The sequence below is a fragment of the Halanaerobium salsuginis genome, assembly GCF_900114545.1.
GTDB lineage: Bacteria > Bacillota > Halanaerobiia > Halanaerobiales > Halanaerobiaceae > Halanaerobium > Halanaerobium salsuginis.
On the sequence record NZ_FOTI01000011.1, the window covers coordinates 1 to 57,671 of the forward strand.

Genomic DNA, 57,671 nt, shown 5'->3' on the forward strand with positions numbered 1-57,671 from the left:
ATCTCGAAGAGAAGTATCCTGAATCATTTGAGTTTTTCTATCATGAATCTTTTCTGCTTTTTTGCCGCAGACAGGACATTTAACATGATCTATTTTATAGTCAGCTACAAAAACTAAATATTCCTCCGTTTTAATTAAATCTGTTGCAACTAGGTCTGGTAAATCCATTAAATCTGTGATAAGATTATTATGCATTTGCTTGACTCCTTTATTGAATTTTTGGTGTTGTAACTATTTAATTCAACGGAGCCAGGCAAATGCCTTTTTTATTTAGATATTTTTAGATTTACAGTTTTTTCTTCACAACATTAATTATACAACCAAAATATTTTGTAATATTTCAGCAAAGATATGTGCATTATTTAAGTTGCTGTTAGATTTACTGAGATCAAAGATCACCGAATAGAGAACTGTGTGATCATTAATATTAAGCGGGCTGCTGAAGACAATAACTTCTCGTTTCTCATTATTAGCCAGCCTGTGAATAAAGCGGTGAGTTCTGCGCCCTCTCTGAAGAGTTAACTTCATCTTGGCTGCTACTTGATCTGCTTCCAGGCAGTTAATATCAAAGATGTTTTTTTGCTGAAACTGTTTTTTCGAATAACCATAATAGTCAAGGGCAGTTTGATTAAAGTCAATTATTTTACCAGTTTGAGGATCAATTAAAAAAACAGGTGTTTTCAGATTTTCCAGCAGAATATCTTTAAAGATATTTCTGATTTTAGTTCTTCCGAGTAGATAATCTAGAGAAACATGGAAATAATTAGCTATTTCAAATAAGGTATCAAGTGGTGGAAAGCGAGTTGCCTGCTCATAATTAGCAATAGTAGTTCTTGCATAACCTAGTTCACTGGCCAGTTCTTTTTGATTTAAACCTAACTCTTTGCGTAATTTCCTGAGTCTTTTAGCAAATCTCTGCATAGAAAAGCCCCTTTTTAAACAGATTGGAAATCATTACCCTTTTCTATATTATATCTTAAATTTAGTAGCTTAGGCAACCTTTTTGCTTGATTATTCAAAATTTATTACACAAATCGAGTATTTTTTTCTATAATTAAGGATAAAAAGGTAAAATTTATATTTTTGACACATATTGTATAATTAATGGTATTATTAGTCAGGATAATTTATAATTATAATATACTATTAACCATAAACTATTTTAAATTTAGCAGAAATAGCAGCTTGCTAAATAGTTGCTAAATTAATTAGATAAAATTATAAACAAGAAAAAAGGGGGGATTTAGTTGCTTATTGCAGAAGATGATATTCAAGATATTAACCAAATACTTTTAGCAGAAACAGGGACTTTCATTTCACCTGATAAAAAGAATTTGATTGAATTAAGGCTTTCTAGCCGGATAAAAGAGTTAGGCTTTATTGATCTGCAGGATTATCTGGCTTACTTAAAAATGAATAATCAAGAGCGTCTAATTTTTTTTAATCTCCTGACTACCAATTATACTAATTTTTGTCGAGAATCATATCATTTTGAAATTTTAATTAAAGAATTAATTCCCCAAATTTTAAAAACTAAAGATGAAATATCTATCTGGAGTGCAGGCTGTTCCTCGGGAGAAGAAGCCTACACAATTGCGATTTTATTAAATCATTTTTTTGCAAATAAGCTTAACTTTAATATTCTAGGAACTGATATCAATACTGAAGTTCTTAGAGCAGCTAAAACTGGTATTTATACACAAGAAGAAATTAATCGCTTAAAACCAGAATATTTATTTAATAATTTCCAGCAGGGAGTAGGAAAGTATGAAGGCTATTATCGAGTTAAAGCTCAGCTGCGTGAAAATATAAAATTTGAACATTTAAATTTGAATAAATTTGCTCGTGAAGGAATAAAGAAAAAATTTGATATTATTTTCTGTCGTAATGTTTTGATTTATTTTAATGAAAGTAATAGAAAACGAGTAATTGCCCAGTTTAATCAAAGTTTAACAAAGCCCGGTTTTTTGATTTTAGGTCACTCTGAGAACATTAATCTAGCAAAAGCTGAAAATAATTCAATCTGGGAAAAAATAGCCCGAAATTCTTACCAGAAAATATAACAAATAGGGGGATAACAATGACCAATCCTTTCAAGAAAATGTCGGTTAGTGTTAAATTAATTACGATCTTTCTTTTGATAATTTTTTTAAGTCTATCTGTTACAACCTATTTTAATTATAATGATTCACTCAGGCTGACTACAGCTCAGATTAAGGAACAGCTTAATGTAGTTGCAGATTTGCGTAAAACAGAGATTGAGGATCTAGTTGGGCAGATGCAGAGCGAACTTAAAGTTTTAGCTGGCAATAGTTTAATCAAAAATAATTTGGCTAGCTTAGCTGATGCCACAGAAATTGAAAAAAATGTTTTATCAGACAGTGATTATAATCATGTTAAAGAAACAGTTTTAAATCAGCAGCAAGAATTTGGCTGGGAAGATGCTTATCTGGTTAATAATAGTGGTCAGGTTGTTTATAGTACTTCTGCTCAAGATGATAAGAATACTAATTTAATTGATGGACCTTATCAGGATAGTATTTTAGCAGAGGCTTATCAGCTTGGACTAACTAAAGCAACTATTACTGATTTTGCCTACTATGAAGCTGCTGATGCTGTAGCAGGGTTTTTAGCAATGCCTGTGACTAGAAATGATGTTACTCAAGGAGTAGCAATATTGCAATTCCCGGTTGAAAAGATAAATAAAATTATGGAGAAGAAAGATTTAAAAGAAAAGAGTGGCAAAACATATTTGATTGGCGATGACAATCTAATGCGTTCTAATACAAGCTTTATTAAAACTGATACCATTTTAAACTATCGAGTTGATACAGATGTAGCAAACAAGGCTTTAAATCATAAGAGTGGAGTGGAAGCAGGGCTTGATTTTGATAACACACCAGTTTATAGTGCTTATACTCCAGTTACAATTGAAGGCTTAAATTGGGCTTTGATTTCAGAAGTTGATCAGTCAGAAGTAAGAGCGCCAATTGATGAAATTTTACGCAAAAATTTATTTGTATTATTATTTGTGATGCTATTTGCTTTAATAGTTAGTTATACGATGATTAAAGTAATTATTTCACGGCCATTACTTAAGATTCGTTCTTTACTGACAAAAGTTAGAGAAGAAAATGATTTACGGCAGCAGGTTAAGATTAATAAAGAAGATGAGATAGGCCAGCTGGCCCGTGACTTAAATTATACACTGAATTCTCTGCGCAAGATAATTAATGGTGCTAAAAATATTTCAGCAAAAGTCAGTTCTTCAGCAGATAAGATAGCAGATGAGAACGAGGATCTGTCAAATCGAACTATTAATCAAGCTTCAGCACTGGAAGAAATTTCAGCTAATATGGAAGAAGTTACAGCTTCAATTGAGAGTGTAGCAACATCTTCTGAAGAAGCCAGCAAAGTGGGTCAAAATAGTCTTAAGATTGTTAAAGAGGGTTCGGAGATTGTTGATGAAACAGTTTCATCAATGGCTGAAATCACCCGTAGTAGTCAGAAAATAGCAGAAATAATAACTACTGTAAATGAAATTGCTTCTCAGACAAATTTATTAGCCTTAAATGCAGCTATTGAAGCTGCTAGAGCTGGTGAAGCTAGTAGAGGATTCTCAGTAGTTGCCAGTGAGGTTAGAGATCTGGCAGAAAGAACAACTACTTCAGCTCGAGAAATTGAAAATATTATTAAAGAAATTATTAGCAAAATTAAGAATGGCAATAAGTTAATCAATCAGACAGGTAAAAATCTAACTGAAATTGTTGAAAACACTGCTTTGACTTCTGAAACAATTAATGAAATTTCTAATTCTATTCAGGAACAGGCAACAGCTTCAGAAGAAATTCAGCAGGTTATTTTAGATATAGATAATAATACTCAGAAAAATGCTAAATTAGTTGAAGACATTAGTGGTGATAGCGAACAGTTAAGTAAAGAATCAGCACGTTTGTTCAGGCTTGTCTCTAAATTCATTACTAACAGTAATAATGAAGCTGAATCTGATCAAGATAACGAAGATAATTCCCAAAACGAATCAGCAGCTTCAAATCAGCAAAAGGAAAAAGCAAAAGATAGATCTCCCCACGAAGATGATCAACAGTTTGACGGGTTCCGTGATTTTGACTAGCAACTGATAGTTAAAGTGTCTGGAATTGAGGAGGGTGTATTATGGATTTATTAAAAACAGGGATAGCTGGTCTCGACGAAATTTTGCGAGGTGGTTTAAGACCTTTTAGATCTTATTTAGTTAGAGGTGGACCCGGCAGTGGCAAAACAACTTTAGGTCTGCATTTTTTAAGTCAGTCCACTCAAGGCAAGAATTTATTTATTTCACTTGGTGAATCAGTAACTAAAATAAAAGACGATGCTAAAGGGCGAGGCTTTAATTTATCAGAAATAGAATTTCTTGAATTAAGTCCTTCTGCAAGTTTTTTAAGAGAACATGAAGGATATGATATATTTACTTCACAGGAAGTAGAGAAAACTCCAATTATAGATCAGATCATTGCTGAAATTGAAGATTTACAGCCAGCTAGAGTATTTCTTGATAGTGCAACTTATCTATCTTACTTAAGCAACGATAAGTTTCAATATCGCAAAGAAATTTTATCTTTAATAGACTTCACTGCAGAAGAAGATGCAACTTTAATGATTGCTTCTGAGTCTACTCAGCAAAATCCTGACTATGATTTACAGTTTGTAGTGGACGGTGTGCTTAATTTTACCCGAGAAGAAGACGAAAGATACCTTTATATTTCTAAACTAAGAGGAGCAAATTATCTTTCCGGGAAACACTCTCTAAAACTAAAAGAGGCTGGGATAGAAGTTTATCCCGACTATATTCCGGTTGCTGAAAAGAAAGATGAAGATCGTAAAAAGATAAGTTCTGGTATTCCATCACTTGATAAGCTGCTTAATGGTGGTATTGAAAGAGGGACAACAACTATAATTAGTGGCCCAACCGGGGTTGGTAAAACAACCCTGGGTGTTCAATATATGAAAGAAGCAGCCGGCCGGGGAGAAAAATCAATAATTTATACTTTTGAAGAATCAGTTGATACTATAATCAAACGCTGTGAAGCTATTAAAATACCGATCAGTGATATGCTAGATAACTCTTTTTTAGAAATTGAACAAATTAATCCACTACGCTATTCACCAGCAGAATTTTTTACCAGGGTTAGAAAAAAAGTTGAGGCAAGTCAGATTGATATTATTATGCTTGATAGTCTATCTGGTTACAAAATGGCTTTTCCAGATAATAGTACTGATAATGAAAAAATTAAACAGCTTCATATTCTTAATAAATATTTAAGTAGAATTGGAGTTACTATAATTATAGTTAATGAAGTAAGTAATATTATCGGGGATTTTAAAGCAACTGGCTTTGGAATTAGCTATCTAGCAGATAATATAATTATTTTAAATTATCTGGAATATGGCAGCCAAATAAGAAAATCAATCGGAGTTTTGAAAAAGAGATTAAGTGACTTTGAAAGGTATTTAAGAAATTTTGAAATAGGAGAATATGGAATTGAAGTTGGAGAGCCTCTGTCAGATTTACAGGGAATCTTAACTGGTAATGTGGTTAATATTGGTGATGGTGGTGATCGTGAATAAAGATCAAATTTTAATTTTAGTCAAAAATATTAGGAATCAACAATTATTAGAAGAATTATTAGCCGGGCAATTTGATTTAAAAAATTTGAACTCTATAGAAGATTATGGAAATATTGACTTAATTATAACTGACTTCTATTCTTATGCAAAAAGCAAAAAACTAATTAAGAACATTATTAAACAGCAGCAGCCTTTATTATTACCATTAATTTTAATTACCCGGCAGGATAAAAAAGAAAAATTGGAAAATAATACATTTACTCAGATAAGAGATATTGTAGAAATACCAGTAGCTAAAGATAAGCTTTTAAAAAAAATTAATTATTTGTTAAAACTTCGTTTATATTCCAAACAAGCTGAAAAAAAATATGACTTAATTGTTGAAAATAGTCCAATTGGAATTTGTGTAGTAAAAAACCAGCAGCTTATTTATGTTAATTCTTATTTAAATCAGATATTTAGCAACAAATTTCGCAAAATATTAGAGGTAAATCAAAAGTTGAAGCAAAGTTTACTAACAAATCAAGAAAGCTTATTTGATTATGAACTTAAATTAGATTTTGGCAATAAAAAAGTCTGGCTAATTATTAATTCTGAATTAATGCCTTATCAGGAAGAATCAACCTGGATCTATATAATTAAGGATATTACTGAGCAAAAGCAGAAAGAAGCACGCATAAATTATATGCTTTACCATGATGAGCTAACAGGTCTTTATAATCGCCGTTATTTGAATAAATATTTAAACGAATTAGCTAAAAATAAAACTTTCCCAATTAGTTTTATTTCAATTGATATTAATGGACTTAAAAAAATTAACGAATTATTTGGTAATCAAAGTGGAGACCAGGTTTTAATAAAGTTAACAGAAATTATTAAAGTATTACTGACTGAAGCGGATACTTTATTTAGAGTTGGGGGAGATGAATTTTTAATTAGTTTGCCTGCTAAAAAGCTTAAGCAGGCTGAAGAATTAATGGATGAAATCAAAACTAGTTCTTTTGAGTTTAAAGATCAGCAGCTGCAGTTTAGCATTGGAACAGGTGCAGCAGCACGAGTTAATCCTGCAGAAAACTTAGAACTGACAATTGAAAGATCAGTTGATAATATGTATTTAAATAAAATGAATGATGACTATAGTTTAAAGAGTTATATTGTTAAATCAATGCTCACTACTTTAGAGGCTAAGTCATTTGAGACAAATGAACATGCTGATCGCATGAGAAAAATGGCTATCAGTTTGGGTAAAGAAGTTAATTTAAAAAGAAGTCAGCTTGATGAACTATCAATGTTGGCAGTACTGCATGATATTGGTAAAGTAGCTATTCCTGAGTCTATTCTTAAAAAACCAGCTCGTTTAACTGAGGAAGAATTTAAGGTAGTTAAAACTCATCCTGAAATTGGGTATAGAATTGTACAGTCAATTCCTAAATTAGAAAATGTTGCTCAAGGAGTTTTAGCTCATCACGAAAAATGGAATGGTCAGGGTTATCCTCAAGGCTTAAAAGGAGAAACTATACCAATTATAGCCAGAATAATTACAATAATTGATTCATTTGATGTTATGATTAATAAACGTTCTTATAAAGAAGCTTATTCAATGGATTATGCAGTCGCTGAATTAAGAAGATGTTCCGGAGGTCAGTTTGATCCCCTCCTGGTAAATAAATTTCTAACTAAAGTCTTATAAGATAAAGACTTAGTTAAAAGTTGTAACAGCTACTCTAAAGACAGTTCCCTTCTCCTGGGGGAGCTGTTTTTAATTTTAATTAGCTTTAAGTTGCGATTTTAATAACTAAAGCTTAATAAGCAGGAAATAAAAGATATTTATTGAAATTTATTTATTAGTAAATTTATAAAGTGATTTTTGCTGAGATTATATAATAGAAATGAGTGTTTTTTATGCTAAAATCAATATTTAGAATAGAGAATTTAACAGCTCTTAAACCTAAAGTTTATAATTTAAGTAAGATTAACCTCAGTTTAGCAGCGGGTGAAATTCAGGCGATTGTAGGTTTAGAAGGATCAGGCAAAAAAAATTTAATCCAGGCTTTAGCAGGCTTAATTGAGACAGAAGGAAGAGTATATTTAGAAGAAAAGCAGCTTGACTTAAAATTGGCAAACTTAAGAGAAAATAAAATTGACTTTATTTTCTATAATTCTTCTCTAGTAGATCAATTAACAATTGTAGAAAATATCTGTTTAAATCGATATCCCAGATTAAAGTTCTTACCGCTTGTTGATAAGAAAAAAGCTTTCTATCGGACAAGAAAGGCTTTGAAATTAATGGAGTTAGATTTTAGTCCGACTACTTATGTTAAGACTCTTTCGCGAGATGAAAAAAAACAATTGGCTATTGCTAGAGCATTTTTTTATCAGCCTAAAGTAATAATAATCTATGAACCTACCAATGGCCTCAGTATTGAATCAATTAAAAAGTTCTATGATAATATTTACGAATATAAATCAAATGGTGGGGCAGTGATTTATATTACTAAACAATGGAAAGATGCTTTGAAAATAGCAGATAAAATTGTAGTTCTAAATCAAGGATCAGTTGCAGGAATAATTAGCACTAAAGCAGCTAATAAAAATCCTGATCAGATTTTAAATATGATGTTAGGTAATCAAAAAAACTATGATTCTAAAAATAATTACTCTCTTGATGCTGAAGCCCAAAAAATACTAAATACAGTTTTTAAAGCAACTGAATTTCTAACCTCTAATTATGAATTGAAGGATGTACTTAAGTTATTAGCTGAATATAGTGCAGATTTTACAAAAGCTGATAATTGTACAATTAAATTACTTGACGAAAATACAGGCAGCATAATCGATACTGTTAGATACAACACTGGGAGTGGAATAGAAAGCGAAATAAAAAAAGAAATTATTTTTAAAATTGCTAGAGAAGAAAAAATATTTTCTTTAACTGTGGCTGATCAAAAGTTTAACTCTGTTTTCATTAAAAATAGAGGGGTTAAGTCAATAATAATAATCCCTGTTTTAATTCGTTCTCATATAAGTGGAATTATTCAGTTGTCTTTTTCCTATCAAAAGTTGTATAATTATTCTGAAGATGAAAAAAATTATCTAACAACTTTAGCTAAACAAGCGGCAATAGCAATTGAAGACACAAGATTAATGGGCAGATCAACTTTACTGCAAGAAAGTCATCACAGGATAAAAAATAATCTGCAGTATATTATTAGTTTAATTACTTTGCAAAAAGCTTTTATTGAGGATAATTCTAAGAAAAATATTGAAGATATTTTAAATAATACTATAGCTAGAATTAAAAGTATAGCTGCAGTGCATGATTTATTATCACAGGATAGCTTTGGTAGAAGTATAATTAATTTAAAAGATATTTTTAAAGTAATTATAAATTTTTTGAATAATGGTCAATTAAAAATTAAAATTAATCTATCAGATATTTTTATTTCATATTCGAGAGCCTCTGCAATTGCTTTAGTTTTTAATGAAATTTTAAGTAATTGTATTGAACATGCTTTTATAGATGAAATAGGAGAAATTAATGTAATAACTTATCGACAAGATGAGCAAATTAAATTAATTGTTGCTGATAATGGTCAAGGAATGCCAGCAGAATTTTGTCTAGAAAAGCAATCAACACTTGGTCTATCAATTGTTTATTCAATAATAAAAAAACAATTTAGAGGTGATATTTTATTAACTTCAAATAAAGGTACGAGAATTGAAATAACTATACCTGATTAAGGAGGAATATAAATGAATAGTTCTTTAAATATTATGATTGCAGAAGATGAATCAATAATTTTAATGGGATTAAAAGCTAATTTAACCGAATTAGGTCATCAGGTAATTGCAGAAGCATTTGATGGAGAAGAAGCAATAAAGAAAGCCTTATATTATGAACCTGATTTAATTTTAATTGATATTAATATGCCTAAAACAGATGGCATTGAAGCGATTAGGAGAATTAGTCAGAAAAAATTAATTCCCTGTATTATAATTACAGGTTACAATGATGAAAAATTAATTAAAAGAGCTACAGAAGCAGGTGCTTTTGCTTATCTTGTTAAACCAGTTGCTAAAAAAGAAATAGAACCAGCAATAAGTATAGCTGTAGCAAGATCTGCTGATTTTAAACAAGTTAATCAGGAGCTGTCAGATAATAAAAAAGCATTAGTTAATCGCAAGTTAGTGGAAAGAGCTAAAGGCGTTTTGATGGATAGATTAAATTTAACCGAACAAACAGCAATGAAATTATTGCAAAAAAAAAGTAATGATCGTAATTTAAAGTTAGCAATTATTGCCCAGGAAATTATTGAAGCTGATCAGAAATTGAGATTTTAACTTAAATTAAAATAAGTTTAAAAAATCTAATTATTCATTATTGATAAAATAATTTGACTTTTTAAATAATATTTGTTAAACTATTTACAAATAAAATAGGTATTTTGCTGATGGTTGGCAAGATAATAAGAGGTCATGGTAGGCCCCCTAACAGTTAATTATTTTTAAACAAAGATAGTTACTGTCAGGGGGTTTTTGTGTCTTCAAAACTTTCTAGTCTAAATTTATCAGGGGGTGAGAAAAAGATTTTTTTAATTCTTGAATAATCATAAAACCAAAATGAGGGGGAAATATTTTGAAAAAAAGAATAATTATTTTATTAGCAGTATTTATTTTAGCAGGAATGAGCTTAAATGTGGCAGCTAAAGATGTAAAAATAGGTTTTTTAGTTAAGCAGCCAGAAGAAGCCTGGTTTCAAGATGAATGGAAATTTGCAGAAGCAGCTGCAAATGATTATGACTTCGAATTAGTTAAAATTGGTGCTACTGATGGAGAAAAAGTACTATCGGCAATTGATAACCTTGCTTCTCAAGGAGCACAGGGTTTTATTATTTGCACTCCCGATGTAAAATTAGGACCAGCAATTGCTGCAAAAGCTAATATGAATAAATTAAAATTCATGAGTGTAGATGATCGTTTTGTTGGTTCAAATGGTAAAGTAATGGAAGAAGTTCATCATATGGGGATTTCTGCTTATAATATTGGTAAACTAGTTGGTAAAACTCTGGTAGAACAGATGGATAATCGTAATTGGGATTATAATGATGTTGGTTATTTGGTAATGACTTATGACCAATTACCTACTATTTCTGAAAGAACTCAGGGAGCAACCGATGTTTTACTAGAAAATGCTTTTCCAGAGGCAAATATATTTGATAGTCCTATGAAAACACTTGATACAGAAGGATCTTTTAATGCTGCTAATTTTGCTTTAACTAAACATTCAAATATTAATAAGTGGATTGTAGCTGGAGGTAATGATTCATCAGTTATTGGTGCAATTAGGGCTTTAGAAGGTCAAGGATTTGGAGCTAATGATGTAATCGGTATTGGTATTAATGGATCTAATTTTGTAATTAATGAATTTGAAAAAGATGAACCGACGGGTTTTTATGCTTCAGTTAAATTAAGCGCTAGACAACACGGTTATGAAACAGCAGAACTAATGTATAAATGGATTAATGAAGATAAAGAACCACCTAAAGTAACCTGGACTTCAGGAACAATCATGACTAGAGATAATTACCAAGAATTAAATTAATATTTTTCTGGTCAGGTCAGGGACTGTTAAAGTTCCTGACCAAATTAACTTAGCTTTTAACTAAGGAGTTGAAAAAATGGAACATTATTTAGAGTTCAAAAGTATAACCAAAACTTTTCCTGGAGTTAGAGCATTAGATAAAGTCTCTTTTACTGTTAAAAGTTCTAGTATTCATGGCCTGGTGGGAGAAAATGGGGCTGGAAAATCTACTTTGTTACACACCTTAAGTGGGGCTCTAATCCCTAATGAAGGGAAAATAATAATTAACGGTAAAGCAATGAAATTTTCTAGTACTAAAGATGCGCTTGATGCTGGAATAGCCGTTATTTATCAGGAATTAAATTTAGTACCAGAAATGACTGTAGCAGAAAATCTAATGATCGGTAATTTTCCTAATCACAGTGGCCTTGTTGATCATAAAAAACTTCGCAAGCAGGCTGAAAAACAGATTAAACGACTAATGGAAGAATTTAATCCAGATACGAAAGTTAAAAATCTTTCTATTGCACAAAAACAAATGATTGAAATTGGTAAGGCTCTTATGCAGGATGCCCAAATTATTGCTTTTGACGAACCAACCAGTTCACTTTCTGATCGAGAAATTAAACATCTTTTTACTATTATAGAGCAATTAAAAGCAGAAGGAAGAGCTATAATTTATGTTTCTCATCGCATGGAAGAAATTTTTAAGATTTGTGATACTTGTACAGTTTTTAGAGATGGTAAACATATCGAAACTTTTACCGATATGGAGAAAGTTAGTCATGACCTTTTAGTAAAGAAAATGGTTGGTCGGGAATTAAATGATGTTTATGGTTATGAATCTCGACCTGCTGGTGAAGTTATCTTTTCTGTTAAAAATCTGCAAGGTCCAGGTGTAAATAAACCGATTAGTCTTAAATTAAAAGCTGGAGAAGTAATAGGGATCTTCGGGCTTGTTGGAGCAGGTCGAACAGAACTTTTTAAATTAATTTATGGGCTAGAAGAGCTAGAAAAAGGTGAGATAGAAGTGCAGGGTGAAAAATTGGCTATTAAAAATCCTCATTATTCTATTAAAAATAAAATTTGTCTGCTGCCAGAAGATCGTAAAGAAGAAGGTATTATTGGAATTAGGTCAGTTAGCGAAAATATAAATGTTAGTAGCCGGCGTCATACACTTAAATTTAACTTTTTTTTAGATAAAGATGCTGAGAGAAAGATAGCTGATAAATTTATTAATGAATTAGCAATCAAAACTCCTTCTCGGGAGCAATTAACAGGTAATCTTTCTGGAGGAAATCAACAAAAAGTAATTTTATCTCGTTGGTTAAGTGAGGATATTGATATCTTTTTAATGGATGAACCTACTCGAGGAATTGATGTAGGTGCTAAATATGAAATCTATAAAATAATGTATCAGCTTGCCGCAAGTGGGAAAGGAATTATTTTTATTTCTAGTGATTTACCAGAAGTGATGGGAGTAGCTGATAGAATAATTGTAATGAGAACAGGAGAAATAGTTGGTTCATTAAGCAGAGAGGCAGCAACTGAAGAAAAAATATTATCAATGGCCTTACCTGTAAATTAAATTTTAGATAAGGAGAATTGTAATTATGAATAATAGTGCAACTACTCAAAGTAAAATTAAATATTTATATAACAATTATAGCATTATTTTTATTTTTGTAATCATGTTTATTTTATTGTCAATTTTTGTCCCTTACTTTTTTACCTGGCGCAATATGCTGGGGCTAGCTTTATCTGTAGTAACAATTGGTATTATTGCTAATACAATGATGTTTGCTCTCGGGAGTGGTGATTTTGATCTTTCTGTTAGTTCAACAGTAGCTTTTTCTGGAATTACTGCTGCTGTAGTTATTAATGCAACTGGTAGTGTAATACTTGGAATTGTTAGTGGTATTCTTGCTGGTGGATTTGTGGGGCTTATTAATGGTTATTCAATTGCCAAACTTGGCCTAAATGCTTTAATTACTACTTTAGCAACTCAGATGATTTTTAGGGGGATGGCCTTTATTCTTTCTAATGGACGAGCAGTTGGAATTAGTAAAGCTGGATTTTTTAAATTAGGAAATAGCATGATTTTTGGAATTCCAACGCCTATTTGGATTTTAATTATTTCTTTTATAATCTTTGGCATTTTATTAAATAATACTGTTTTTGGTAAAAACACTCTTGCTATTGGTGGCAATACTAAAGCTGCTGAATTAGCTGGAATTAATGTTAATATAACTAAAATTATAATATTTACAGCCCAGGGATTTATGGCTGGTTTTGCTGGAGTTATTTTAGCTTCTCGTATGACAAGTGGTCAGCCGAATGCTGCTCAAGGCTTAGAATTAGATGTAATTTCAGCTTGTGTATTGGGAGGAGTTTCGCTTAATGGTGGAATTGCAACTATTAGTGGGGTAATTGTTGGGGTATTAATTATGGGAATGATTTCAAATGCACTTAATTTGTTAAATGTTGCTACTTTTTATCAATATGTGGTTCGAGGAGCAGTTTTATTAATTGCTATTTATCTTGATATCTTAAAACAGAGAAACCAGTAATTAATATGAAAATAAACAAAATTATTTTTAAAAAAGAAAAAGCTTTCAAATTAGAAAATCATCAATTAAAAGTAATAGTTTTACCAAATAGGGGAGGCAAAATAGCATCTATTTATAATCGAACTAAAAAATTTGAGCTGCTCTATCAAAATAAAGCTGATAAATATCAGCCTATTCAATTAGAAAAAAAATTTACTGCTTATGATTGTTCTGGTTTTGATGATTGCTTTCCAAATATTGATGTTGCTGCACTTTATTTGAATCAAAAACTTTACTTTTATCCTGATCATGGTGAAATATGGTCAGCAAAATTAGTAATTAAACTAAAAAAAGATAAAATTATTTTATCTTATCATAGCCCAATTTTTAAATATGATTATCTAAAAATAATAACCTTGCATGAGAATAGACTTTTAATTAATTATCAAATTAAAAATAATCTTAAGACAGCTTTCCCAGCTATTTGGACTATGCATTGTCTGCTTAACTACGATACTAATCTAAAATTAAAATTTCCACCAGGAGTTAATAAAATAGAAAATGTACTATTAAGCCAGCAGCTTGGTCCTCCTGGAAAAATTCATTCTTTTCCACAGACTCAAGATCAAATTGGTCAAAAATATCGTTTTGATAGAATTAATTATTCTCCAGATAAAAGTAGTGAAAAATATTATGTAGCTAATTGTTTTGAATCTGGTCAATGTGAAGTTTATTATCCAACAGCAGATATTACTTTTAAGCTTAATTTTTCAGCAGATAAATTACCTTATCTTGGTTTTTGGCTAACCAGAGGGGGTTTCAAAGGAGATTATAATTTTGCTTTTGAACCCAGTGATGGTTATTATGATTCTGTAATTACAGCTTTGAAAAATAAATGTATAAGTATTTATCAACCTGGTGAAATAAAGCAGTTTAATTTAAAATTAGAATTAGAATAAAAATAGCTATTTTCTTATTTAATAATAGTTAACCTTTTTCCAACTTGCGATATTTACTGGGGGGCAGATTCATTATTTTTTTAAAGATCCGCGAAAAATAATATTGATCACTGTAGCCAAGCCTGGCAGCTATTGCTTTGATGCTTAAATTGGTCATATCTAAAAGCTGACAGGCTTTTTTAATCTTAAGGTGAATAAAAAAATCGATGGGTGAATAGCCAGTTTCTTCTTTGAATATTCTGCTTAAATGACTGGCAGATAAGTTGTTATAGTCTGCTAGTTTTTTTAAAGTTATAGTTTGATCTAAATGAGTCTGAAAGTAGTTAATTGTTTGTTCAACATAACTATTTTCATTTAATTTTTTAGTAAGTTTTACAGGCGGATAATAAATAAGAGCCAGTAAGTGACCAAGGAGTTGAGAAGCATATATCAAATTATTTATAGTAAAACCATTTTCAAATGTTGTACTTAGCTGACGGAAAAGTTTAACTATAATAGCTGCATTTTCTGGAGCAACTTGATTAATTTTAAGATTATTATCAGCTTTAATTTCAGGATAAAATTGCGCATTATTACCACGGAAATGGACCCAATAAATACTCCAACTTTCTTTTATCAGTGTGCCATAACTATGGGGTAATCCAGCTGGAATTAGTATTATTTCCCCCTTTTTTATCTGCTGCTTTTCCTGTTTAACTTGTACAAAACCTTTTCCTTTAATACAGTAAATGAGAATACTTTCAGCAGCACCTTGTCTGCGTTTTCTATAATGATATTCTGCATTAGGGAAAAAACCTATATCAGTTGGATATAAATTTTTCATTAAAGGATGAGTACTTAGTTTTTTTAATATTTTTTCAGGGATGACAGTAATTATTTCGTTTTTGAAACCAGTTCTTTTTTTTATTTTCATCATAATTAAATTATATGTTACTAAATTTATTAAAGCAAGAAAAAAGTAAGATAGTCCATTAGTTTGCTTTGAATATCCATTGTTTAATAATTGAAAATTATTTAAAATTAACTTAAAGCCAGAAGAAGAAAGGAATGATTTATATTGCAAAGTCAAAAAAACAGGCAGCAGGTTAAAATATGGCAAGAAAAAGTTGTTATTCCAACTTATCCAGTAGGATCTGGTAATAAAAACCCAATGTTTTTAGAAAAAAGAGTTTATCAAGGAAGCTCGGGACGTGTCTATCCTTTTCCTTTTGTTGAAGAGATTTCTGATCAAAAAATTGAGCAGGAATATACTGTTTTATTTTTAGAAAATGAATATTTAAGAATAGAAGTTTTACCAGAGTTAGGAGGAAGGATTCAGCGGGCTTATGATAAAACTAATGGATATGATTTTGTTTATTATAATCCAGTTATCAAACCTGCTCTAGTTGGTTTAGCAGGGCCCTGGATTGCAGGAGGGATTGAATTTAACTGGCCTCAGCATCATCGTCCCAGTACTTTTTTGCCATTGGAGTATTCACTGCTTGAAAACGAAGATGGTAGCAAAACAATTTGGGTAGGAGAAATTGATCGGATGGCAGGGAGTAAAGGTATGGCTGGTTTTACGCTTTATCCAGATAAAGCTTATTTAGAAATTAAAGGACAACTTTATAATAAAACTGAATTACCACAGACATTTCTCTGGTGGGCCAATCCAGCTGTAGCAGTGAACGAAAGCTATCAATCCATTTTTCCACCAGATGTACATGCAGTATTTGATCATGGGAAACGTGATGTTTCTAAATTTCCAATTGCTACTGGTGAATATTATAAAGTAGATTATTCAGCTGGGGTTGATATTTCCTGCTATAAAAATATACCTGTTCCAACTTCTTATATGGCTTATCATTCAGATTATAATTTTGTTGGGGGCTATGATTTTAATGAACAGGCAGGAATATTACATGTCGCTAATCATTATATTTCACCGGGTAAAAAACAGTGGACCTGGGGAAATGGTGATTTTGGTCAGCGCTGGTATCAAAATTTAAGTGATCAAGGTACAGGTGAATATATTGAATTAATGACAGGAGTTTTTACAGATAATCAACCAGATTTTAGCTGGCTTGAACCTTTAGCTGAAAAAACTTTTACTCAATATTTCTTGCCATATAAAAAGTTAGGTAAAGTAAAAAATGCAAGCAAAGATTTTTTACTTAACTTAGAAATAAAAGCAGAAGAGCTTAAAATAGCAGCTTATTCAACTTCTGTTCAGAATAATTTAGTGATTCAACTTAAGGCAGCAAATAAAATTTTGCTAAAAGAAGAAATTGATTTAAGTCCAAGCCAAATTTATGATAAAGAAATTTTAATTGATCAGCAAATTGAGGTAGAAAAATATCAGCTCGAACTTAGGGACCAAATAGGAAATATTTTGTTAGCTTATAGCCCAGAAGCAGAAAAATTAGTAGAACCACCGGAAGCTGCTCAAGCTGCTTCTAAGCCAGCTGAAATTAAAACAATAGAAGAACTTTATTTAACTGGACTTCATTTAGAACAGTATCGACATGCAACTTATCAGCCAGACCCCTACTATCTGGAGGGTTTAAAGCGTGATCCAGGTGATAGTAGATTAAATAATGCTTATGGTAGACTTTTGCTTGGTAGAGGAAATTTTTCTGGTAGTGAAAAATATTTTAAAAGAGCAATTGAACGTTTAACCAGCAGAAATCCAAATCCGTATACAGGTGAACCTTATTATAATCTTGGTTTGAGTTATAAATATCAGCATAAATTTGCTCAGGCAGAAGCTGCCTTTTATAAAGCTATCTGGAATGATAGCTATCAGGCAAGTGGCTACTATCAGCTGGCAGCTTTAGCTGTTCGTAAAAATAAATTTATTGATGCTTTAAAACTTTGTCAAAAATCATTAATTGCTGGTTATCATAATACTCGTACTCGTAATTTAAAAACTAACTTATTGCGCAAATTAGGTAAATTAAAAGAAGCAGCAGAGTTAGCTCAGGAAACACTTAATTTTGATCCACTTGATTTTGGAGCGCTGGCTGAGCTTTATTTTATTTATCAGTCGGCTGGTAAAACTAGCAAGACTGAGCTGGCCCGGGCTAGATTTATTAGGCTGCTTGCTAATAAAGAGTATAATTATTTAGAATTAGCTCGTGACTATGCAGCAGCAGGATGCTATCAAGAGGCAATTAAAATTTTGAATATTCTGGTTGAAAACAAAGTAGAAAATTCAGTTAAGTCATTTACTGGTTCTGTTTCTCCTTTAACGTATTATTATTTAGGAAACTATTATTTAGAATTAGCAGATCAAAAACAGGCAGCTATTTATTTTAAGAAAGCAGCTGCAATTAAACCTGATTATTGTTTTCCTAACCGTCTTGCTTCAATTAGAATTTTGGAAAAAGCAATTGAGTTTAATCCTGCAGATGCAAGAGCAGCTTATTATTTAGGTAATTTATTTTATGATAAAAAACAGCTAGAAAAAGCAGTGCAATTATGGGAAAAGTCAAGCCAGCTTCAGCCTGATTTTCCAACAGTTTATCGCAATTTAGCTTTAGCATATTATAATAAACTATCCCAGGTAGATAAGGCTCAATTTGCTTTAGAAAAAGCATTTGAGCTTGATCCAACTGATGCTAGAGTACTATTTGAACTTGATCAACTATATAAAAAATTATCATTTAGTATAGAAAAAAGATTTAGTTTATTAACTTCTAATTTAGAAATTGTTAAAACAAGAGATGATCTTTATTTAGAATATATTACTTTATTGAATAATCAAAGGCAATATGAAAAAGCACTGCAGTTGCTTAAAAAACATAACTTTTATCCCTGGGAAGGGGGAGAGGGTAAAGTAACAGCTCAGTATGTTTTTGCTAATTTAGAATTAGCAAAACAAAAAATTATAACTGCTGAATATCAGTTAGCTTTAAATTTATTAAAATCAGCACGTAGTTATCCCCGTAATTTAGGTGAAGGTAAACTGCCAATTGATAAAGAAAATGAAATAGATTATTATACCGGAATTTGCTATAAGAAAATGAATAACAATGATCAGGCAGAATATTATTTTAAACAGGCAGCCAAAGGCTCAGATGAATTAGGGGATATGATGTATTATAATGATCAGCCTGCTCACCAGGTTTTTTTCCAAGGGAAAGCTCTCCAGAGCTTAGGTTATAGAGATCAGGCATTAACAAAATTTAATCAACTTTATGATTATGGAGAAAAACATTTAAAAGATCAGGTAGAAATAGATTATTTTGCAGTTTCTCTGCCAGATTTCCTAGTTTTTGAAGCTGATTTAAACAAAAATAATCAGATACATTGTTATTACTTATTGGGGTTAGGAGCATTGGGGAAAAATGAAATAAAAAAATCAGTTGAATTTTTCCAGGAAATTGCTAAACTTGATCCAGCTCATCAGGGAATATTAAGACAATATATTTAAAATAGCTTAACCAACTAAATTAAGATAGTTTAATTTTATAACTAAAAATAAGTAAAAAAATGGGTAATTTTTACTTGCTATTTTCCAAATTAAGTTATATTATATTAGATATAGTATGGCTAATTCGACCTTATTCGCTATTTTTTGAAGTTGAAAAATTTAAAAATAGAACTTGATTTAACGGCATATCCTGAAGCTGCTAATGCTCTTAATTGCTGATATTAGTAGAAGTTCGGGATATGTCTTTTTTTATTAAAGTAGCAGATCTTAATAATTAGAATATTTCATTTCTTTTTTGTGGAAAGGTTTTAATCTTTTTTATTTTGATAGCTGGTGGTAAGATTGTATCAGGCAGAAGATAAAGTAATATTTTATTTAGTCTGGCTTAAGGCAGGTGATAAACATTTATAAAAGAGCTTATGAGATTATAAAAATTATTTATGAAAGACCAAACAAATTTGATATTAAAGAATTAGCTAATTTATTAGAGGTTGGTAGTAAGACTATCCAGGCTGATATGCAAAAAATAGAAGAATTTTTTGACTTAAAAGAAATTGCTAATCTTGAAACAACAGCTAATAAATTTTATTTTAAGAATATAAATAAATCTATTTATGGTGTCTTAAATTCACTTAGTTTTTATGACTATAAATTAGCTAAAGAAGAGCGGCTTGTAATTGAAACTCTTTTGCTCATATTTGTACCTAATTATATTACTCTGGCAAGTATAGCTGAATTCATGTATGTTTCCCGTTCGACAGTTATTTCTGATTTAAAAGATCTCAATGATTTTTTAGCTCAGTATGGCCTTAGTAAAAATTCACAACCAAATATTGGAATCTGCCTTGCTGGTCCGGAAAAAGATATCAGAAATTTATTTGTTAGTATTTTAGAAAAATATGATTATTTGTATAGTCTTTTTTTCCATCAGGAAGGAATTAAGAAGCTTAATTTTGCTGAAACAAAAGTTGATGATAATGAAAAAAATATAATTTTACAAAATTTAACCTCTGAAGTTGAAGCTTATGCAAAACTTAATTTAACTGAGTATTCCTTTAATATGTTGGTTAATTATCTTTATCTTGCACTTTATCGTGTTGAATCTGGGCAACATCTCAGTGATTATCAACAGCGGAAAACAGATGTTAAAAATGATTTTATTGAAAGATTATATTTATTAATCTGCCAGCATTTTAATCTTGTTTATAATGAGAGTGAACTTGCCTATTTAAAAAACTTTTCTTCTAACTTAATTTATTTAAAGAAAAATAATTATGTAGATAGAAGTAAAGAAATAGTAAAAATCCAGACTATTACCAGATTATTTATTATGAATGTTTCAGAATCATTAAATTTTCCACTTTATCGAGATTATGAGTTATTTAAAAGCCTTTCTAACCATTTACAGAGAATTTTTAATGAAGGTATTATTAATACTTCTGAGATTGATGAAATTAACGTTATCTTAGAAAAATATGATGATATTAAAAAAATTGTTACAGAAAATGTTGATATTTTGGAACAATATATGAATCGAGCAATTACCGAAGAGGAAATATCATATATTGTTATATATATTTGTGCTTCAATCGAAAAGATGAAAACTCAAAAAATTGTTTGTAATGTTATTTTAATTTGTAATAGTGGAATTGGTACTAGTCAGCTTTTAAAATCAAAATTATTGGAAAGATTTGATTTTAATATAATTAATGTTATCCCTAAGCATAAGCTAAAAGATCAGCTTAATGATCAAGTTGATTTCATTATTTCAACTGTTTATCTGGAAGAAACAGAACTTCCTTATATTAAAATTTCTCCTCAGTTAACTGACAGTGATTTTTTGAGAATGAAAAAAATGATTAGTGACTATGGACATCTTAATTCTATAAAATTTGATAAAAATGAATACGCAGAGATTGTTGAAAAACTAAAGCCTGTTGTTAATGATAATGAACTTTTTGATGTAATTAAGGCTAGTGTAAAAGATTTCTTTGCTAAAAAAAATAGTGTTCCTTTAAGTCTTTCCAATCTACTAACAGAAGAATTTATTCAGGTTGATATAAATGCATCTACCTGGCAAGAAGCAATTCAAAAAGCTTCGGAAAATTTACTGCAAAAGGGATATATAAATGAGAATTATGTCCAATCTATGATTAAGAATGTTGAACAAAATGGCCCTTATATTGTAATCTCAGAAGGATTTGCTATCCCTCATTCAGCAATTGATGAAGGAAGCATTAAACTAGGATTTAATTTAATTAAATTAAAAGATCCAGTTGTTTTTAATGCCGGTATTTTAGATCCAATTAAATATGTATGTGTAATGAATGCTGTTGATAATGAAAAGCATTTAAATGCCCTATTTAATTTAGTTAACTTACTCCAAATTAGTGAGTTTAAAGAAGCTTTAAATAAAGCTAAAAGTAGTAAAGATCTAGCAAGAGTTATTGAAATTTTTGAAAAAAGGATACATTAAAAATTGGAGGTATTTGAATATGGTTTTTAGCGAAGAAATTATTTTTTTTAATCAAGAATGTGCTGATAAACAGGCTGCTTTAAAGAAATTAGCTGATCAATTTCAGCAAAAGAAATTAGTTAAAGAGAGTTTTTACCAGGCTATCCTGGATAGAGAAAATAATTATCCAACTGGTTTAAGTATTAATGGGATTGGAGTAGCCATACCACATACAGATGCAGTTCATGTTAATAAATCACAGATTGGATTTATGTCATTAGCAAAACCAGTAGTTTTTAAAGATATGGTAGATGATCAGCATGAAATTGAAGTAAGTGTTATTTTTATGCTCGGTTTACTTAAATCTGGTCAGCAAGTTGAAATGCTGCAAAAATTAGTAGCTTTATTTCAGGATAAATCTTTACTGGAAGAAGTTATTGCCTGTTCTGATAGAGCAGAATTTAAAGCTATTATGAAAAAAGCTGATATTTATTAATTAAACTAGAAATTTAAAGGAGATGATTTTTTTGCTAGTTTCATCAAAAGAATTGTTTAAAAAAGCAAGAAAAGGTAATTTTGCTATTCCAGCACCTAACTTTGTTGATCAAAGTTCTATTAAAGCTTATCTTGAAGTTGCAGAAAAATTGAATTTACCAGTTATTTTAGCCTATGCAGAAGTGCATAAAGAATTTCTATCCTTTGATGAAGCGTTGTTATTAGGTAAATACTACGGAGAAAAAACTAAGATTCCTGCTGTTTTACATTTAGACCATGGAACAACTACAGAATTAATTATTAGAGCAATTGATAATGGTTTTAAATCAGTTATGATTGATGCTTCTATGGAATCTTTTACAGATAATGTTAAAAAAACTAAAGAAATTGTTGACTATGCTCATCTACGTGGTGTAGTTGTTGAAGCCGAAATTGGTCATGTTGGTGGTGGTGAAGAATATAATAGCAAAGATGATAGTGATAGTATCTATACTACTGTAGCTGAGGCTAAAAAATTTATTAATGCTACCAATGTTGATTCACTGGCAATTTCAATTGGAACTGCTCATGGGGCATATAAAGGTAAGCCAGTTATTGACTTTGATCGTTTAAAAGAAATTAGTCAAGCAGTTAAAACTCCACTTGTTTTACATGGGGGATCCTCTTCTGGGGATGATAATTTAGAAAAGTGTGCTCTGGGAGGAATTAGTAAAATAAATATTTATACTGATTTAGTTACTGCTGCTTTTAAGAAAACGCAGCAAGTAGAGTCCAATGACTATTATCAGCTCAAAAATGCTCAAATTGAAGGTATGCAAGAATGTTTAGAGCATTATTATGGAGTTTTCCATACTGAGAAATTCAATCAATAAATAAAAGCAGTTAAGTTTATTTTTGAGCAGTTTAATTATAAGTAACAATTACACTTAATTAAACTAATTATTAACTTTTAGAAGAAAGGTGAGAAATGAAAATGAAAAAAATAGGAACCCCATTTTTTGTTTGTAATCCTAAATCATATCTATATGGTGCTGAAAGTCTAGCTTTAGCTAAAGCAGCTGATAAATTTGCTGTAGAATATGGAGTTGAAATATTTTTTACTGCACCTTTTGCAGATCTGGCAAATATCAAAGCCAATACAGAAAATATTATTGTGACTGCTCAGCATATGGATTCTTTAGTACCGGGCAGAGGTATGGGGCATGTGCTGCCAGAATCTCTTCGGAATGCTGGAGCTGAGGCAGTCTTTTTAAATCATGCTGAACATTCTCTTACTTTAACTGATTTAGTTAAAACTATTAAAAGAGCTAAAGAGCTTGGCATAATTACTATTGTTTGTGCTGACTGTCTGGATGAAGCTCTAGCTATTGCTAAATTAGCTCCAGATATTTTATTATGTGAACCAACAGATTTAATTGGAACTGGTCAAACCAGCAGTTTTGATTATATTATTGAAACTACAACCAGGATCAAAGAAATTGATGATAGTATTTTAGTTATGCAGGCTTCTGGTATTAGTACAGGAGAAGATGTTTACAATACTATTATTCATGGTGCTGATGGTACAGGTGCAACAAGTGGAATTATTAAAGCAGCTGATCAAGTAAAGAGTCTGGAAGAAATGATTAAAGCTGTCGTTAGAGCTAGAGAAGAACTATCAGTAAAATAAATACTTTTATAATTAAATAGTATCTGGTATTTAGGAGGTAAAAAAATGACTGTTTACAAAGAGCAAATAACTTTAAATTCTCATGGCAAAACTCCAACTTTTTTTGATATTACTGATTCGGTAAAAAAAGTAATTAAAGACAGTGGAATTCAAACAGGAATTTGTGTAGTGATTTCTCCCCATACTACCTGCTCTGTATTTTTCGAAGAATTTGTCCATGATTATAATGAAAATGGAGAAGAATTTTTACAGACTGATTTAAACAATGTACTTAAAAAGATTATTCCTGACAATATTGCAGAAGGTCAGTATAATTATCCAGGAGAAAAGCATTATCAGGCGGTTGCTTCCTGGCCTAATGCCGAATCATATTTACCTGATGGTGATCGTTCAGCGCTTTTTAACTGTGACGCTCATTTGAAATCAACTATACTTGGCTCTAGTGAAACATTTGAAGTTGATAATGGTCAACTAGGGGTAGGTAAAACTGGCTATGTTTATTTCGTAGATTTTGATAGAACACGTCCCCGGGAACGCAGATGTAAGATTATTGTGCTGGGAGAGTAAACAAGTAATAAATCTAAGTTATTAAAACTAGTTAATTATATCTGTTAAGCAACAAATAATTTTATAACTTTCTATAATACTGTGACTAACAGAAATTATATAATTAAGCAAGGCTGGTTCTGCTGTTTAAGTTATTTAGGCAGCAGAACTAAAGCCAAATAAAATAAAAATAGAGAAAGGAAAGTGAAGCAAAATGAAAAGAATTTTAATGGCATGTGGAGCTGGAGTTTGCACATCTACAGCAGCAAGAACAAAAGTTGAAGAATTATTGAATTCAAATGGATATTCCGGTCAATATAAAGTTGAACAATGTAAAATTGCTGAAGTACCTTCTAAATCAGCTGACTTTGACTTTGTTATTGCTACAACTATGAAACCTTCTGGTGTTAAATGTCCTTTTGTTAGTGGGGTAAGTTTCTTAACTGGGGTTGGAGTAGATAAAACGCAAAAAGAAATTCTAGATTTAATGGAAGCATAGTTTTATCTTATTTTAGCTGGAAATTGTGAACTAAATTATTTTAATTAAAATTATTAAAACTAAACTGGTATTGTAAGAAATAAATTTATTTTTTACAATACCAAATAATAAAACGAGGTGAAATTTATGTCATACATACTGTCTTTCTTTAATTTTATTCAGGATTTGGGAGCAACAGTAATGATGCCAATTATTATTTGTATCTTTGGAATTGCTCTCGGGACAGAAAAGGGTAAATCATTACGAGCTGGCTTGACAGTTGGGGTTGGTTTTATCGGACTGAATTTGGTAATCGGAGCAATGTCATCTAATCTTGGTCCAGCTGTACAATTAATGGTAGATCGTTTTGGCCTATCTTTATCAGTTATTGATGTTGGCTGGCCAGCAGCGGCAGCAATTGCTTTTGCTTCTACAGTTGGGATGGTAATTATTCCAGTCTGCTTACTGGTAAATATTATTATGTTATTGACCAATACAACTCAAACTGTCGATGTAGATATCTGGGATTATTGGCATTTTGCTTTTACTGGTTCTCTGGTAGCTATAGTGACTGGTAGTCAGGCTATTGGCTTATTAGCAGCTGTTTTAAATATGGTAATTATTATGGTAATTGCTGATTATACAGCTCCTGGAGTTGAAGAAACATTAGGTTTACCTGGTGTATCATTACCACATGGATTTTCTGGTGCTTATGCTCCAGTTGCAATAGTTATCAATAAAATAATTGACTTAATTCCTGGAGTTAGAGATATTGATATCAATATGGAAGAAGCTCAGGAGAAATTTGGTGTATTTGGTGAGCCAATTATTATTGGTTCTGTACTGGGAATGATTATTGGTGCTGTAGCTGGTTATGATATTTCTCAGGTATTACAATTAGGTATTACAATGGGTGCTGTATTAGTCTTAATCCCTAAAATGGCCTCTTTATTAATGGAAGGTTTATTACCTATTTCAGATGCTGCATCTGCTTTTATTAGTGATAGATTTTCCAATCGGGGGAAAATGTATATTGGGCTTGACTCAGCTGTTGGGGTAGGACACCCTTTAACTCTATCTGTATCACTTATTCTGGTACCTCTTACCTTAGCTATTGCAGTTCTTTTACCTGGCAATAAAGTACTTCCTTTTGCTGATCTAGCTGTTATTCCCTGGATGTTTGTTTTAATTACACCTGTAGTTAAGGGGAATGGCTTTAGAGCTTTAGTTAATGGAATTATTGTTCTAGCTGCCGGGCTATTAATTTCAACTAATCTTGCTCCTTTAATGACTGAAGCAGCTGTTAATGCAGATTATGCACTACCTTCTAATGCAACAATGATTTCTAGTATTTGTGATGGTGCTAATCCTTTAACCTGGGTTATTGTACGCTTAAATGACTTTGGTTGGATAGGTATTGGTATTGTAGCAGCTGTAGCTGTTGTCTTAGCTTTAGTAAATAGAAGAAGAATTCTTTTAGAAGCTGAAGAATTAAAAACTGCTCAACAAGCTTAATCTTGTTTATTCTGATTGATCAAATCAGTGGAAAGGAGCAAACATGAGAAAAGAATATATATTTGATCAGAAAAAGTTCTTAATTAGAGTTGTTTATGCCGGTTTACTGGCAGTATTGGTTTTGCTGCTAGGAGTGTTTCATATTAGTCGAGGTTCTTCCTTAAAATATCTCTGGATGTTTGTTTGCTTTTTATCTCTATACACGATTATAACTAATTTTATTTCAATTAGTTATCCACGTAAAATAATATTAGCAGATAATGAGTTAACTTTTTCGGCTTTTGGCAAGTCTCATGTTTACTCCTTAACTGAGCTAGAAGGCTTTAGAATAAGAGAGAGGCATCTGGCAAAAAAGATGTATATAAGAGTTAATAAACCTTCTTTATTTAAAGGTCGTTATTGGATAGATTTGAGAGCATACAATGACTATCAAGACTTAAATGAGCAATTTTTAAGTTTAGAGGAAAGTCTTCATCCTGATTCTCTTAAAGCAAAGATAAAGAAAAATAATGCTTTATATGCAGAAAGGAAAAAGCAAAATGTATGAGAAAGAAAAGGAAGAAGTAATTCAGGCAGGTCTTAAACTAGATCGTTATGGTTTAATTGCTCTTTCTGGTGGTAATGTAAGTTATAAAGTAGCCGCTGAGCATATTTTAGTTACTCCTTCTGGAATGATTTATGAAGAATTAATAGCTGAAGATATTATTGTAATGGACTTAGCCGGTAATATTATTGAAGGAGAACGTAAAGCATCAGTTGATTCAAAAGCTTTACTTTATATTTATAATAATTTGCCAGAAGTCAAAGCAGTTATCCATACACATCAGCCCTATGCAACTGCTGTTGGGCTGGTTGAAGATGAATTTAGATGTAACTTGACTACCCTGGCTAATGCAACTAAAGGATCAGTTAATGTATGTCCTTTCTCATCTGCAGCAAGTGAGCAGATGGGGATTGAAGCTGTAGATAATTTGCAGGGTAAACTGGCTGTAATTTTAAAGCATCATGGGGTGATTGCCGTTGGCGATTCTTTAAAGCAGGCTTTATATGCTTGTGTTTATCTTGAAGAAGCTGCTAAAACATATTGTTTAGCTAAATCAATGAGTGATCAAGTAGCAATGATGACTGATGATCAAATTGAACAGGCAGTTAAAATATTTGATTATTATGGCCAGGGTACAGGAGAAGTACCTGATTCTGTAGTAAATCATTAGTTATAATCTGACCGCTTTATATTGGCTGGTTAGTTTATATAAAAAACCCAAGCAACAAACAATTAACCTACCCAAAGTAGCCGGAAATTAATTTCCGGCTACTTAACATTTATAATTTTTGGGAGAAAGTTTATCTTATCGCTTAATATAGTCAGAAAATTTACTATTATTAAATGCTTTAGTATGGAGGTAATTTATGGATAAAAAGCAATATGTACTGGAAAAAATTTATCAACATGGATTTGATTATGAAAAAAACATGCGGGGCTGCTGTCAGGCTACCATTTTGGCTGTTAAAGATTTTTTTATTATTGATGATCTTATTTTTAAAAGTACTAATTCTTTTTCGGGAGGAATAGCTGAAGGAGGTACTGGTAATTGTGGAGCTTTTTTAGCTGGTTGTATTATTTTCAGTTATTTTTTTGGTCGTGATATTAATTCAATCCATCTAAGTGGTAGTAAATTTAAAGATAAGCAGTTAAGCCGACTTTTAAGAGAAAAGTTTGTTCAGGAATATCAGGCTGAGATATGCCAGGATATTCAGCAAAAGATCTTTGGTCAGTCATTTGATATGCAGACTGCTATCGGAAAAGAGACTATGAAGACAGCAGGTGGTCATCAAGATAAATGTACCGCTGTTGTTGGTAAAGCAGCCAGCTGGATTGCAGAGATTTTAATTAACCAGGGTGTAGAGTTAAAATAAAATTAAGGAGGAGCAACAATGCTGGAAAAAGTTGATACAACTTTGTACTGTTTGAATTGTAGTGAAGAAACTGAACATAAAATTTTATATCTTGATAATGAAATTAAAACTATTGAATGTCAGCACTGTCATAAAACATCAGGTATAGATAAAAAAGAATTATTAAAACTCTATACTCTCGATAGTGTTGAACATATTTTAACTGAACCATTTAAATTAAATGAAATTATAAAAAAGCAGGGACCTAAATTTCTCTATTCATTTTCCCGTCGTGTTTTGTCAAAACCATATCGAGTAATGAAAGATATTTTTGCTATTTTAGATGACTGATTAAATTACTATAAAATTATAATTTAAACTTAACTCCAGCTGTTTACAGCTGGAGTTTTTATTTTTAAAAGTTAATTATTTCCGCAGTGAAGTGGAAAAAAATATAAGCTTTTAGCTATAGATTAGCTATCTAGCTAATGATATAATTAGGAACAGTTGAAAAAACTTATTTATTCCGGATATATCAGCTTAATCACTGCCACAGGTCTTTAAAATCCTATTTGAAGCAATATATAAAGTAAAAATTATTTAAAAGGAGTTTTTATAATGTTAGCTTTTCCGAATAAGAGATCTGGTAAGTTATTAGAAATTCTTTTACAAAAAGAATCTGAAATTACAATTACTGAATTAGCGGAAAAATTTACTGTTTCTGCTCGTACTATCAGAAGTGATTTAACTAAATTAGCAGAGTGGTTAGCTGATAGAAAAATTAATTTGATTAAAAAGCCTGGTAGTGGAGTCTGGCTGGAAATAAATAATACCCAGCGTGAATTTTTGCAGACACGCCTTGATCAGCTTAAAAACTATCAAGCACCAGTTTCTCCGGAAAAAAGAGAGAAATTAATTTTGAAATATCTACTTTCAGCTGAGCATGAACATACTATGGAAGAACTGGCAAAAAAGTTATTTGTTAGTCGGTCTACTATATATAATGATTTGACAGCAGTTGAAAGGTGGCTTAATAATTATGATTTAGAATTAGAAAGAAGACAAAATTTTGGAGTTTATGTTATTGGAAGTGAAAAAAATTGGCGAAAAGCTGTGGCTGAACTGCTGGTTGATTTAAAAAATGATAAAGAGTTAAAACTAATGTTGAGTAACGAGTTTGTCGAAATTTCTGCAGTTGAAGATAATGTTTATCAACAATTGGCAGATTTGTTTGGTGAACTTGATTTTAAAAGAATTGAAGAAATTATTAGACAGGTTGAATTTGAAGCAGAATTTTCTTTTGCTGATGAAGCAATTACAGCATTGGTTATTCATATTGCAATTGCTCTGGAAAGGCTCAATAAAAATAAAGATGTTGAAATGAGTAATGAGCAGTTAGCTGTTTTAAGATCAAAAAAAGAATTTAAAATTGCTGAGAAAATTGCTATTAAAATAAATGCTGAATATAAAATAGAAATTCCTGCTTCAGAAATAGGTTATATTTCACTCCATATTTTAGGATCTAAAATTCAGCAGAATATTGAAAATGCAGATTTAAAGCATGTGATTAAAAACTCTGATCCAGAAACAGTTAAAATTGCAGTAAAAATAATAAATAGGGTAACTAAGATTTTAGATTATGATTTTAACAGTGATGAGCAGCTGCTGCTGGGCCTAATCTTACATTTGCGAACGGCTATTAATCGTCTTAAATATGGGTTGAGTATTCGCAACCCTATTTTAAATAAGATTAAGCAGAACTATCCTGATGTTTTTGGAGCAGCCTGGAGTTGCAGTATTATTTTCCAGCAGAGTTTAGATTTAAAAGTTAATGAAGATGAAATTGGTTATATAGCTTTACATCTGGGGGCTTCTAAAGAACGACTGGCAGGTAGTTTTAAAACTATTATTGTTTGTGGAAGTGGAGTAGGTACTTCCCAATTAATTGCAAGTAAATTGCGTCGTTACCTTCCACATCTGGAAATAGTTGATATTTTATCAACCCATGAATTAATTAAATATAATCTAGCTGAAATAGATTTTGTGATTACTACTATTCCAATTAATTCTGACAAATTACCGGTAAAAGTAATTAAAGTAAGTGCTTTTTTAAGTCAATTTGATTTAAAACAGCTTAAAAATCAGCTAGCAGCTTTAAAAAATTGTAATGCTGTTACTACTGATAATTTAATTGAACCAGAAGCAGTAATCAAAAATTTATTTGATCTTGAATTTATATGGCCCGGGCTTAATCTACAAACTCCCACAGCTGTAATTAAATTTTTGGCTAAAAAATTACAAAATAAAAAAGATATAGATTTTACAGAGGACGTACTTGAGCGAGAAAAAACTAGCTCTACGGCAGTTGGAAAGGGAATAGCAATTCCTCACGCTAGAGTTTCTAATTTAGATCAGCAGCAAGTTGCTGTAGCAACTCTAGCAAAACCAATTAAATGGGGTGAAGATAAAGTACAGCTAATTTTTTTACTTAACATTGAACAAAGTATAGCCAAAAAATTTTTTAGTTATTTTTATAGGATTATGGAAGATGACTTGTTTTTAGAAAGATTAAAATCTGCTCAAACTAAAGCAGAACTTTATTTATTACTAACTAAAGGAGAGATAATTAATGAATAAAATAATTAATCAAGACTTAATTAGTCTTGATTTAAAAGCAGTTAATAAAGATCAGGTTATTAAAAAGCTGGCTCAATTAATTAATCAAAATGGTAATTTGAGCTCTTATCAAGATTATTTAACAGCTGTTTTTGAGCGCGAAGAAAAAACAAGTACAGGAGTGGGCCGAGAAATAGCAATTCCACATGGTAAATCAGCTGGAGTTGTAGAAGCTGCAGTTGCTTTTGCCAGATTAGCTGAACCTATTGGTTGGGAATCTTTTGATAATGAAGCAGTTAGATTAGTTTTTTTACTGGCAGTTCCAGCAGAAAGTGAGTCAAATCAGCACTTAAAAATTCTGTCTACTTTATCAAGGAATTTATTAAATGAAGATTTCAAAAATGAATTACTACAGGCAGAGTCAGCTGCTATTGCTAATGAGATAATTCAGACAATTTTCGTTTAAAATTATTATTTTAATGATATTAGATATAACTAATAAATAATTTATTTATAAATTATTTAAAAAATATAAAGCATAAAGGAGATTGATTTAATGAAAATATTAGCCGTAACATCATGTCCAACAGGAGTTGCCCATACCTATCTAGCTGCAGAATCACTAGAAAAAAGTGCCCAGAAGAAAGGAGTTGAAATTAAGGTTGAGACTCAGGGCTCAATTGGTATAGAAAATGAAATCACAGCAGCCGACCTTAAAGATGCAGTTGCTGTAGTTATAGCAGCTGATGTTAATATTTCTAAAGGAGATCGCTTTACAGGAATACCGAAGCTAAAAATTGATGTTCAAAAAGCAATTAAACATTCAGACAAAATTATTGCCAAGATTATTGAAAAGTTTTCTGAATAAGATTAATAATTTAAGTATTATCTATTTAATTTTAGCTTAAATAAAACAGGGAGGAGATTATTATGAAAGATAAGTTAAAAGAGATAAGAGGTCATTTAATGACTGGAGTTAGTCACATGATTCCTTTTGTGGTAGCGGGAGGAGTTTTAATTGCTTTTTCAATTATGTTAAGTGGAGTAGAGGCCGGAACCGGCGCTAATGTAACCAGTCCAGTTCTGCAAAAGCTAATGACTTTGGGTTCAGCAGCTTTTACTTTAATGGTCCCAATTTTGGCTGGCTATATTGCTTACTCAATTGCTGATCGCCCAGGTTTAGCACCTGGAATGGTAGCTGGTTATTTAGCAGGTCAAATTGGAGCTGGATTTTTAGGTGGAATTATTGCCGGTTTATTAGCTGGCTATATTGCAGCCTGGATTAAAAGCTGGCAGGTGCCAGAAGTTATTCGTCCGGTAATGCCTATTTTTGTAATTCCACTTTTGTCTACAATTATTGTTGGTAGTTTAATGCAGTATGTAATTGGTGTGCCTGTTAGTAATGCTATGGCTGGTTTAACAGCCTGGCTGCAGGGAATGAGTGAAGGTAGTCAGGTTATTTTTGGAATTATTTTAGGAGCCATGATTGCTTTTGATATGGGAGGACCAGTTAATAAAACTGCTTTCTTATTTGGTACGGGTTTAATTGAACAAGGGGTATATAATGTTATGGGACCAATTGCAGTGGCTATTTGCATTCCTCCTTTAAGTATGGCTTTAGCAACAATGCTTGCACCAGCAAAATATACTAAAGAAGAAATTCAGGCAGGTAAAGGAGCTTTTTTTATGGGATTAATTGGGATTACTGAAGGAGCTATTCCATTTGCTGCTGCTGATCCAATTAGAGTTATTCCATCTATTATGACTGGATCTGCTATCGGCTCAGTTATAGCAATGTTAGCTGGAGTAGGTGATCATGCTCCTCATGGTGGGCCAATTGTTCTCCCAGTAGTTGATAACAGAATTATGTTTATTGTAGCTGCTATAATTGGTATTATAGTTTCTGCAGCAATGGTTAACCTATTAAAAAAACCTATTGCTGAAACTGAGCTGGCAGAAGATGAGTCAGAAGACTTAGAACTTGAATTTGAACTTGACTAAAATTAAATTTAATTAAATAAAACTAACTATTTTGATTTCATACTAGTTTAAGACTTTTACCTATTAGGTAAAAGTCTTTTTTATTTTTAAAATTATGTTTTTTAATCTATTTAGAGATCTTAACTGGTTAATTTTGGCTAGATTCACTAATAAATTAGCAATTTTTTGCATAATATGTAGCGAAGCTAACTTTTTTTTGATAAAATAAATTTATAATAAGAATTATAATTATCCTAATTTTAGTAAAAAATAAATTTATTATATAATAATAAGATAGCTTTTAGAGGAGGGAGGATAGCTGGCAATTATCAAAAAAGTTAATTTTTCTTGCTCTGATTAAATTTATCTATTATTTTACAGAAAGTTAACAATATAGACTGGCTAATTGTTTAAAAATAATATATAGTATAATTACTTAACTATCTATTATTTTTAAGTATAAAAAACCAAGGGGGTAACAAGCTGACAAAAATTTTATCATCACTTAAAATGAAATTGCTAATTATTCCGATTATTCTGATTTTAATTGGGTTTACTGGTATAGCATTTTTATCTGCTGATATAATGAGAGATAATTTAATCCAAAACCAGCGGACAAATGGTCTAAAATTAGCCAATCAAATTGAAAATCAGCTAGCTGATAATTCAAGTTCGTTAGATATAATAAATGGTATGATTGATGACAAGTTGAGTACTACAGCGGCAGTAGTAAGAAGTAGATCTGCTGAATTAGATAATGACTTAATTAAAGAAATTATGCAGGAAACAGGTGTAAATGAGATTTATTGGTATAATAGTGACAAGGAGATTGTTTATTCAACAGTCGATGAATATGTAGGTTGGCAGCCGGGAGAAGATCATCCTGTTTATAAATTTATGGAGTCAGGCGCAGACCGATTATTTGAAAAAATACGTAAAGATAGTGAGTCAGATAATTATAATAAATATGCTCATTTTAGAAACTCTGATGGTAGTTCTATTCAGATTGGTATCAGGGCCAATAACGTGCAGAGTCTTACCGAAAGTTTTAGCTACCAGAGATTGATGAATAGAGTGGCTTCAAGTCAAGATATAATTAATGCTGCTTTTATAGATCAAAACTTAACAATTACTGCCTCTAATAATGAAGAAAATTTGGGTCAGAAAATAACTAATCCTGAAGTAAGTAATATACTCAGTAGTGGAGAAGTTTATGCTCTAGAAACAACTGCAGCAGATTCCAGTCAGACTGCTAATAATGAAATTTATCGAATCTTTATTCCTTTTGTTAAAGACGGGACAATATCCGGTGTAATTAATTTAGATTTTTCGCTGGCTGACATTTATAACACTACTGCTCGCTTGAGAAATATAATTTTATTAACTGGAATTGTAATCTTTATGTTATTGGCTTTAATCCTCTATTTAAATTCTAATAGTATAGTTAAAGCAATTAATGCAACTGTTAAAACATGTCAGGATATAGCAGCTGGTAATTTAAAAACTGAAATTCCTGAGAAACTTTTGCAACGTAAAGATGAAATTGGTAAGCTAGCTGATACTTTTGCTATTATGCAGCATAATTTACGTGAAATTATTACTCAGACTGTAGAAATTTCTGTTAATTTATCTGCTGCCAGTGAAGAACTAGCGGCTTCTGGTAAAGAAGTTGCTGATTCAGCAACTGATGTTGGTAATGCTGTCCAAAATGTTGCCTCAGGTGCAGAAGAACAGTCAGCTCAAATAGAGGAGATATCTTCCAGTATTGACCAGCTCACCTCAAGGATTGATGAAATTAACCAGATGTCTGCAGAAATGAATACGCAAGCTGAATCTGTAATTGAAACTATTGAATCTGGTAATTTAGAAGTAAAACAGTCGGTAGAAAAAGTTGGTAATGTTAAAAATAATTCTCAGGAAGTTGCTGCTAATATTAATAAATTAGGTAAGCTTTCTCAACAAATTGAAGAAATCATTGAGCTGATTAATGATATTGCTTCCCAGACTAATTTATTAGCTTTAAATGCAGCTATTGAAGCAGCAAGAGCCGGTGAAGCAGGGCGAGGATTTAGCGTAGTAGCTGATGAAATTAGAAATCTGGCTGAAGAGTCAGAAGGGGCAACTGATAAAATTGCTTCTTTAATTCAAGAAATTCAAACTGGAGTAGAGGTAGCAATTTCAAAAATGGATGAAACTGAATCTGTAGTTGATACCAGTGTTGAATCTATTCAGAAAACAGGTGACTCATTTGATAAAATCGATAAATCAGCTATTAGTTTAAAAGACTTTATTGCTCAGATTGGTCAGAAAATTACTGATGTTGGTGATAATAGTGATTATATTGGCGGAGCAATTCAGGAAGTATCTTATGTTAGCCATGAAGCAGCTGGTAATGCAGAAGAAGTAGCATCTGCAACAGTTGAACAAAATAGTGCAACTCAGGATATTGTTAAATCAGCTGATGAGTTAGCAGATATGGCAGAAAAATTATCAGAAGTAGTAGATAAATTCAAATTATAAGATTTAAATTTCAGTAAAAAATGTACATCTTAGCGCTCCTACGGGAGCGCTTTTTTTAATAAATAAAGTTTTTTGCCACAATTGCTGGCAAGAGATATAATTTATTAAATATTGCTTTTCTGAGTCAATGAAACTATAATAAAATTAAATCAAGCGGGAAATTATATTAGAGGTTTAAATATTGTCGGTAGGAGGGATAATCATGATTTTAGATCTTTTAACAGAAGGTAGAATAGCAATTAAGATTAAAGCTGCTAATTGGCAAGAAGTTGTTCAAACAGCAGGTCAATTACTGCTAGTTGATAATTTAATTACTGAAAAATATATAGAAGCAATGCAGAAATCAATTATTGAAAACGGTCCTTATGTTGTAATTGGTAAAGGCATAGCTTTATTGCATGCGCGTCCAGAAGATGGAGTAAAAAAGTTAGGTATGAGTCTAGTAACTCTGGCTGAACCAGTTAATTTTGGTAATAAAAATAATGATCCTGTTAAAATAGCTTTTGCTTTTGGGGCAGTCGATGATAAGCAACATGTAAAAGCTATTTCTGAATTATCAACAGTTTTAATGGCAGATAATGCAGTAAATAAAATAGCTGTCATTGAAAAACCAGCTAGCATTCTAAATTATATGGAAAAAATTATTGCATCTGAAAATTATCAGAAATAAAATTTTATTCTAAAAATTTTGTTAAATGCTTAATCAAAAGGAGGTGTTTTAATGAGAATTTTAGCAGTTTGTGGTATGGGATTAGGCAGCAGTCTGGTTTTGAAGATGAATATTGAGAAGGTTATGGATCAGGAAGGAATTAAGGGGACAGTTGATGTTAAAGATCTATCTTCAATTCAGGGAGAAAAAGCTGACTTTATTTTTGCCAGTGAAGAAATTGGTAAAAAAATTGATCATCCAGCCGAAGTAATCAGTGTTAAAAATATGACTGATCGCAATGAGATTAAAGAAAAAGTTTTAACAGCAGCAGCTAAGCTTTCAAAATAAAATTAATCTGGGGAGGTAAGTTTAATGACTTTAATTAATTTTATTGTTTATCAAGTTTTAAATGAACCAGCAGTTCTGGTCGGTTTAATGGCTTTGATTGGTCTGGCTGTTATGAAAAAACCTTTCTCCAAGATAATGTCAGGCACTTTAAAAAGTATTTTAGGATTTGTTATTTTGGGAGCTGGTTCTAATGTTCTAATTAGTAGTTTAAATAATTTAGGGCCGATGATTCAGCAGACCTTTAATATTCAGGGAGTAATTCCAACTAATGAAGCAATAGTTGCCCTGGCCCAACAAACTTTTGGTCGAGAAACAGCACTAATTATGGGTTTTGGTTTTCTAGCAAATTTACTTTTTGCCAGAATTACTCCTTTAAAATATGTGTTTTTAACAGGTCATCATATTTTCTTTATGGCGGCTCTACTTTCAGCAGTTTTGGGAACTGCTGGTTTAAATGAAATCCCTTTAATTATAGTAGGTTCTTTATTATTAGGTTTTGTAATGGTTTTATTCCCTGCTTTAGGAGCACCCTTTATGAGAAAGGTTACCGGTGGAGATGAAGTAGCAATTGGTCATTTCGGGACCACAGGCTATATTGCTGCTGGTCTGGTTGGGCAGCTAATTGGTGATCCAGAAGATAGTACAGAAGATATTGAGTTTTCCGATTCACTTAGTTTTTTAAAGGAATCTGTGCTTTCAACAATGTTAACGATGATTATCATCTTTTTTATCATTGGCTTATTTGCTGGCCCGGAAGTTTATGCTGAATATGCTGGCGAGCGCAGTCTATTTATGTTTGCTTTAATGCAGGGTATTACTTTTGCGGCTGGGGTTAGTATTATTTTAAGTGGTGTCCGGATGATTATTGGTGAGATAGTACCTGCTTTTCAAGGAATTGCCGAAAAAATTGTGCCTGATGCTAAACCAGCTTTGGACTGCCCAATAACTTTTACTTATGCTCCCAATGCAGTAATTATTGGTTTTATTTTTAGTTTTCTGGGAGGTCTTGTCAGCATGTTTTTGCTGGGACCACTGGGATTAGCTTTAATCATTCCCGGCATGGTACCTCATTTCTTTACTGGAGCTACTGCTGGTGTTTTTGGAAATGCAACTGGTGGCAAAAAAGGTGCAATGTTGGGTGCTTTTGTAAATGGGATTTTGATTTCTTTTTTACCAGCACTTTTATTACCAGTTTTAGGTTCCCTCGGTTTTGCTAATACAACTTTTGGTGATGCTGACTTTGGTGTAGTTGGAATTATAGTTGGCTATCTGGCTAAATTATTTAGTTAAGATGGGAAAAAACACTCGTTTATTTAAGTTATATAAATACCTGGCCGATCGGTCTGAACCTGTTTCACTGCAGGAACTGGCTGCTAAATTAGAGGTTAGCAAGAGAACAATCCGTTATGATCTTGCTGAAATAGCAGATTTAATAGCAGATTACAAGCTTAGCTTAATTAGAAAACCTAACTATGGTATTTTACTCCAGGGGACAGATTTAGAGCTGGGCCAGGCTTTAGCTGAATTTGATCAATTCTATCAACGACGTCATTTTCAGACTGCTGATCAGAGAAAATATTTAATTTTATATAAACTGTTTCAGAAAAAAGATCCCTTAATTATTAATGAACTAACTTCACTGCTTGACGTAAGTGCTGTTACAGTTAGTAAAGATCTTGATCTAGTGGCAGAATGGCTTAAATATCATGGATTAGAATTAATTAGACGGCGTAATTATGGAATTAAAATTCAGGGAGCAGAATTAAAAATAAGGCAGGCTATGAAAGCTTTGTTTAATGAAACTTATGAAAGAGATGATATGTTAGATTATCTAAATCAGGTTAACAGTAAGTCGGCCTATCAAGTTGAACTAAAATCAAGCTATAGTAGTAATTTACAGGAGTTATTACAGGAAATTGATTTAACTAAAATTGAGTTAGCTGTTAAAAATTTTGCTGAACAGGAAATAATTAAATTTACTGAAACTGCTTTTAGTAATCTGGTGTTGCACCTTGCTTTTGCCATTTTGAGATTGAGAGCTGGTCAGGAAATTAAGTTTGCCCCCAAAAGGCTTAAACTGCTGGCAAAACAGCCAGAATATCAATTAGCTGTTAAGATTGCTCACACTCTAGCAGAAGAATTTAAATTGCAGCTGCCAGGAGAAGAAATAGCTTTTATTACACTACATTTATTAGGTGCCAGAAGAAATTCGACTGGTAATACAGCTAATTTAAGGCCAGCTAATTTACCAAATTTAATTAGAGAAATGATTCGAGTTGTCGAAAAATACTTTGCAGTTAAGCTAATTAATGATCAAAAACTAGTTACTGGTTTGACAATTCACTTACAGGCAACAATTAAACGGATAATTTTTGATTTACCGATTGAAAATCCTCTTTTGACAGATATAAAAAATAAATATAAAGCAGTTTTTGCAGCTGCTCAGCTGGCAGTTAAACTAATTCAGAATGAACTTTATGTTGAGATTAGTGAAGATGAAACAGCATATTTAGCGCTGCACTTTGGAGCTGCTCTAGAGAGGCTTGGTTATCATAAGCAGCGGCAGGTTAAAGTTATTTTGGTATGTTCAAGTGGAGTTGGAACAACAAATTTACTTGAAGTTCGTTTAAAAAATGAATTTAAAAGAATTAAAATTGTTGCCAGTGTAGCTAGTTTTGAGTTGAGCAAACAATTAGAGTTATTCACAGAAGTAGATTTTATAATTACTACTATTCCACTGGGCAGATTAGCTAAAGATTGCGTGTTGGTTAATCCACTTTTAAATGAAGAAGATATTGAAAAGATTAAAAAGTATCTTCAGAATCATCAGCTGAGCTATGGTATTTTCAGTGAAGAAAGTTCTGAACAAATTAAGTCGGATTTAATAAAGCAACAGCCAGATCGCATAGTAGAATTACTTAAACCTTATCTAAAACCTGATACTGTACCAGCTGCACAGAAAAAGTTGGAACAATATTTTAATTATCATGTGCAATTAAATGATCCTTCTCCATTGGGGCTGCTCGCTTTTTTAAAAGCTGGTCATTTAAAAATTTCTTCACAAAAGTTAAGTTGGCAGGAAGCCTTAACTCAAGCTGGTGAATTATTAAAACAAAAAGATTTAATTACCGAAAATTATATTAAACGGATGATTGCAATTGTTAAAGAAAATGGTCCTTATATTGCTTTAGCACCTCAGATTTGTCTTGCTCATGCTAGAATTGATGATGGAGTTAAGCAGGCTGGAATAAGTTTACTGATTTTGAAAAATGGCACTAAACTAGGGCATGATTTTGATCCAATTAATTTTGTGTTTGTGCTGGCCCCAGTTGATAAAAAACAACATTTACCTGCGCTGACAGATATAATTACTCTTGCTAATTGCCCAGAATTGTTGACTAATATTTTGAAACAAAAAAATGAGGCAGATGTACTTGCTCTGTTAAAAAATAGTCTTTAGTTTTAAAGAGATTTTTAGTTATAAGGAGGCTAAGTTTATGCTGCAAAAAATTGCTGATACAGTTAAAGTTCTTTCGGCAGAAACAGTTAGCCGTGCTGGTTCTGGCCATCCTGGCATGCCGCTTGGCTGTGCTGAATTGGGAGCCTATTTATTTGCTAAAGTAATGAAATATAATTCTGCTGAGCCTGCTTGGTTTAATCGTGACCGGCTAATTTTATCGGCTGGACATGGAGCAGTCTGGCTCTATAGTTTACTTAATCTGGCTGGATATAATTTAACAATAAATGATTTGAAAAATTATCGTAAGTTTAAATCAAAAACACCAGCTCATCCTGAATTAGGAATAACTCCTGGTGTAGAAATGACTACTGGTCCGCTAGGCCAGGGATTAGGTCATGCAGTTGGCATAGCTATTGCAGAAACAATGTTGGCTGCACATTACAATCAGCCAGAATTTCCTTTGCTTGATCATTATACTTATGCAGTAGTTAGTGATGGAGATCTTATGGAAGGTTTAAGTTATGAAGCTGCTTCTTTAGCAGGTAGTTTAGGACTTGGCAAACTAATAGTAGTTTATGATCAAAATGGAATTTCTATCGATGGAAAAACTAATTTAACTTTCCCAGATCAAATTAAACAGCGCTTTGATTCTCAGAATTGGCAGGTTATTGATCAGGTACAGGGAAATTCTTTTATCGATTTAGCAGCTGCTTTTAAAGCAGCAAAAACTGATTTTTCTCGCCCAACTTTAATCGCTGCTCAAACTGTAATTGGAGCAGGGGTGGCTGGCAAAGAAGGTACCAGTGCTGCTCATGGAGCTCCTTTTACTGATTCAGAAATAAAAGAATTAAAAATTAAATTAGGTTTTTCTGAAACAGCAGAATTTGTAGTTCCGCAATCTGTAAGATCATATTTTGTTGATCGTAAAGCAGAACTGATGAGTGAATTTGAGAACTGGCAGTATTTATTTGAAAAGTATCAGGCTAAGTTTCCAGAGTTAGCTGCTGAACTTGCTGCAGGAGTTGAACTTAAAACAGAGATTGATTTCTCAGCGGCAGGATTAGATTTTAAAAAGCAAAAACCACTGCGTAATTATTCTGGTGAATATTATCGTTATTTAGGTGAACAACTACCTTATCTAATCGGAGGAACAGCTGATTTGACTGCATCAACCAGACTCAATTTTGATCGTTATCCTGAGCTTAAAAATGGTTATTATAAGGGCAGAAATATAAAGTTTGGTATTCGAGAGCATGCTATGGCAGCAGCTGCTGGCGGAATAATGCTGCATGGTGGCTTAAGACCGGTAGTTGCAACCTATTTGACTTTTTCTGATTATATGCGGCCGGCAATCAGATTAGCAGCTTTAATGAAATTACCAGTAATCTATCTTTTTACTCACGATTCTATTTTTGTAGGAGAAGATGGTCCTACTCATCAACCAATTGAACAGCTAGAATCTTTACGATTAATTCCTAATTTACGAGTAATTAGACCTGCCAGTGGGGCAGAGGTTAAACTGGCCTGGCAGACTGCTTTAAAAGAAAAAGATCAGCCAGTTGCATTAGTGATAGCGCGACAGGCTGTTGATTTACTGCCAGCAGACCCGATTTTAGCTGATTTTGATCAGGGGGCTTATCTTGTTACTGAATTTAAACAAGCAGCAGGAAAAAAGCTGGTTAGTATTTTAGCAAGTGGAAGTGAAGTAGCAACTGCAGTAGCAGCAGCTCAAGAGCTGGCTAAGAGCTGTAACTGCCGGGTGATTTCTGTCCCAGAAAAAGAAAAACTATATTCTGCTCCAGCATTTTTAGCCGAATTACTTGCTGATTCAGATTTAGAAGTAGCCGTTGAAGCTGGTTCACCAACCGGCTGGTATAGACTTTTAACTGGTAAACGACTGGTAATTGGAATTGAAGAATTTGGCTACAGTGCAGCTGGAGCAGAGATAGCAGATTATTTTGGCCTTACCGCTCAAAAAATTGCTGCAAAGATAAAAAAGATTATTTAAAATGTTTTTCAGAAGAAAATATTAAAGTCCTGGCAAAAGTAAACTTTACCAGGACTTTTTTATAAATTTATATTTTAAAATATAATAAACTATTTTGTAAATGGCTTAATAAAATAAAATTCATTTTCAGCAGAATGTTTTTGATTGAATTTATAACCATCAATTACTAATTTTTTAATTTCAGAGAGACTATTAACCTGATTTTTAATTAGCTGATCAAGCATTTTACCCCTGTTTTTCTTGACATAATAGCCCATTGTTTTTAGAGTACTATCTGCTTTTTCCTCTTTAAAGTAAAAGTCGACTATTTTCCCCTGATAGTTTTTTTCTACAGCTCTGCTATATTCGTTAGAAGCTAGATTAATAATTAGATCAGTTTCAGCAAAATAGTCTGTCATAACTTCCTGCCAGTAATCATAAAGATTAATTTCATCTGGTTTTAAACTCATTTCTAGTCTATATGGCCAAATCTCAGTGTCAGAATGTAGCGGACCATACATTGGCGAAATGATAATTAATTTTTCTTTGAGATAAGCCAGCTGTTCATTTGTATAGTTATTTAAATTGAGCTGTTTAAATACAGATCCATTATAACATTCCAGAGCTTGAATAGTTTGATTATCAAAACTATGATTTTGATAAAGCTCATAAGTTCTATCCAGAAGATTACCTTGAATAGCAAGCTCTTTTCCTAAATCTTTTTTAGATAGAGATTTAAGATAATCAAATAGTTTTTTTGTGAGATCTTTGTGTAAAATATCCCTACCTTTTGTCTGCTGTTTTCTTGCTTTATTTTGAGTTTTACTTGGCGATAAAATTATTTTCAGTTTAATCAGTCCTTTCTTAGCTAGTTTATGATTAAATTAAATTCTTATTTTAATATCTTCTCGATTTAAGCAGATAAACCTTTTATAATTGCACTTTTAGTTAATAACTGTTATATTTAACTAGAGTCATAATTTATGTTTAACTTATTTTTTAAATCTTTAATCAAATAGGTGATAAAATGGATAAAAAAAGTAGTAAAAATAACATTAAAGCGATTATTTTTGATATGGATGGAGTAATTATTAATTCAGAACCGATTTATGAGGAAGTAAATAAAAAGATTTATCCTGAATATGGAATTAATTTAACTCAGGCAGAGAGAGATAGTTTAAGGGGAACCAGTCTTTTTGATAGCTGGCAAAAATTGCTAAATAAATTTGAAGTTAAAGCGGAATATAGTCACTATAAAATAGAAGATTTTATTGAACAGCATATTCACAGCTATTACGTAGGGTTAGCTAATAGTGAAGATCTTAAGTTGATGCCAGGCGTAAAAGCATGGTTTGAATTTTTTAAAGAACATGGTTATAAAATGATTATTGCTTCTTCTTCTTATCCTCCAGTTGTTGAGTATATTTATCAAAGGTTTGAACTGGCTGAATATTTTATAGGTTATGTTGATAGTACTACAATTATCAATGGTAAACCTGCTCCTGATATTTATCTGCGGGCAGCTAAAAGATTAAATTTCAAGCCTGGCGAGTGCCTGGTTATCGAAGATTCCGAAAATGGGGTTAAAGGAGCAAAAGCTGCTGGATGTAAAGTGATTGCCTATAACCGGGCAGCTGATCCCAGTCAGGATTTAGCAGCAGCAGATCTGGAAATTGCTGAGTTTAGTCGTGATAATTTACATAAAATTTTATTTTAAGAGAACGCAAAAAATTAAACGAGTAACTGAATATTAATAAATTAATCAAGCTAAGATAATAATTAAAAAAATAGTTTAAAGTTATGCGGCAGATCCTTGTCAGGGATCTGCTTTTTTTATTTACTTTATTTTTTAAATTAACTAATTGTTTATAATCCCGGGATACATACATCCAAATAGCACAAATCGTTGACAAAAGCCGAAAATTAAATTATACTGCTGAATATTGCATCACATTAACCTAACATGGAAGTTACGCTTTTTACGAGGAGAGAGGAGAGATGATATGTCAGATGTGGAAAATATTAAACAGTTAGATTTAGATAATAATCTTCATTCCTGGAGTAAACAGGGAGATTTGAATCCTGAGGTAATAACTAAAGCTGAAGGAATTTATTTCTGGAATGAAGAAGGAAAAAAGTTTTTTGATATGTCTTCCCAATTGGTAAATGTTAATATTGGTCATGGCAATAGTAAAGTTATTGCAGCAATTAAAGATCAGGCAGATAAGTTTCCCTACATGGGACCTGGAACAGCTTTTGCAGCTAAATCAAAATTAGCTGCTAAATTAATTGAGATTGCACCTGATAACATGGAAAAAGTATTTTTTACAATTGGAGGTGCTGAGTCAAACGAAAACGCAATTAAAATAGCAAAAATGTTTACAGGTAGACATAAAATATTTTCGCGTTATCGATCTTATCACGGTGCAACTTATGGAGCATCTAATTTAAGTGGAGAACCGCGAAGATTTGTTTCTGAACCAGGGATTCCAGGTTTTGTTAAGTTTTTTGATCCTTATCTTTATCGGTCGCCAATTGATTTTGCTTCTGAAAAAGAAGCTGCTCAATATTACTTAAATCAGTTACGAGAGCAAATTATTTATGAAGGAAGAGCAAGTGTAGCTGCAGTTGTTATTGAGACTGTAACTGGAAGTAATGGTGTTATAATTCCACCAGATGGGTATTTAAAGGGTTTAAGAAAAATTTGTGATGAATTTAATATTTTGCTTATTTGTGATGAAGTAATGGCTGGTTTTGGGCGGACTGGAGAATGGTTTGCCTGTGATAATTGGGATGTCAAACCAGATATTATAACTTTTGCTAAAGGTATTACTTCTGGTTATGTACCTCTGGGTGGTGTGCTTGTTAGTTCTGAAATAGCAGAATATTTTAATGAAGAAAAATTAATGTGTGGTTTAACTTATAGTGGTCATCCGATGGGATGTGCAGCAGGTTTAGCAACTCTGGAGGTTTATGAAGAGGAAAATTTAATTGAGAACTCTAGAAATATGGGAAAAGTTCTGGGAGAAAAACTAGAAGCAATAAAAGATCAGCATAGCTCAGTTGGAGATGTTAGGTATATAGGTCTTTTTTCAGCTGTAGAGTTGGTTAAAGATAAAAAAACCAGAGAGCCATTAACAGAATATGATAATGATCAGGAAGGAATAATGGCTGGTATTTTAAAAAAATTAAAAAATGCTGGATTTTCAACTTATTTCCACGAAAATATATTAATTGTCGCCCCTCCCCTAATTATTAAAGAAGAGGAGTTAGCAGTAGGCTTACAAATTCTGGATGATGTTTTAAATGAAGTAGATTTGATGATAGCCTAGAGCAGTTACAGTAGAATGAATTCTATAGTTAAATGTTTTAATAATAAAAAGGAGGAGTTACTTATGTTTACTTGTGATAAGGCAAGAATGAAGGATAAAATTGAAACTTTCGCTCAGTATGGTGATACTGGGAATGGCGGGATTACAAGATATACTCTATCTCCAGAAGATGTACAGGCGAGAGAAGAGTTTATTGAGAGAATGGAAGCTATCGGGGCTGAAATAACTACAGATGATATGGCAAATATTTACGCTACTATTCCCGGATCAGATCCTGATGCTAAACGAATTGTAATAGCTTCTCATACAGATTCAGTAAAAAATGGTGGTAATTATGATGGAATCCTGGGTGTTATAACAGCTATGGAAGTTTTAGAAACTGTAGTAGAAAATAATATATCACATAAGCATCCACTTACAGCAATGATCTGGACAAATGAAGAAGGATCATTATATCCACCTGCAATGATGGCTTCTGGTGTTATTTTTGGTCAATTTGATAAAGAAACAATGCTTAATTCAAAAAATGTTTTAGATGAAACTACTACTTTTAGAGAAGCTTTAAAAGCTAGTGATTATGTTGGAGAAAAATCAAATAGATTAAATGCAGATGATTATAAATATATGTTTGAACTTCATATTGAACAGGGTCCAATTTTGGAAGCTAATGAAAAAGAAATTGGGGTTGTAACTTGTGTCAATGGGATGCTTAATTATCGGATAAAAACTTATGGACAGTCTGATCATGCTGGTACTACTCCTATGGAATATAGGCAAGATGCACTTTATGCAGCTGCTAAATTAATTGATTATTTACATCAAGAATTAGATAAGCTTGCTTCTGATCTTGTCTATACTACTGGAGAAATAAAATGTCACCCTAATGTTCATACAGTAATTCCTGACCATGTTGACTTTTCGATTGATGCCAGGCATGAAGATCCTGCAGTAATTGAACAAGTTTTTGAAGTTATTAAGAATATGCCAAAAGAGATTGTTAAATGTAAAGTAGAGTATGAAAAAGCCTGGGGACGCGATACTGTATATTTTGATAAGCAATTAGTAGAGTATGTTAAAGAAAGTGCCGATGAATTAGGTATTTCTAACCAATATATTAATAGTGGTGCAGGTCATGACGCTCAGTTTGCAACTACAATGCTGCCAACTACTATGGTCTTTGTTCCTTCAAAAGATGGACATAGTCACTGTGAATTAGAACATACCTCTTTAGAAGAATGTACAAAAGGAGCAAGTGTAATGTTAAATGCAGTACTTAAGGCAGATATAAATAATTAAGCGAAAATTAATATTAATATGCCAGAATTAATAAATTAAGTAGTGAGTAAACGAGGAGCATTCCTGTAATGAATAAAAATCAGTATCGACAAAAAAATACCCCCTTGGTATAATACGGAGTATCAGAGGTCATTCTGATCTCTAAAAAACCAAGGAGGTATCTAATATGAATTATACTCAAAATGAAAAGATTATGCAAGTAAAAGTTTCAACACTGGTAGTTGGGGTGGATATCGCAAAGAACAAACATGCTGCTCGATTCTTTGATTTTAGAGGTATAGAATATGATAAGGCAATCTTTTTTGAAAATAATGAAGCAGGTTTTAAAAAACTTCTAAACTGGATTTCAAAAGTAAGTGAGAAGGAAAATAAAACTAGTGTAATAGTTGGTATGGAGCCTACAGGACATTACTGGTTACCCTTAGAAGAATATCTAAGAAGAAAAACAGATTTTTTGAGGGTAGTGGTAAATCCAGCTCATGTTAAAAAGAGTAAGTCTCTTGATGATAACTCACCAACTAAAACAGACAGAAAAGATGCTAAAGTCATAGCTAAACTGGTAATAGATGGCAGATATTCTGTGCCACATATGCCGGAAAAAGAATATGCAGATCTAAGAGTAGCAATGACTCACAGGGAAAGACTGGTTAAAGATATTATAAATCTTTCAAATAAAATTCAGCAGCTGATAGACAAATATTTTCCTGAATATCAAACTGTTTTTAAAAAATGGAGTGGAAAAGCTTCAGTTGCAATTTTAAAAGAACTTTTTTTACCTTATTTAATACTTGAAAAAACCGATGAAGAAATAGTTGGGATTTTCAAAAAAGGTGCTAATAGAGGTGTGGGTATTAGAAGAGCCAGAAAGCTCAAAAAAGCAGCTTTAAACTCAATTGGTATTAAAGAAGGTGGAGAATTCACCCGGTATGAATTAAGGAATTTACTTGAGCAGTATGAGCTTTTAAACGACCAGAAAGAACTGCTTGAAGAAAAAGTAGAAAAGTTATTTAACAGTATGGAAGAAGCTAAATATATGGAGTCAGTAAAGGGTGTAGGTATAATTACAGTGGCTGGTTTTATTGCAGAAGTTGGGGATATAAATGATTATGATCATCCCAAACAGATACAGAAACTTGCAGGTTTAAACTTAAAAGAACACAGTTCAGGTAAGCATCTTGGTCAAACCAGGATAACTAAAAGAGGAAGACCCAGATTACGGGCATTACTGTACAGAGTAATGCTGCCGATACTGGCTAAAAATCAGGAGTTTAGACAGCTGCATGAATACTATACTACTCGGAGGGATAATCCTTTAAAACCAAAGCAGTCAATGATAGCCCTGGCCTGTAAACTGATTAGAATATTTTTTGCACTTGGTCAAAAACATGTTATGTATGATGGTGAAAAGTTGATGAACGATATTGATAGAAATTTAGATTTACAGGAAGTAGCTTAAACATTAATTGTATTGTTTTTAATGAGTTGATAAGTTTATTGATTTAAGAAAGATTATTTAAAGTTGAGTAATAGAACTTTGAAAGAGGAAGACTGGATTAGCCGGAAATTATTTATTCCATTAGGGCTTAACAGAAGTTAAGACCCCGTCGAGGAGCAGAGCCGGCCTCCACCCATGGGAAGGTAGAACGAAGGAATGTTGGGACATAGATCCTGGGAGATATGGGAGGTAAGACCACCATGGTCTTGTGGAGATCCAAAGCGACCATAGAGGAATTTTTTAGAAAAAAGTTAGATTTTTAATCAGGTCGACTCTATATTTCCATAAATTAATATTTATGTCTTAAGTTTCTACTTTTCTAATTCAAAGAAATATGAAAAACTGCGAATAAGCGAGTATTAAAGAGATAACTTTAATTTAAAGAGGGAGGAAGAAAATGAGCAATTTAAGAGTAGATAGTAGTGTTTTAAAAAATTTAGGTGGTGACTTAAATTTACATGGAAATATAACTATTAATGAACAAGTATATGAAATGGCCTATACTTTAGATGATAAGCCAAAGCCTTTTTCTAAAGCGGTTGGCCTTGGGATGCAGCATGTTTTAACTATGTTTGGTTCTACAATCACAGTTCCTCTGCTACTGGCTCCTGCTCTCGGAATGAGTGGGATTCAGGTAGCAACTTTAATTGCTTCAGCGATGCTTTGTGCAGGAATAGCAACATTTTTACAGGTTAATTTTGGAACTAGATTGCCGATTATTCAGGGAGTATCTTTTTCTTTTTTAGGTCCATTCTTTGCAATTATCGCAGCCACTTCTGGAGGGGCAAACTCAATGCAGTATATTGCTGGAGCGATAATTACCGGAGCAATAGTTGAAATTTTTATTGGGTTTAGCGGCTTGATGGGCAAGATACAGCAGTATATTTCTCCAGTTGTAATTGGACCTGTAATTGCTTTAATTGGTTTAACACTTTATGCCTCCGGAGCACCGACTGCCGGTGAGAATTGGTTGTTATCCGGAATAGTCATAGTTTGCATCTTTTTATTTTCGCTAGTCCTGGGGCCAAAAAATACTTTATTTGCCCTTTTTCCAGTTTTACTGTCAGTAATTTTAGCTTATCTAGTTGCTTTAGTTTTAACTTATCTGGGAATATTTACCCCTGATTCGGCAGGTTATGTTAGCTTTGAAACTTTAAAAGCTTCGCCCTGGTTTAGAAGTCCGGCCGATATAATATTGCCCTGGGGTGTACCAAAGTTTAAATTCAGTTTCTTTTTAATTATCTTAGCTGGATATTTAGCTTCTGCAATTGAATCTTATGGTGATTATCAGGCAATGAATAAAGCTTGTCAGGGACCAGAATTAACTTCTGAAAAAGTAAGTAAAGGAATCGGTTTTGAAGGAGTTGGCTGCTTAATTACTGGCTTATTAGGTGGTTTTGCCAGCACAAGTTACACAGAAAATATTGGAGTTGTTGGTTTAACAAGAGTAGCCAGTCGTTATGTAGTAAATATTGGAGTTGTAGTGCTAATTATTCTTGGGATTGTTGGGAAATTTGGTGGTTTGATTTCTAGTATTCCCATGCCAATAGTTGGAGGATTATATATTTCAATGTTTGGTTTAATTGCTGCAATTGGACTTTCTCATACTGCTGATTGTGATCTTAATTCGCAGCGTAATTTGATGATAATTGGTTTTGTTCTTTTTATGGGATTAAGTTTACCAGTTTATTTTACTAATTCACCTTTAGAGTTTGAAAGATTTAGCTGGTTGGCTGATATCATCAATACAATTGGTAGTACAGGAATTGCAGTAGGTGCTATTTCTGGTTTGATTTTAGATAATTTAATTCCAGGAACTGATGAAGAAAGAGGGATTAATGCCTAGTTTGCTAAAAAAGGAGAGATAAAAAATGGCGTTATTAATCAAAAATGGCAAAATTATTACAGCTGAACAGAGTTATCAGGCTGATTTATTAATAGAAGCAGAAAAGATTGTTCAAATTGGAAAAGATATTAAGGCTCCGGAAGCAGAAATTATTGATGCAGCAGGGAAATATATTTTGCCAGGTGCAATTGATGCTCATGTTCATATGCAGATGCCCTTTGGTGGAACTGTTTCGGCTGATGATTATGCTGCTGGTACAAAAGCGGCTGCCTGTGGTGGTGTGACATCGATTATTGATTTTGTAACTCAGGCCGCAGGAGAAACTCTGGTTGATTCATTAAAAAGAAAAGAAGCAGCCTGTATTCCTCAGGCTCATATAGATTATGGTTTTCATGTTTGTATTACTAAAATGGCAGAAAACACAGTTGCTGAAATGAAAGAATTAGTTGCTTATGGTGTACCAACTTTTAAAGTTTTTACAGCTTACAAATCATCTGGTTTAATGATCGAAGATGGTGATTTAGTAGAAGTAATGCAGGCAGCTAAAGAAATTGGAGCTAGAATTTCAGTTCATGCTGAAAATGGGTCGATAATCGATAATCGAGTAGCTAAATTTTTAGCTGCAGGAAAAACATCTGCCTGGTATCATTATTTAAGCAGACCAGAATTTGTAGAAGAAGAAGCAACTTTACGAGTTATAAACCTGGCTAAATCACTGGATGTACCGGTTTATATAGTCCATTTAGCCAGTCAAGAAGGAGTTAAGGCTGTTAATCGGGCACGTAATGAGGGCTATGAAATTTATGCAGAAACCTGTCCTCAATACTTACATTTTACTAAAGATGTTTATAAACAGGATAATGGCAAAGATTTTGTTTGTTCTCCTCCAATTAAGGGGCAGGCCAGTCAGGATGAATTGTGGCGTGGTATTGAGCGGGGCGATATTTCTGTGTTGGCTACAGATCACTGCCCATTTACAGCAGAAGAAAAAGAGTGGGGTAAAGATGATTTTTCTAAAATACCTAATGGCTGTATGGGAGTTGAAAATATTTATCCCTATATGCTGGATAAAGCTAATCAGGGTCAACTAACTTTTAACAAAGTTGTAGAATTATGTGCTAGCAATCCAGCTAAACTATTTGGCTGTAGTGATCAAAAAGGTGCTATTGCACCGGGTTATGATGCAGATATAGTTATTTATGATCCAGAACAAGAATTTACAGTTACTGCCGATAAGATGCACTCTAATCTTAACTATACTATCTGGGAAGGTCTTGAATTATCAGGTTATCCAGTAACAACAATTAGTAGAGGAGAAATTGTCTATAATAATGGTGAGTTCTTAGCAGAACCAGGACGAGGCAAATTTATTGCTCGAAGTCTGGAGGCTTAACAGATGAAAGTAAATGAGAAGTATATTCAGACTGAGATTAGCAGATGTTTACTTTGTTATGATCCCCTTTGCACTAAAGCATGTCCTGTTGGTCTTGACCCAGCTGCAATAATCAAGTCATTACAGTTTGAGAATTTTAAGGGAGCAGTCAAAAAATTGACAAATAAAATTGGTCCGGAAAAGAATTGTAACAGTCAATGTGGTTATAAAAATAATTGTCAAATGGCCTGTACAAGATCAAAAATAGATCGGCCATTAGAAATAAGTAAAATTCATGAATTTTTATTGAGCAAAGTAGAAAAGGAGGTGCAGCCAGTTGGACTCAAAACTTAAAATTGAATTTTGTGGTGTAGAATGTGAGAATCCATTTTTTCTGGCTTCCTCACCAATTTCGGGTAACTATGAGATGGTAGCCCGGGCCTTTGAACAGGGCTGGGGAGGTGCTGTTTATAAAACTGTTGGAGTTTTTGCAGCAGAAGAAGTATCACCTCGCTTTGATCAGTTATCAAAATTAAATAATAAATTCCTTGGTTTTCGTAATTTAGAACAGATTTCGGAATATCCATTAGCAGATAACCTGAGAGCAATGGAAAAACTTAAGCAAAATTATCCTGATAAAATAATAATTGCTTCAATTATGGGGCGAAATAAAGCAGAATGGACTAAATTAGCTGAATTGGTGACTGAGGTAGGAGCAGATATTATTGAGTGTAATTTTTCCTGTCCGCAAATGAGTGATAGTGAGTTAGGATCTGATGTCGGTCAAAATGAAGCACTAGTGGCAGAATATATGCAGGCTACAATTGCTGGTAGTGATTTACCAGTGCTGGCTAAAATGACACCTAATTTAGCTCATATGGTTCCACCTGCAATGGCAGCAGTTAAGGCAGGAGCTGCTGGTCTGGCAGCAATTAATACTATTAAAAGTATTACTTCAATAGATTTAGATTATCTTGCTCCTAAACCTGTGATTCGTAATAAATCTTCTGTTGCTGGTTATTCAGGTAAAGCTGTTAAGCCAATTGCACTGCGCTTTATTCAGGAATTAGCCAGTTATTCAAAACTAAAAGATGTACCATTGAGCGGGATTGGTGGGATTGAAAATTGGAAAGATGCACTAGAGTTTATGCTGTTAGGAGCTAGCAATTTACAGATTGGAACAGCAGTTATGCAATATGGTTATCGGATTATAGATGATTTAATTGAAGGTTTAACTATTTATTTAGCAGAAAATAAAATTGCTAGATTAGCTGATTTAGTAGGTAAATCACTGGCAAATGTGGTTGCTCCTGATCAGCTGGATAGAAATACTATTATTTATCCAGAAATTAAATCAGAAAAATGTGTGGGCTGTGGACGCTGCTATATTTCCTGTAATGATGGTGGTCATCAGGCAATTAGTTGGAATAAAGCTCGCCAACCAGAAATAAAAAGAGAAAAATGTGTGGGCTGTTTGCTCTGTCAACAGCTCTGTCCGGTAGAGGCAATCGAGTATAGCGCCTAGTTTTAATTTAATAAATATAGATTTGAGGAGAATGTTTATGGACTCGTATATTTTTAGACAGCCCAGAGAAATTTTTTATGGACAGCAGGCACTGTTAAAGGCAGCAGCTGCTGCTGGTAAATATGGTCAAAAAGCACTTCTGATTAGTGACAAAAATTTAGCTGAACTGGGCTATATAAATAAGGTCAAAAAAATTTTTGGAGAGCAGAAATTAGAAATAGAAGTATTTGCTGAAATAAATTCTGAACCTGATGATCTCCAAGTTGAGCAGGCTTTAAATTATTTTAAAGCTAAAAACTGTGATTTTATTATTGCTTTAGGAGGGGGCAGTCCAATTGATACTGCAAAAGCAGTAGCAATTATGTTAAACCATCCTGGACATATTAGGGATTATCAGGGTTTAAATAAGCTGAATAATCAGCTGACTCCTGTAATAGCAATCCCTACAACTGCTGGCACAGGCTCGGAAGCTACTCAATATACAGTAATTAATGACTTGAAAAATGATGTAAAAATGCTAATTGGAGATCCGCGAATTATTCCAGAGATTGCAGTTGTCGATCCCGAACTAACGTTATCAGTTCCAGCTAAGATAACAGCTGCAACAGCTTTTGATGCACTTACTCATGCAATTGAAGGTTATACTTCGGTTAATCATCAGCCTTTAACAGATACCCTGGCTTTGTCAGCTGTAAAAAGGATTTTTAATAATTTGGAAACAGCTTGTCAAAACCCAGCTGATCTGCAGGCAAGAACTCAACTTGCTTTAGCAGCTTTAGAAGCCGGAATGGTTATTAATAATTCTTCAGTAACTATCGTCCATGGTATGTCGAGACCTCTGGGAGCACTGTATCATCTTCCACATGGTTTATCGAATGCAGTTTTGTTAACTAATTGTCTGGAATATGCGGCTAGTGGTGCTCCAGATCGTTTCGCTGAGGTGGCCCGGGCCATCGGAGTAGAAGCTGATAAGCAAGACCAGCTGACAATTGCTCAGGTAGGGATAGCTAAAATTAAAGAACTGGCTCAAAAATTAAATATTCCTGAAAATATTAGTCAACTTGAAATATTGGAAGAAAGTTATCTGGCCAATTTAGATAAAATGGCTACTGATGCTCTTGCAAGTGGTAGTCCAGCTAATACTTATCAATCAGTTGATCAGAACGCTATAATTGAGATTTATAAAAAGTTAACTACTTAAGTTTAAAATTATTTAACGCTAAGCTAATTAAGTTATAAAAATTATTTAATAGATTTTTGAGGGGGAAAGAAAATGAAAAAAGTAGAGAGTATTGTTAGAACAGCTAAATTAGAGGATATAGTTAAAGCAGTGGAAGAACTTGATATTAGTGGAATGAGTATGAGCCCGATCGCTGGGTATGGTAAGCAAAAGGGACAGGATTTAATAGATTCTGATATTTATGAAGGTAATGAAATTAAATTCAAAGAAAAGTTAAAGATAGAAATTGTGGTTGAAGATGAGAAAGTTGATTCTTTATTAGATGTTTTATCTGAAGCTGCCCGAACAGATAAAATTGGTGATGGTAAGATATTTGTTTATACCGTTGATCAGGTGCTGCGAATTAGAACAGGAGAAATTAATAATGAGGCTATTTAGGTAGTTAATTTAGCTTGAATAATTAAAATAAATATTCAATAATTCAATTAAAAGGGTGCTTTTTTCATTAAAAGTGCTCTTTTAATGTTTTTCTAATATGTTTTTAAAGTTATTTTAATCAGTAGCTGTTATTATTTAATTAAGCTAAAGTAATAAAACTTTTTCTCCCCTTTAAAGGCTGTTGTAAAACAGTTTAAACATAAATTTAAATACTTGTACTTTTCTCCTTGTTTTACCGCCCTTTTCCCGGGGCGGTTTTTTTATTTTTTTGTTAAAAATACTAATTAATTTATTAAAGTGATTGAATTTAGAAGCAAAGTATAATATGATTTAATTAATATATAGAAGTTATCTAAATTAAGGATTTTAAATATGAAATATAATATTATAGATCTCAGTGATTGGGAAATTGTTAATAGAGGAAAAGGTTTTAGTAACTCTTATTGGATGTTAAACACTAAAACCAGACGGGAAGGCTTATTTAAACGTCCTAAGCATAATGATTATTATGACTGTTATTATGGTGATCATTGGGCAGAAAAAATTGTAGCTGAAATTGGGAATAAACTTATGTTTTCAATGCCAGAAGTTGATTTGGCAATTTATAATAATAAGCCTGGTTGTATAAGTTATAATTTTTTAGAAAAAGATGAAGTTTTAAAAGAAGGAATAGAGATTTTAAAGGTTGATGTTAGTAAAGATAATCGCTCTAAATATATTTTAAGTAATATTATAGATGCATTAAGTGAATATAATTTAGTAGAAAATTTTATTTGTTTATTATTATTTGATATATTTATTGGTCAACCTGACCGTCATGAAGAAAATTGGGGAATTATAGTCTCTAAGTCCAAAGATACTCGACTTAGCCCAATCTATGATAATGCTTCTTCATTGGGGAGGAATCTACTTACTAATAAAATTAATCAAATGTTTAGTGATAATAATTATTTTACTAATTATATAAACAATTGTTACTCAGCTATTCTTTTAGAAGAAAATGAAAGAATTTCACAGTTTGTAATGTTAGATTATATTATCAATAATTTCAATAGTATATATAGTGATTTTATGGAAAGAATAAGTGAAATTAAACAAGATGATTTAGCTAATATAATTAATAAAGTGCCCGGTTTTATAATGACAGATCAGCAGAAAAAATTGGTGCTTAAAATACTTTTAGCTAGAAAAGAAATAATGATTAATAAGTAGGCTCGATTTTGTTTGTTTTAATATCTATTAAGTATTGTTTAATGAGGAGGGGAGTAAATAAATGGTTATTAAAAAGCATAATAATGAATTGCTAGTTGTCTGGAAAGATCCTATCACTCGTAATAGAATTGTAATTGGTCGCTTGTGGAAGCGAGATGCTAAATACTATTTTAAGTATATTCATACAGAAGAAAATGAACGAGGTAGTATAGAAATAGCAGTTAAGATGGGCTATCAGCCAATTAAAATCTTTGAAAATATTTATAAAATATATAAAGCAAATAATTTATTTGCTCCATTTTTAAATCGACTTAGTGGGCAAGATAGGAAAAATAAGCCTTTTGATCAGCTTCGAGAAACTGGTGGTAGATTAAGTACTGATACTTTAGAATTTATTGAACCGATTAATGAAATTAAAAAAGAACGTAAGGTTAAATTTAATATTGCTGGCTGGCGTCATTATCAGGGAGATCAAATTATTGATAATATTTCACCTGATGATAGTTTGTTATTAAAGCTGGAAGATGATAATCTATATGATAATCATGCTATTGAAATCTGGACAAAAGATAGCAAGTATAAATTGGGCTATGTCCCAGCAGTTTATAGTCGTTATATTGATCAATCAGTTAAGGAAAATAAATATGAAGCAATTATTAAAGAAATTTCCCCAAATGCTAGTTCTGATGAAAAAGTTAAAATAGAGTTTTGTGGAGAAATGGTTAAACCAGTTATTTCTAAAGAAAAAGTAGTTATAGTATAAGAAAAAATATTGCCAGTGCAAGTATGGTAGAGTCAATTAAGTTAGCTATTGAATATGCGGGCTCTTTTATTCAAAGTTAAAATAAAAATTCATTCTAAAAGGCAGTGCTCAATTATGAGTGCTGCCTTTTTTACTTCACAGAAATTTCAAAAATTCGAGGCTGGTTTTTCTGGATATATATGTTATAATAATATTGTATAAGGTTAATTTATTTTTTTAAGTTTAGTTTCATAAAATGTAAATTTAAGGAAATGATAACGGGCGTCAAAAAATAATATTGAATTCTTATACATCTAGTGAAATATGTTTTGTTAAGTCCTTAAATATAAAGAATTAATGTTTCAGTATTTAGATTTATTGATATTATAAAAATATGGGGTGAAAAAGTTGTCAAAAAAATCTAAAAAACTTCGTGAAGAAATACTTGAAAAAGTAAAAGAATTATATAGAGAAGAACAAAAAGAAGAAAACTTCGAACTGGGTAAAGATACCATACCATTTGCTGCTAGAGTCTTTGATGAGAAAGAAAAAGTATCTTTGGTTGATTCCAGTCTTGATTTCTGGCTAACAACTGGAAGATATGCTGAAGAATTTGAAGCAGAATTTGCAGATTTTATGGATCAGAGATATTGTTCTCTGGTTAATTCTGGTTCTTCTGCTAATTTAGTTGCTTTATCAGCTTTAACTTCAGATAAATTAGAGGATCGAAAATTACAAGCTGGTGATGAGGTAATTACAGTAGCTGCTGGTTTCCCAACGACAGTTAATCCAATCGTTCAAAATAATCTTGTGCCAGTCTTTGTAGATGTGGAACTTGGTACCTATAATATAAAGGTTTCAGAATTAGAAAAAGCAGTGTCTGATAAAACTAAAGCTATTATGCTTGCCCATACTCTGGGTAATCCATTTAATTTAGAAGCTGTAAATGAGTTTGCTGAAGAACATGACTTATATTTAATTGAAGATTGCTGTGATGCAGTTGGAACTACTTATGATGGCCAAATGGTAGGAACTTTTGGCGATTTTGCTACTGTTAGTTTTTATCCGGCCCACCATATGACAATGGGAGAAGGTGGAGCAGTTTTAACTAATAACCCGGTATATAAAAAGCTAGCAGTTTCTTTTAGAGATTGGGGTCGAGACTGCTACTGTGAACCGGGGGCGAATAATACCTGTGGACGCAGATTTTCTATGCAGTTTGGAGATCTTCCCTATGGTTATGATCATAAATATGTTTACAGTCATGTGGGTTATAATTTGAAAGTTACTGATATGCAGGCAGCAGTTGGGGTAGAACAGTTAAAAAAGCTTCCAGACTTTATAACGGCAAGAAAAGATAACTTCCAGAAGCTATATCAAGGTATTAAGGAATTTGAAGAATATTTAATTTTACCTGAAGCAGAAGAGAATTCTGATCCTTCCTGGTTTGCTTTTCCATTATCGGTTAGAGAAAATGATAAGTTTACTAAA

48 protein-coding genes and 1 pseudogene (1 of these 49 running past the window's edge) are annotated in these 57,671 nt (G+C 32.2%); 45 read left to right on the forward strand and 4 right to left on the reverse strand.

What is annotated here, in order from left to right; translation table 11 throughout:
* Both BMZ74_RS05180 and BMZ74_RS05185 read right to left on the reverse strand, forming a co-directional pair.
* A pseudogene (locus tag BMZ74_RS05180) lies at positions 1 to 195 on the reverse strand (hypothetical protein); the annotation flags it as partial.
* A gap of 117 nt (positions 196 to 312) precedes the next feature.
* Positions 313 to 921, reverse strand: coding sequence for a helix-turn-helix domain-containing protein (locus tag BMZ74_RS05185; protein ID WP_089860723.1), 609 nt, complete (start codon positions 919 to 921; stop codon positions 313 to 315).
* Positions 922 to 1,247: 326 nt separating this feature from the next.
* Between BMZ74_RS05185 and BMZ74_RS05190 the strand changes: the two genes are divergently transcribed.
* The 10 genes from BMZ74_RS05190 (at position 1,248) to BMZ74_RS05235 (ending at position 14,714) form a co-directional block, all read left to right on the forward strand.
* Positions 1,248 to 2,063: a CheR family methyltransferase gene (locus BMZ74_RS05190; RefSeq protein ID WP_089860725.1), complete on the forward strand. Its 816-nt coding sequence runs from the start codon at positions 1,248 to 1,250 to the stop codon at positions 2,061 to 2,063.
* Positions 2,064 to 2,080: 17 nt separating this feature from the next.
* Complete coding sequence (locus tag BMZ74_RS05195; RefSeq protein ID WP_089860727.1) at positions 2,081 to 4,132, forward strand: methyl-accepting chemotaxis protein; 2,052 nt, start codon at positions 2,081 to 2,083, stop codon at positions 4,130 to 4,132.
* 41 nt (positions 4,133 to 4,173) lie between these two features.
* On the forward strand, positions 4,174 to 5,625 hold the full coding sequence (locus tag BMZ74_RS05200) for an ATPase domain-containing protein (RefSeq protein WP_089860729.1): 1,452 nt from the start codon (positions 4,174 to 4,176) through the stop codon (positions 5,623 to 5,625).
* Complete coding sequence (locus BMZ74_RS05205) at positions 5,618 to 7,315, forward strand: sensor domain-containing diguanylate cyclase/phosphohydrolase (RefSeq protein ID WP_177181368.1); 1,698 nt, start codon at positions 5,618 to 5,620, stop codon at positions 7,313 to 7,315. Before BMZ74_RS05200 ends, BMZ74_RS05205 begins: the two co-directional genes overlap by 8 nt.
* A 212-nt stretch (positions 7,316 to 7,527) precedes the next feature.
* Positions 7,528 to 9,366 carry an ATP-binding cassette domain-containing protein gene (locus BMZ74_RS05210; RefSeq protein WP_089860733.1) on the forward strand — a complete coding sequence of 613 codons (1,839 nt, stop codon included), beginning with the start codon at positions 7,528 to 7,530 and terminating at the stop codon, positions 9,364 to 9,366.
* Positions 9,367 to 9,378: 12 nt separating this feature from the next.
* On the forward strand, positions 9,379 to 9,966 hold the full coding sequence (locus BMZ74_RS05215) for an ANTAR domain-containing response regulator (RefSeq protein WP_089860735.1): 588 nt from the start codon (positions 9,379 to 9,381) through the stop codon (positions 9,964 to 9,966).
* Positions 9,967 to 10,261: 295 nt separating this feature from the next.
* Positions 10,262 to 11,227 (forward strand): arabinose ABC transporter substrate-binding protein, encoded by a 966-nt coding sequence (locus BMZ74_RS05220; RefSeq protein WP_177181369.1) that lies wholly within the window; start codon positions 10,262 to 10,264, stop codon positions 11,225 to 11,227.
* 76 nt (positions 11,228 to 11,303) lie between these two features.
* Positions 11,304 to 12,794 carry an L-arabinose ABC transporter ATP-binding protein AraG gene (araG, locus tag BMZ74_RS05225; protein WP_089860737.1) on the forward strand — a complete coding sequence of 497 codons (1,491 nt, stop codon included), beginning with the start codon at positions 11,304 to 11,306 and terminating at the stop codon, positions 12,792 to 12,794.
* 25 nt (positions 12,795 to 12,819) lie between these two features.
* Entirely contained in the window at positions 12,820 to 13,776 is a 957-nt protein-coding gene (araH, locus tag BMZ74_RS05230; protein WP_089860739.1) for an L-arabinose ABC transporter permease AraH, read from the forward strand.
* A gap of 5 nt (positions 13,777 to 13,781) precedes the next feature.
* Positions 13,782 to 14,714: a DUF5107 domain-containing protein gene (locus BMZ74_RS05235; protein ID WP_089860741.1), complete on the forward strand. Its 933-nt coding sequence runs from the start codon at positions 13,782 to 13,784 to the stop codon at positions 14,712 to 14,714.
* A 28-nt stretch (positions 14,715 to 14,742) separates the two neighbouring features.
* Here the strand turns inward: BMZ74_RS05235 and BMZ74_RS05240 are convergent, their stop codons facing one another.
* Complete coding sequence (locus tag BMZ74_RS05240; RefSeq protein ID WP_177181370.1) at positions 14,743 to 15,627, reverse strand: AraC family transcriptional regulator; 885 nt, start codon at positions 15,625 to 15,627, stop codon at positions 14,743 to 14,745.
* Positions 15,628 to 15,771: 144 nt separating this feature from the next.
* Here BMZ74_RS05240 and BMZ74_RS05245 point away from each other — a divergent pair, with 144 nt between their 5' ends.
* From BMZ74_RS05245 to tkt, 22 genes are all read left to right on the forward strand, one after another.
* Complete coding sequence (locus BMZ74_RS05245) at positions 15,772 to 19,128, forward strand: tetratricopeptide repeat protein (protein ID WP_245750825.1); 3,357 nt, start codon at positions 15,772 to 15,774, stop codon at positions 19,126 to 19,128.
* Positions 19,129 to 19,522: 394 nt separating this feature from the next.
* A complete protein-coding gene (locus tag BMZ74_RS05250) occupies positions 19,523 to 21,604 on the forward strand; it encodes a BglG family transcription antiterminator (RefSeq protein WP_089860746.1) in 2,082 nt (693 codons plus the stop codon).
* A 19-nt stretch (positions 21,605 to 21,623) separates the two neighbouring features.
* Positions 21,624 to 22,079 (forward strand): PTS sugar transporter subunit IIA, encoded by a 456-nt coding sequence (locus BMZ74_RS05255; RefSeq protein ID WP_089860748.1) that lies wholly within the window; start codon positions 21,624 to 21,626, stop codon positions 22,077 to 22,079.
* Between the two features lie 31 nt (positions 22,080 to 22,110).
* The gene (locus BMZ74_RS05260; protein WP_089860750.1) at positions 22,111 to 22,950 is read left to right on the forward strand and encodes a class II fructose-bisphosphate aldolase; all 840 of its coding nucleotides are present in this window, start codon (positions 22,111 to 22,113) and stop codon (positions 22,948 to 22,950) included.
* Positions 22,951 to 23,051: 101 nt separating this feature from the next.
* Entirely contained in the window at positions 23,052 to 23,747 is a 696-nt protein-coding gene (locus BMZ74_RS05265) for a triose-phosphate isomerase (RefSeq protein ID WP_089860752.1), read from the forward strand.
* A 45-nt stretch (positions 23,748 to 23,792) separates the two neighbouring features.
* The gene (locus BMZ74_RS05270; protein WP_089860754.1) at positions 23,793 to 24,314 is read left to right on the forward strand and encodes a YjbQ family protein; all 522 of its coding nucleotides are present in this window, start codon (positions 23,793 to 23,795) and stop codon (positions 24,312 to 24,314) included.
* 193 nt (positions 24,315 to 24,507) lie between these two features.
* Positions 24,508 to 24,792, forward strand: a complete 285-nt coding sequence (locus BMZ74_RS05275; protein ID WP_089860756.1) for a PTS sugar transporter subunit IIB — start codon at positions 24,508 to 24,510, stop codon at positions 24,790 to 24,792.
* A 126-nt stretch (positions 24,793 to 24,918) separates the two neighbouring features.
* Complete coding sequence (locus BMZ74_RS05280) at positions 24,919 to 26,286, forward strand: PTS galactitol transporter subunit IIC (protein WP_089860758.1); 1,368 nt, start codon at positions 24,919 to 24,921, stop codon at positions 26,284 to 26,286.
* Positions 26,287 to 26,329: 43 nt separating this feature from the next.
* Positions 26,330 to 26,833 (forward strand): hypothetical protein, encoded by a 504-nt coding sequence (locus BMZ74_RS05285; RefSeq protein WP_089860760.1) that lies wholly within the window; start codon positions 26,330 to 26,332, stop codon positions 26,831 to 26,833.
* Positions 26,826 to 27,500 (forward strand): class II aldolase/adducin family protein, encoded by a 675-nt coding sequence (locus BMZ74_RS05290; RefSeq protein WP_089860762.1) that lies wholly within the window; start codon positions 26,826 to 26,828, stop codon positions 27,498 to 27,500. The genes BMZ74_RS05285 and BMZ74_RS05290 overlap by 8 nt, the downstream gene beginning before the upstream one ends.
* Before the next feature lie 196 nt (positions 27,501 to 27,696).
* Entirely contained in the window at positions 27,697 to 28,203 is a 507-nt protein-coding gene (locus BMZ74_RS05295; protein WP_089860764.1) for a C-GCAxxG-C-C family protein, read from the forward strand.
* 18 nt (positions 28,204 to 28,221) lie between these two features.
* Positions 28,222 to 28,533, forward strand: coding sequence for a hypothetical protein (locus BMZ74_RS05300; RefSeq protein WP_089860766.1), 312 nt, complete (start codon positions 28,222 to 28,224; stop codon positions 28,531 to 28,533).
* A gap of 267 nt (positions 28,534 to 28,800) precedes the next feature.
* On the forward strand, positions 28,801 to 30,819 hold the full coding sequence (locus BMZ74_RS05305; protein WP_089860768.1) for a BglG family transcription antiterminator: 2,019 nt from the start codon (positions 28,801 to 28,803) through the stop codon (positions 30,817 to 30,819).
* Positions 30,812 to 31,264, forward strand: coding sequence for a PTS sugar transporter subunit IIA (locus BMZ74_RS05310; protein WP_089860770.1), 453 nt, complete (start codon positions 30,812 to 30,814; stop codon positions 31,262 to 31,264). Before BMZ74_RS05305 ends, BMZ74_RS05310 begins: the two co-directional genes overlap by 8 nt.
* Positions 31,265 to 31,354: 90 nt before the next feature.
* Entirely contained in the window at positions 31,355 to 31,666 is a 312-nt protein-coding gene (locus tag BMZ74_RS05315; RefSeq protein ID WP_089860772.1) for a PTS fructose transporter subunit IIB, read from the forward strand.
* Positions 31,667 to 31,728: 62 nt separating this feature from the next.
* A complete protein-coding gene (locus BMZ74_RS05320; protein WP_089860775.1) occupies positions 31,729 to 32,799 on the forward strand; it encodes a PTS fructose transporter subunit EIIC in 1,071 nt (356 codons plus the stop codon).
* A 489-nt stretch (positions 32,800 to 33,288) separates the two neighbouring features.
* The gene (locus BMZ74_RS05325) at positions 33,289 to 35,298 is read left to right on the forward strand and encodes a methyl-accepting chemotaxis protein (RefSeq protein WP_089860777.1); all 2,010 of its coding nucleotides are present in this window, start codon (positions 33,289 to 33,291) and stop codon (positions 35,296 to 35,298) included.
* A 202-nt stretch (positions 35,299 to 35,500) separates the two neighbouring features.
* Positions 35,501 to 35,968: a PTS sugar transporter subunit IIA gene (locus BMZ74_RS05330; RefSeq protein ID WP_089860779.1), complete on the forward strand. Its 468-nt coding sequence runs from the start codon at positions 35,501 to 35,503 to the stop codon at positions 35,966 to 35,968.
* A 51-nt stretch (positions 35,969 to 36,019) separates the two neighbouring features.
* Entirely contained in the window at positions 36,020 to 36,295 is a 276-nt protein-coding gene (locus tag BMZ74_RS05335) for a PTS sugar transporter subunit IIB (RefSeq protein ID WP_089860782.1), read from the forward strand.
* Positions 36,296 to 36,319: 24 nt separating this feature from the next.
* The gene (locus BMZ74_RS05340; RefSeq protein ID WP_089860784.1) at positions 36,320 to 37,585 is read left to right on the forward strand and encodes a PTS ascorbate transporter subunit IIC; all 1,266 of its coding nucleotides are present in this window, start codon (positions 36,320 to 36,322) and stop codon (positions 37,583 to 37,585) included.
* Position 37,586: 1 nt separating this feature from the next.
* Positions 37,587 to 39,755 (forward strand): BglG family transcription antiterminator, encoded by a 2,169-nt coding sequence (locus BMZ74_RS05345; protein WP_177181371.1) that lies wholly within the window; start codon positions 37,587 to 37,589, stop codon positions 39,753 to 39,755.
* A gap of 37 nt (positions 39,756 to 39,792) precedes the next feature.
* Positions 39,793 to 41,763 (forward strand): transketolase, encoded by a 1,971-nt coding sequence (gene tkt / locus BMZ74_RS05350; protein ID WP_089860788.1) that lies wholly within the window; start codon positions 39,793 to 39,795, stop codon positions 41,761 to 41,763.
* Between the two features lie 89 nt (positions 41,764 to 41,852).
* Here tkt and BMZ74_RS05355 read toward each other — a convergent pair whose 3' ends face one another.
* Positions 41,853 to 42,599 carry a YaaA family protein gene (locus tag BMZ74_RS05355; protein ID WP_342742430.1) on the reverse strand — a complete coding sequence of 249 codons (747 nt, stop codon included), beginning with the start codon at positions 42,597 to 42,599 and terminating at the stop codon, positions 41,853 to 41,855.
* A gap of 170 nt (positions 42,600 to 42,769) precedes the next feature.
* On the opposite strand from BMZ74_RS05355, the gene BMZ74_RS05360 reads away from it, so the two are divergent.
* The 13 genes from BMZ74_RS05360 to rfbH all read left to right on the forward strand — a co-directional run.
* Positions 42,770 to 43,459 (forward strand): HAD family hydrolase, encoded by a 690-nt coding sequence (locus BMZ74_RS05360; protein WP_089860792.1) that lies wholly within the window; start codon positions 42,770 to 42,772, stop codon positions 43,457 to 43,459.
* 286 nt (positions 43,460 to 43,745) lie between these two features.
* A complete protein-coding gene (locus BMZ74_RS05365) occupies positions 43,746 to 45,074 on the forward strand; it encodes an aminotransferase class III-fold pyridoxal phosphate-dependent enzyme (protein ID WP_089860794.1) in 1,329 nt (442 codons plus the stop codon).
* A gap of 63 nt (positions 45,075 to 45,137) precedes the next feature.
* Positions 45,138 to 46,370, forward strand: a complete 1,233-nt coding sequence (locus BMZ74_RS05370) for a Zn-dependent hydrolase (protein WP_089860796.1) — start codon at positions 45,138 to 45,140, stop codon at positions 46,368 to 46,370.
* Positions 46,371 to 46,536: 166 nt separating this feature from the next.
* Positions 46,537 to 47,826 (forward strand): IS110 family RNA-guided transposase, encoded by a 1,290-nt coding sequence (locus BMZ74_RS05375; RefSeq protein ID WP_089860798.1) that lies wholly within the window; start codon positions 46,537 to 46,539, stop codon positions 47,824 to 47,826.
* A gap of 436 nt (positions 47,827 to 48,262) precedes the next feature.
* Positions 48,263 to 49,711 (forward strand): uracil-xanthine permease family protein, encoded by a 1,449-nt coding sequence (locus BMZ74_RS05380; protein WP_089860800.1) that lies wholly within the window; start codon positions 48,263 to 48,265, stop codon positions 49,709 to 49,711.
* 25 nt (positions 49,712 to 49,736) lie between these two features.
* Complete coding sequence (gene hydA, locus BMZ74_RS05385; protein WP_089860802.1) at positions 49,737 to 51,104, forward strand: dihydropyrimidinase; 1,368 nt, start codon at positions 49,737 to 49,739, stop codon at positions 51,102 to 51,104.
* 3 nt (positions 51,105 to 51,107) lie between these two features.
* Positions 51,108 to 51,437 carry a hypothetical protein gene (locus BMZ74_RS05390; protein WP_089860803.1) on the forward strand — a complete coding sequence of 110 codons (330 nt, stop codon included), beginning with the start codon at positions 51,108 to 51,110 and terminating at the stop codon, positions 51,435 to 51,437.
* A complete protein-coding gene (gene preA, locus BMZ74_RS05395; RefSeq protein WP_089860805.1) occupies positions 51,421 to 52,608 on the forward strand; it encodes an NAD-dependent dihydropyrimidine dehydrogenase subunit PreA in 1,188 nt (395 codons plus the stop codon). Before BMZ74_RS05390 ends, preA begins: the two co-directional genes overlap by 17 nt.
* A 37-nt stretch (positions 52,609 to 52,645) precedes the next feature.
* On the forward strand, positions 52,646 to 53,809 hold the full coding sequence (locus BMZ74_RS05400) for an iron-containing alcohol dehydrogenase (RefSeq protein WP_089860807.1): 1,164 nt from the start codon (positions 52,646 to 52,648) through the stop codon (positions 53,807 to 53,809).
* 72 nt (positions 53,810 to 53,881) lie between these two features.
* Positions 53,882 to 54,226, forward strand: coding sequence for a P-II family nitrogen regulator (locus BMZ74_RS05405; RefSeq protein WP_089860809.1), 345 nt, complete (start codon positions 53,882 to 53,884; stop codon positions 54,224 to 54,226).
* 372 nt (positions 54,227 to 54,598) lie between these two features.
* Positions 54,599 to 55,438, forward strand: coding sequence for a HipA domain-containing protein (locus BMZ74_RS05410; protein ID WP_089860811.1), 840 nt, complete (start codon positions 54,599 to 54,601; stop codon positions 55,436 to 55,438).
* 61 nt (positions 55,439 to 55,499) lie between these two features.
* Positions 55,500 to 56,201: an HIRAN domain-containing protein gene (locus BMZ74_RS05415; RefSeq protein ID WP_089860813.1), complete on the forward strand. Its 702-nt coding sequence runs from the start codon at positions 55,500 to 55,502 to the stop codon at positions 56,199 to 56,201.
* Positions 56,202 to 56,588: 387 nt separating this feature from the next.
* On the forward strand, positions 56,589 to 57,671 hold the 5' portion of the coding sequence (gene rfbH / locus BMZ74_RS05420; RefSeq protein WP_089860815.1) for a lipopolysaccharide biosynthesis protein RfbH. The gene runs 237 nt beyond the window's last position; only the first 1,083 of its 1,320 coding nucleotides appear in the window; it begins with the start codon at positions 56,589 to 56,591; the stop codon falls past the right edge of the window.

What these genes read in the sequence shown, in the direction of transcription:
- BMZ74_RS05185 (WP_089860723.1), bottom strand. Translation starts at nt 921, where the DNA reads ATGCAGAGATTTGCTAAAAGACTCAGGAAATTACGCAAAGAGTTAGGT.
- BMZ74_RS05195 (WP_089860727.1), top strand. Translation starts at nt 2,081, where the DNA reads ATGACCAATCCTTTCAAGAAAATGTCGGTTAGTGTTAAATTAATTACG.
- BMZ74_RS05200 (WP_089860729.1), top strand. Translation starts at nt 4,174, where the DNA reads ATGGATTTATTAAAAACAGGGATAGCTGGTCTCGACGAAATTTTGCGA.
- BMZ74_RS05210 (WP_089860733.1), top strand. Translation starts at nt 7,528, where the DNA reads ATGCTAAAATCAATATTTAGAATAGAGAATTTAACAGCTCTTAAACCT.
- BMZ74_RS05215 (WP_089860735.1), top strand. Translation starts at nt 9,379, where the DNA reads ATGAATAGTTCTTTAAATATTATGATTGCAGAAGATGAATCAATAATT.
- araG (WP_089860737.1), top strand. Translation starts at nt 11,304, where the DNA reads ATGGAACATTATTTAGAGTTCAAAAGTATAACCAAAACTTTTCCTGGA.
- araH (WP_089860739.1), top strand. Translation starts at nt 12,820, where the DNA reads ATGAATAATAGTGCAACTACTCAAAGTAAAATTAAATATTTATATAAC.
- BMZ74_RS05235 (WP_089860741.1), top strand. Translation starts at nt 13,782, where the DNA reads ATGAAAATAAACAAAATTATTTTTAAAAAAGAAAAAGCTTTCAAATTA.
- BMZ74_RS05240 (WP_177181370.1), bottom strand. Translation starts at nt 15,627, where the DNA reads ATGAAAATAAAAAAAAGAACTGGTTTCAAAAACGAAATAATTACTGTC.
- BMZ74_RS05255 (WP_089860748.1), top strand. Translation starts at nt 21,624, where the DNA reads ATGGTTTTTAGCGAAGAAATTATTTTTTTTAATCAAGAATGTGCTGAT.
- BMZ74_RS05265 (WP_089860752.1), top strand. Translation starts at nt 23,052, where the DNA reads ATGAAAAAAATAGGAACCCCATTTTTTGTTTGTAATCCTAAATCATAT.
- BMZ74_RS05270 (WP_089860754.1), top strand. Translation starts at nt 23,793, where the DNA reads ATGACTGTTTACAAAGAGCAAATAACTTTAAATTCTCATGGCAAAACT.
- BMZ74_RS05275 (WP_089860756.1), top strand. Translation starts at nt 24,508, where the DNA reads ATGAAAAGAATTTTAATGGCATGTGGAGCTGGAGTTTGCACATCTACA.
- BMZ74_RS05280 (WP_089860758.1), top strand. Translation starts at nt 24,919, where the DNA reads ATGTCATACATACTGTCTTTCTTTAATTTTATTCAGGATTTGGGAGCA.
- BMZ74_RS05285 (WP_089860760.1), top strand. Translation starts at nt 26,330, where the DNA reads ATGAGAAAAGAATATATATTTGATCAGAAAAAGTTCTTAATTAGAGTT.
- BMZ74_RS05290 (WP_089860762.1), top strand. Translation starts at nt 26,826, where the DNA reads ATGTATGAGAAAGAAAAGGAAGAAGTAATTCAGGCAGGTCTTAAACTA.
- BMZ74_RS05295 (WP_089860764.1), top strand. Translation starts at nt 27,697, where the DNA reads ATGGATAAAAAGCAATATGTACTGGAAAAAATTTATCAACATGGATTT.
- BMZ74_RS05300 (WP_089860766.1), top strand. Translation starts at nt 28,222, where the DNA reads ATGCTGGAAAAAGTTGATACAACTTTGTACTGTTTGAATTGTAGTGAA.
- BMZ74_RS05305 (WP_089860768.1), top strand. Translation starts at nt 28,801, where the DNA reads ATGTTAGCTTTTCCGAATAAGAGATCTGGTAAGTTATTAGAAATTCTT.
- BMZ74_RS05310 (WP_089860770.1), top strand. Translation starts at nt 30,812, where the DNA reads ATGAATAAAATAATTAATCAAGACTTAATTAGTCTTGATTTAAAAGCA.
- BMZ74_RS05315 (WP_089860772.1), top strand. Translation starts at nt 31,355, where the DNA reads ATGAAAATATTAGCCGTAACATCATGTCCAACAGGAGTTGCCCATACC.
- BMZ74_RS05320 (WP_089860775.1), top strand. Translation starts at nt 31,729, where the DNA reads ATGAAAGATAAGTTAAAAGAGATAAGAGGTCATTTAATGACTGGAGTT.
- BMZ74_RS05325 (WP_089860777.1), top strand. Translation starts at nt 33,289, where the DNA reads ATGAAATTGCTAATTATTCCGATTATTCTGATTTTAATTGGGTTTACT.
- BMZ74_RS05330 (WP_089860779.1), top strand. Translation starts at nt 35,501, where the DNA reads ATGATTTTAGATCTTTTAACAGAAGGTAGAATAGCAATTAAGATTAAA.
- BMZ74_RS05335 (WP_089860782.1), top strand. Translation starts at nt 36,020, where the DNA reads ATGAGAATTTTAGCAGTTTGTGGTATGGGATTAGGCAGCAGTCTGGTT.
- BMZ74_RS05340 (WP_089860784.1), top strand. Translation starts at nt 36,320, where the DNA reads ATGACTTTAATTAATTTTATTGTTTATCAAGTTTTAAATGAACCAGCA.
- BMZ74_RS05345 (WP_177181371.1), top strand. Translation starts at nt 37,587, where the DNA reads ATGGGAAAAAACACTCGTTTATTTAAGTTATATAAATACCTGGCCGAT.
- tkt (WP_089860788.1), top strand. Translation starts at nt 39,793, where the DNA reads ATGCTGCAAAAAATTGCTGATACAGTTAAAGTTCTTTCGGCAGAAACA.
- BMZ74_RS05360 (WP_089860792.1), top strand. Translation starts at nt 42,770, where the DNA reads ATGGATAAAAAAAGTAGTAAAAATAACATTAAAGCGATTATTTTTGAT.
- BMZ74_RS05365 (WP_089860794.1), top strand. Translation starts at nt 43,746, where the DNA reads ATGTCAGATGTGGAAAATATTAAACAGTTAGATTTAGATAATAATCTT.
- BMZ74_RS05370 (WP_089860796.1), top strand. Translation starts at nt 45,138, where the DNA reads ATGTTTACTTGTGATAAGGCAAGAATGAAGGATAAAATTGAAACTTTC.
- BMZ74_RS05375 (WP_089860798.1), top strand. Translation starts at nt 46,537, where the DNA reads ATGAATTATACTCAAAATGAAAAGATTATGCAAGTAAAAGTTTCAACA.
- BMZ74_RS05380 (WP_089860800.1), top strand. Translation starts at nt 48,263, where the DNA reads ATGAGCAATTTAAGAGTAGATAGTAGTGTTTTAAAAAATTTAGGTGGT.
- hydA (WP_089860802.1), top strand. Translation starts at nt 49,737, where the DNA reads ATGGCGTTATTAATCAAAAATGGCAAAATTATTACAGCTGAACAGAGT.
- BMZ74_RS05390 (WP_089860803.1), top strand. Translation starts at nt 51,108, where the DNA reads ATGAAAGTAAATGAGAAGTATATTCAGACTGAGATTAGCAGATGTTTA.
- BMZ74_RS05400 (WP_089860807.1), top strand. Translation starts at nt 52,646, where the DNA reads ATGGACTCGTATATTTTTAGACAGCCCAGAGAAATTTTTTATGGACAG.
- BMZ74_RS05405 (WP_089860809.1), top strand. Translation starts at nt 53,882, where the DNA reads ATGAAAAAAGTAGAGAGTATTGTTAGAACAGCTAAATTAGAGGATATA.
- BMZ74_RS05410 (WP_089860811.1), top strand. Translation starts at nt 54,599, where the DNA reads ATGAAATATAATATTATAGATCTCAGTGATTGGGAAATTGTTAATAGA.
- BMZ74_RS05415 (WP_089860813.1), top strand. Translation starts at nt 55,500, where the DNA reads ATGGTTATTAAAAAGCATAATAATGAATTGCTAGTTGTCTGGAAAGAT.